Consider the following 57,671-nt stretch of genomic DNA (forward strand, 5'->3'; position numbering starts at 1 on the left):
CGTCATCATCTTCCTCTTGTCGGTCTTCATGCTGGCACAATTCTTTCTAAGCCAAGAAATTTTGGGCAAAGATAGCGCCCTCACCCGCCTCAATTCGCAAATTGCAGAGCTTACGGAACTTCTTCAGCTGGAACGCGCCAATAGCGACGATTTGGAAGCCACCATCGCCTCACTATCCGCCACTTTGGCGGGGGCCGAAAGCGACCGTGATCGCCTGCAAACACAATTGGACGGTCTTGGCGCAGGCGTATCTGATAAAGACGGACGCATCGCAGCTCTCACCAGTGAATTGGCCGAAGAGCGTGAAATTAGCGACGAAGCCGCCGCGCAGGTCGCCTTGCTCAATCAACAATTATCCGCATTGCGCTCGCAAATCGCTGCCCTAGAACAGGCGCTTGAAGCCAGCGAACAACGCGACGTAGAAAGCCGCACCCGGATCGCAGATTTGGGCCGCCGCCTCAATTTGGCGCTAGCACAACGAGTGCAAGATTTGTCACGCTATCGCTCAGATTTCTTTGGTCGTCTGCGTGAAATCCTAGCCGATCGGAGCGACATTCGCATTGAAGGCGACCGCTTTGTCTTCCAATCTGAAGTGTTGTTCAGCGCTGGCAGTGCCGACATTGCAGATGCAGGCTTGGACGATTTGAATGCACTAGCAGATGCCATCAAAGAATTGGAAAACGAAATTCCGCCTGAAATTCCGTGGGTGCTGCAAATTGGCGGGCATACGGATAAACGGCCAATCAACACGCCACGCTTCCCGTCAAACTGGGAACTTTCAGCCAGCCGGGCCATTTCGGTCGCCACCTATTTAGTCGATCAGGGCATCTCGCCCCAGCGTCTTGTCGCCGCTGGCTTTGGCGAATTCCAGCCCATCGAGGATGGCGACACCGAAGAAGCCTACCGCCGCAACCGCCGCATCGAATTCAAGCTGACAAACTAACCGCTCAGCCATTAAAACGCGAAAATCGTCACCACCGGACTTGATCCGGTGGTTCCAAGTCGCCATGCAAACCCAGCAATAACGCGTGGGGAACTCAGAAACACGGCGGCTAAAAAAATCTACTTCTGAAACTGAAGCTTCGCCAGCTCGGCGTAGCGACCGCCTTTAGCGATTAGCTCGTCATGCGTGCCTTCATCGATCACTTTGCCGCCTTCCATCACCACAATGCGGTCCGCATTCTTGATGGTTGCCAAGCGGTGCGCAATCACCAAGGTGGTGCGTCCCACCATCAAACGTTCCAGCGCTTCTTGCACCTTCGTTTCACTTTCCGCATCCAAGGCGCTGGTTGCTTCATCCAGTAGCAAAATGGGTGCATCTTTTAACAAGGCCCGTGCGATGGCCACGCGCTGCTTTTGACCGCCGGAAAGCATAACACCACGTTCGCCTACGATGGACTCATAACCATCCTCAAGCCGCGACACAAAATCATCGACCAGTGCAGCTTCCGCTGCCGCCTTCACTTCCGCATCACTCGCATCTGGTTTGCCGAAGCGGATATTGTCGGCAATGGTGCCTGAGAACATCACCGAGTCTTGTTCAACATAGGCGAAGCGACGGCGCAACTCTTGGAAGTCAGCCTGCCGCACATCGATGCCGTCAACTTTAACGCTACCGGCAGACGCATCGTAGAACCGCTGCAACAGTGAGAACAAGGTTGACTTACCTGCGCCCGACGCCCCCACCAACGCCACCGTTTCTCCTGGTTTCACCTGAAGGTTGATGCCGTTCAAAACAGGCTCGTCCTGCCGCGTTAAATAACGGAATTCTACATTCTCAAATGTGACAGTGCCCAATGGTGGCTTAGGCAAGGCCACTGGATTTTCAGGTGTTTCAATTGTTGGCTGTGTATCGAGGATCTCAGTAATCCGTTCGCTGGCACCAGCAACGGTTTGCAGCGTGCCCAAAATTTCAGAAATACCCGTCAGCGTGCCAGTTGCCAGCATCGCATAAATCAAAAACTGGCTGAGTTCGCCCACAGTAATTTGCTCGCCGATCACCAATTGGGTGCCCACCCAAACAAGCGCCACCAAGGCACTCGCGGTCAAGAACATCACAAAGGCAATCATGCCTGCGCGCACCAAAAGTCGCGCCACTTCAGATTGATAGCTGCCCTCAGCATAGCCGCCATATTCTGCATTGCGGTGTTCTTCTTGCGTAAAGGCTTTGATGGTCTTAATCGCGCCAAATGTCTCTGTCGCCATCGCTGCCAAATCGGCAATCTTATCTTGCTGGCGACGAGATAGATTGCGGATATAACGCCCAAGCCAAACGACCGGAAATACCAAAAGTGGAATCACCACAATCACCGTGGCTGCCAAATAGGGTGAGGTGATAAACATCATCAGCACCGCCCCGAACAACATGACGCTGGAACGCAACACCACCGGCAAGGCCGAATCGAGAGCGCCGCGCACAATGCCAACATCACTGGTAATCCGCGAAATAAGTTCACCGGTCCGGTTGGTGTCGAAAAAGGTGATGTCCAAATCTACCAAATGTTTAAACACAGCGCGCCGAATATCTGTGATCACGCGCATGCCGATCACGGAGATAAAATAAAACCGTGCAGCGGACGCAACAGACAAAACGGCGGCAATTGCCACAATACCGAAGGAATATTGATTGATGGCCTCAAGGTTTTGCGCAACAAAACCTTCGTCAATAATGTCGCCAATCAGAGCTGGGATGGTCAGCGACGCAATAGCCGCAACCAGCAAGAACAATGCTGTAAGCCCCAATCGAACCGGATATCGCAAAACAAATGGCAACAATGCCCTTAACGGCTTAACGCCTTTCACCGACTTGCGTTCGGAAAGAACAATCTTTTTCAAACGCTCATCCATCGGCTTTTCTGCCGTTGTGTTTTGTTCGTTCATATTCGGGATCTCTTTTTTGCTGTGCGCTTAAAAATAGGGATTGGCGCGACCAACATCAATAGCAGAAGTGCCAAAGCCGCAATTGGCGCAAACTCACACTTGCGCCAAATCCATTCTTGATATAGAACGCCCGGCAACGAAACGAATTTCGCGGGTCGCGCAACGCATGAATTGCGGCATGAATTGCATGATGACCTGCCTTTTACATTTTTGAAGGTAAGCAAAAGATGAAAAAAGATCTTCATCCAGATTATCACATGATCAAAGTGGTCATGACTGATGGCACCGAATATCAGACCCGTTCAACTTGGGGTTCTGAAGGCGACACAATGCAGTTGGATATCGATCCAAAAACACACCCAGCATGGACTGGTGGTTCAGGTCAGCTTCTTGACCGCGGTGGCCGTGTGTCTCGCTTTAAAGAAAAATTCAAAGGCATTTTGGGCTAAGCCTCAAAACACTTTGACGACAAATAAAAACCCGGCTTCTAGCCGGGTTTTTTATTTTCAACTTTTCAAATCTATCTAGCGCTGAAAAGCATCTTTCAGCCGCGCCAATTGATTGACCACTGGATTATCTGTTGGCCGCTTTTGCTCATCACGTTCCATCGCATCCAGCGCCAAAATGCGTTTATGCAATGCATTAGCGCGCTCAATCATGTCGCGCATACGGGCAGGCAACAGCTGCCAATCCAAAGTATCATCAGCAATGGCCATCGCGCTCAGCTCAACGCGGCGATCTTCATTTCGAGCATCATCCATTGAGATTTCGCCCTCTTTCACCGCCCGCCGCAACAACAACCAGCTGGCCAACTGCATCAAACGTGTGGTGAGTTGCATGCTTTGGCTGGCATAAAGCAGCGCGGCATCGCGCCCCAACGCCTTTGATTCTGCCCGCCCTTCTCCATCGAGATAGCCAGCAACTTCTTCCACCAAAGCCATGCCTTCGCGATAAAGTTGGTTAAACCCGCCTGATTGAACAAGCTTAGGCCCAAGTGATTGTGCGCCCGGCTCGATATCATTTTCGCTCACGCCAACACTCCCTTTATCTTTCGCAAATTCCCATTTGCCGCGCAGTATAAAGCCAAAGGCTTAACAAACAAACATGGCGGCATGCGGGCAAACCCGAACCCTGAAACTAGCCCTAAAAAGAAAAAAGAGCCGTCAAAGCGGCTCTCAAAGTTAACAGGGAGGCGTCAAACAGAGTGTAAAAACCGCTCTGCTAGATCCAGACCATGCTGGATAAAACTAAGTTAACCGGAAATGTTTAATGCAACCTTAATCGGAGTCATTTTTTTAACCTTACCAATTTGCCTTCCCTTAGGCTTAATCAATTTTCACCGCCAAAATGTTGAATAAACTTTTAGATATTTGGCCTAGAAAAAGCTCAGCGAGAGGGGCAACGCATGACGAGCTTAAAAAAAATTACGCCAAAATTGATTTGGGATAATGTGCGATCAGGTGATTGGATCACGGCAGAGCGCGTGCACATTGCCGCCATCATGGCCGTTATCGCTTATTTAGGTCTTTTGATCTTTGCCGTGTTCTTTCCAAGCCCCTTCAAAACACCAAATGGCGAATATCTGGTTTTAGACTTCAACAGCTTTTGGACAGCAGCGAAGCTTGCCCTTTCTGGCGACACGCTAACCCAATATTCCACTCAAGAATTTTTGGACCTACAGGTCGAATGGACCGAATATTCCGAAACCACTTTCGCGTTTTTCTATCCGCCCACATGGCTGCTCTATATCTTGCCATTTGGCCTGATGCCTCAGCCGATCTCTTATTTCGTTTTCAATCTAGTCGGCATCGCCATTGTTACCCTATTTGGGCGCGCGGTTTTTAAAAGCTGGCTGCACAGCTTAATGCTTTGCGCCCTCCCCGCGGCAATGAACTGTTTGCTACACGGCCAAAACGGTCTGCTGTCCGCTGCCCTGCTGGGCGGTGCCATGTTTGCCCTGCAACATCGCAAATTTGTGCTCGCTGGCATCTTTATTGGTCTATTGAGCTATAAACCTCAAATGGGATTAATCATCCCGCTCGCCCTCATTTTTGCGCGTCACTGGCAAACTTTTATCTCCGCTAGTGTCACCACACTTGCTGTCGCGGCAATCAGTTTGCTCGCCTTCGGTATAGACACGTGGATTGGCTTTTTTGAGCAATTGCCCATCGCCTCCTATGTGCTGCGCAACGATATTGTCGATTGGGAAAAAATGACATCCATCTATGCCGCTTTGCGGGTCTATGGCCTATCCGACACCATTGCCTGGGCCATTCAATCCATTGCAGCATTCTTGATTGTCGTTCTGCTCTTTTTCATCTGGCAACCGCTGCCAGCCACAAATCAAGACAAACCGATGAGCGATAACCAAATGGCGGTTCGCGCGACAACGCTCATTGCGGGCGGACTATTGTTCACGCCCTTTGCGCTGGCCTATGATTTTGCAATCTTGATGGTGCCTTTGGCATTTCTCATTAAAGCAGGCCAAAAAAATGGGTTCCTGCCCTATGAAAAAACCATACTCGCGCTCATCGTTATCTTTTCAAGTGTTGTGGCGCGATGGGCAGTTTCAACTGGCATGCCCATCGCCCCGCTCTTTCCACTGGCGCTGCTTTGGCTAGCATATCGCCGCCACAAGCTTGAACAGGTAAACAACACGGAAACGGCAGTCGCCTAACTGAATAACGAAGCAGCCACGCTTAGAAGCTGTTTTTCCTTATCTGGGTGCCCGATCATTTGGGCGCCAACTGGCAACCCTTCCGCTGTAAGACCAAGCGGCACTGTCACGACAGGAAACCCCAAAAGCGAGATCGCTCCAGTATAATATGTCAGCGCATCCATATATCCAATCCACTGCTGCCCAATCTCAAAGCTGTGATCATAATCCCGCACGCCATTTCGGTCTTGGCTAGGACTTACATGATGAAACGCCGCCATAGGCGTCACCGGCGTAATCACCACATCAAACTCATCGAACATTTCTATGCCTGATTTAATGAAGCGTTCTCGCCGTTTTAGTCCTGCTTCATATTGCAATTTTGAGCGTCCATAGCCGTGATAAATCTGCGCCAAAAAGTCTGGCGAACGTTGCGCTGAATCACCACCAAACATCCGTGCCATTTGCCGCACGGCCCATGGCAACAAACCCCCGGTTTCATACCCCATAAGAAACGCAAATTCTTGGCGCCGTTCCTGCGCAAACAAATCCTGTTGTAACGCCCCAAAACGCACCTTTTGGACATCTTGCGCCTCACGCCATGTCGAAAATATACTCGCCACATCAGCGCACAATGGATGTTTTTGCGCATCAACGCCCCACCCGATCTTTATCGGTTTTACCGCGTCAAAGCCTAAAGGTTCAGGCAAGGTCGTTGCCCCGCGCATGAATTGATAGACAATCCAAAGATCATCTGCATGGCGCCCAATAACACCCGGCCGCGCAAAATGATCCAACTTTCGGGTCTCTCCCAGCAACATGCCTTGGTTTGAAAACTGGCCATCCGTTGGCATCAAACTCATCACGCCACAAAAGCTTGCCGGGATACGTAAGGAGCCTGAAAGGTCGGCACCAATATCAACAAGGCTCATCCCCGAGGCAACGGCCGCCGCGCCGCCACCCGAGCTGCCGCCTGAGGTGCGCGTTAAATCATAGGGATTGTTGGTGCGGTGCCCCGCCCCATCTACTGTTTGGAAATCCATGGCGAAAGGCGGTAAATTTGTACGACCAATAATCTTCGCACCATTTTTGCGCAATGCCGCAATTGCGGGCGCATCGCTTACACTCTTTGCCTTGGTCGGTTGACCAGTTCCAAAGCCCGAACGCGTGCCTGCAATATGAAACTGATCTTTAAAGCTAATGGGCAATCCCGCCAGCGGCCCACTCTGCAGCACTGGCAAATCTTCGAAAACGCAAAACGCACCGATTTGATCATCAATTTCGGCGCGCCGTTGCGTCAATTGTGCAGCTATTTCATCAAAGCGTGTCTTACTATTCGACAGTTCAGCGGTGAATAGTTTGCGTATTGTCGGCAGATTTGGGTGGTCAGTCAGCACGGTTATGTCAGCTCCTTAAAAGCCGTCACGCTAAGACGCTGGTTCATCCCTGTCTTTGACCGAACTTGCTATTTCGCCTCACCGATCAAAAGTTGAAAATCGACTCGGCCGCATCCTTGCTGTTCTTCTTATCCGCAATCGCTTTTTCAAGCCGCGTAATTTCCACCTTCAAAGCGTCAATCCGCTCACCCAACTCGTCAATCGAGATGTCATCCAACGGCGCACCAAGCTCATGCACTGCACCTTTTTTGGCAGATGGTGAAACCTCTTCGTCCATTTGCCGTTCTCCTTAAACCTGTTAGCGTCTAATTCGCTTCAATCGTAAATTTGATTCAGGCCAATCTAAAGGAAATTCTTTATGAGCGACAATGAAACGATGCGTGCCATCAAAATTGACAATCCGGGCGGCCCTGATGCCCTTGTGGCAGACAATGTGGCTAAGCCCTATGCCCACCCCGGCCAATTGCTCATCAAAGTAAAAGCCGCGGGGATAAATCGGCCCGACATTTTACAACGCATGGGGCTGTATCCAGCGCCAGAGGGCGCTTCACCCCTGCCCGGTTTGGAAGTGTCTGGCATTGTGGAAGATATTGGCCGCACCACAGACCAAGCGCCCACATCCCTTCAGGTCGGCGACGAGGTGGTGGCGCTCACAAATGGCGGTGGTTATGCCGAATATGTCAGCGTGCCCTGGGGACAAGTTCTGCCTAAGCCAAAAGGCTGGAACTTTATTGAAGCGGCCACCATTCCTGAAACCTTCTTCACCGTGCAGCAGACCCTAATTGATCGCGCCAACCCCACCTCTAAAGACTGGGTTTTGGTTCATGGTGGCGCAGGCGGCATTGGCGCCACGGCCATCCAACTGGCCAAACTGACTGGCGCAAAAGTGTTGGCCACCGCGTCCTCAGCAGAAAAATGCGCCTATTGCAGCCAAATGGGTGCTGATGTGGCGATCAACTATCTGGAAGAGGACTTTGTGGAACGCACCAAAGCCGAAACAGGCAAAGGTGCAAACATCATCGTAGACTTTATTGGCGGCGATTATGTGGATCGCAACTTACGCGCGGCGGCACCGGACGCGACCATCATTCAATTGGCCAATTTGGCGGGGCGTGAAGCCAATGTCACCATGGGCCTTGTGGTGGCAAAGCGCCTGACCATTTTTGGCTCAACGCTTAGGGCACAACCAGATGGCGTGAAAGCGCGTATTGCCCATCATCTGATGGAACAAGTCTGGCCCGCCATGGAAAATGGCACAATCCAAAAACCCTCAATTCAAAGTTTCAAGTTGGAAGAAGCTGCCAAAGCGCATGAAGCCATGGATGCTCAGGGCCAAATGGGCAAGATTGTGTTGGAGGTTAGCTAGGCGCAAAAAAGCCAATTGGGTACGATTAACAAAATGTGATTGCAACAAACCGGCCAAATCATTATAAAAGAGGCAATCCCCCATATTTTCAGCTTGAAAGGGGCGTGCAAATCTAAACCGGTTTGCACCCAAAGGAAGATATTATGGCAACTACACTTTTAATGCCCAAAGCAACTGCCGTTTGGCTGGTCGACAATACTGGCCTCACCTTTGATCAGATTGCCCATTTCTGCAGCCTGCACCCGCTTGAAGTGCAAGGTATCGCTGATGGCGATGTGGCCGGCGGCATTAAGGGCGCAAACCCTGTGCAAATGGGGCAATTGACCCGCGAAGAAATCGAAAAAGGGGAAAGTGACCCTAATTATCGGTTGCAGCTTTCTGGCCCTAAAACAATTGTGGCCAAGCAAAAGCGCCGCGGTCCGCGCTATACGCCTGTATCAAAACGCCAAGAAAAGCCAAATGCGATCCTGTGGTTGGTGCGCAATCACCCTGAATTGAAAGATGCACAGATTATGCGTCTTGTTGGCACAACCAAGCCAACAATTGAATCTGTACGTGAGCGGACACACTGGAATGCGCCAAACCAAACACCTGCAGATCCTGTAACTTTGGGCCTGTGTACCCAAGTGGAATTGGACATGGAAGTGCGCAAAGCCGCGAAAGATCGTCCGGCTGAGGAAACTCGTGTTGAAGAATCTGGCTTGTTGACCGCTGAAGAAGCAATGGCACGGGCATCAGATCAAATCAGCGTTAAAGAAGACTTCTTCGATCCGTCCAACTCGGACCAGCCAAAAACTGAAGAAGAGCCTGAATATGACGTCGATAGCGTTTTCGGCAGCCTAAGCAGCTTGAAGTCTGAAGACGACGACGATCAAAATTCTTAAAAATATCATTGAAAACAACACCGGGTTCGCCGCATCATATCTCTAAGGTGATTTGGAGATTTATATGGCGAACCCGGTGCTTTTTGTGATTGCCCACCCCGATTTAGGCCAATCGCGGGCCAACCGACATTTTGCCGCCAGTGCCAAGTCGATCGAAGGCGTTGATGTCCTCGATCTGTATAAGGTCTATCCCGATATGTTTGTGGATGGCAGCCATGAGCGCCACCGCATAGACGGCAAATCAACCATCGTTCTGCAATTCCCCATTTATTGGTACGCCGCTCCCGGTTTGTTAAAAGAGTGGATTGACCGCACTTTTTCTTACGGCTGGGCCTATGGCACCAACGGTAACGCCCTTAAAGGCAAAAATTTGTTGCTCTCCATCGCCACAGGATCAGAAGAAAAAGCATATGGTCCAGAGGGCGTGCACCATCATCCGCTGGATGAGTTTTTGTTGCCCTACAAACAAACCGCCCGCTTCTGCGGCATGAATTGGCTTGATCCGCTGGTCTATTATCATGCGCGTGCCAGCGAAAAAGACCATCTCATCGCCCACGGCGAAAAGTTGAAGTCGCGGCTGAGCGAACTGGTCCACGCAGCCTCTAAGCAGGAGATGTCTCATGGAGCATAGTTTCTTACTCGCCTGCTTCATCTTCCTGTCCGCCGCCGTCATTGTGGTGCCCTTTGCCAAAGCCACCGGCCTCGGCTCTGTGCTGGGCTATTTGCTTGCGGGCATCATTATTGGCCCATATGGCCTTGGTTTTGTCACCGACCCGGAAACCATCCTCCACTTCTCTGAGTTTGGCGTGGTGATGATGCTGTTTTTGATCGGGCTGGAATTGCAAGTGCGCGAGCTTTGGTCCATGCGCAACAAGCTGTTTGGCTTGGGCTTGCCACAAGTTTTGATCACCGCACTTGTGCTGGCCATCATCGGCTATCTCGCATCTATGCCTTGGCAATCTGCCGTGATCATGGGCCTGGGCCTTGCTCTTTCCTCCACCGCGATTGTGCTCAAAATCATTGAAGAACGCGGCATTATGGCCACCAACACAGGTCGATCCGCCTTTTCAGTACTGTTGCTGCAAGATATTGCGGTTATCCCAATTTTGGCGATCATTCCCCTGCTGGCGCTCCCCGAACTGGCAGGCCACGCCCCAACTGATGATGGCCACGGCCCCGCTGCTGCGACGGAAGGCGGATGGCAAGTTGCCGCCAAAACAGCACTTGTTTTTGCGTCCATGTATCTTTCTGGCCGTTATTTGTTGCGCCCGGTCATGCGCTTTATCGCTAAAAGCGGCGTGCGCGAAATCTTTACCGCCCTGTCCTTGCTGCTGGTTGTTGCCGCGGCATTGCTGATGGAATGGATCAATGTTTCCGCCGCGCTTGGTGCTTTTATGGTGGGCATGATTTTGGCCGACAGCGAATATAGACATGAACTAGAAAGCGACATTGAGCCCTTTAAAGGTCTTCTGCTCGGCCTATTCTTCATTTCAGTTGGCATGAGCGTTGAATTCTCAGTTCTGCTCAACAATCCTCTGCTTATCGCCAGCATGGTCGCTGGTCTCGCGTTGATCAAATTGATCATCCTGTGGGGGTTGGGCACCATATTCCGGTTTCACATTGCTGATCGCATGCTATTTGCCATTATTCTGGCGCAAGGCGGTGAATTCGGCTTTGTGCTTTTCCAATTCGCCACAGCATCGGGCGCGCTGTTGCCAGAGCATGCAGATTTGCTGAACGTGACAGTGGCCATTTCCATGGTCATCACACCAATCTTGATTCTGATTTATGATCGGCTGCTGGCTCCCAAAATGGTGCGCGACACCCAAACAGAGCGCGAGCCGGACGACATTTCTGTGCGCAACCGCGTGATTGTTTTGGGCTATGGTCGCTTTGGCCAAATCGTAACCCGCCTTATCACCGCTCAAGGCTTTGAGGCCACATTGATTGACCATGACCCAGAGCAAATTGATCTCGTGAAACGCTTCGACACAAAAGTGTTTTTTGGCGATGCCCGTCGCACCGATTTGTTAGCCGCCGCTGGGGCCCATGAAGCACAAATCCTCATCATCGCGATCCACAATCCAAACACGGTGACTGAAATCGCCGCCATGGTGAAAAAGCACTTCCCGCACATCACTATTCTAGCACGTGCGCGAGATCGCAATCACGCCCATGAATTGATGGGCGTCGGCGTAACAGATTTTGTGCGCGACACATTCCACTCCGGCTTGCAATTGGGCATCAAAGCACTTGTTGCGTTGGGATATGAAGAACATCGTGCCTATCGCCTCGCAAAAACCTTTGCGCGCCACGATATCAAAATGCTGCACGAAGCCTATGAGATTAAGGATGACGAAGAAGCCATGATCGGCCATGCCCGCACGGCGAAAGAATTGCTGGCGCAAGTTATGGAATCCGATTTGGTGGACTTAGACCCTGCCAACGCAACCAACTGGACATCAGACAAAAATCCGGATGATATAGAGCGCGAAAATAAAGCCCGCTCTCAGGAATAAACTCATTTGACCTTTTTCGATATCGACCCACACCTTTATTTGGTGGCGGCATGCGCCATCTTTATGGTCTCTTTGTCCAAATCCGGATTGATCAGTGCGCTTGGTATTGTGGGCGTGCCCATGTTGACGCTGGTGATGCCAGCACGCGAGGCCGCTGGCATGATGTTGCCGCTGCTGCTGTTTATGGACGCCATCGGGCTTGTGGCCCTCCGCAAACAAGTCTCTTGGCCCAACCTGCGCATTCTGTTGCCCGCGGCCATCATTGGCATTGTATTGGGATGGGTGTTTTACGCAGTCATTACAGAAGCAATGGTGCGGCTTATGATTGGCATCATCACCATCATCTTTTGTTTAGATGCATGGCTGCCTTTGCGTAAAGCGCTCACCGGCCTGCCTCCGTCAAAGCCTTGGGGGTATTTCTGGGGTTCGCTGGCAGGCTTTACAAGCTTTGTCAGCCACACAGGCGGCCCGCCATTCCAAATTTACATGTTGCCCCAACGTCTAACACCGGTCATCTATGCCGGTACCACCGTCATCTTTTTCACCACAGTAAATGCAGTCAAACTTGTGCCCTATGCAGCGCTAGGGCAACTTTCTGTAAGCAATCTAACATTGGCGCTCAGCCTGCTGCCGGTGGCGGCGATTGGCATGGCCATCGGTATTTTCCTAGTCAAACGGATCAACGCGACCTTGTTCTATCACATCGCCTACATCTTTGCGTTTATTCTGGGGTTAAAGCTATTGTTCGATGGAATAACTGCCTTCATATAGGCCGAGTAGACAAACAAAAAGGCCGCGGGACGCCCCGTGGCCTTCATTCATCCAAATACTTTAAAATTATTGGACTTTCACTTACACGAACTATTGACGCGTTTGCGCCTGCAACCTCGACATTTCGTCTTTCAGCTCAAGCTTTTTGCGCTTCAACATACCGATCTTAAGTTCGTCCAGTGCCGGTCGTTGCATCTCTTGGTGGATCTGCTCATCTAGTGAAGCATGCCGCCGCTCGAGCGCGTTGAGGTGGGAAGTTGTGGTCATGAAGTCTTCCTTTCTCTCGTATGAACAAAGGAAGTGTGACAAAAAAATGAAGGTCTGTCCAATGGCATTTTTGTGGCGATTTTGCTCAAATTTTTCCACATTTGTTAAAACTCAGTGCAATTGATTGAAATATGAGGTAAAATGCCTCGGTATTGCGTAACACCGAACAGACGGTCATTCTGTAATGATGCATTTAACCACCGAACAAAAAGCAAAAATGGGCGCTGAATTGGCGATGAAACGCCAAGAGCACAAAGATTTGGATGCATCCATCAATGCCCTTTTGGCCACGAATTGCCAAGATGCGATGATGTTGCAGCGGTTGAAAAAGAAGAAACTCGCAATCAAAGACCGCATCATTTACCTCGAACAATTCGTGCTGCCGGACATTATTGCCTAAAGTCTAGCCCGAACTTCGCCGCCAAAGCTTGCCAAATAGCCATTATTGGGCTAAACGCCATTTTTGACATTTTGCGAGGGGCTGAAATGCCAAGTAACCCGCCAATTGCCATCGTTATGGGGTCTCAATCAGATTGGGCCACCATGCGCCACGCCGCCGATACACTCGATCAACTCGATATCGAATATGAAGCGCGTATTGTTTCCGCACACCGCACACCTGACCGCATGTATGAGTTTGCCAAATCTGCTGAAGATTTGGGCTTCAAAACCATTATTGCTGGTGCCGGTGGTGCCGCACACTTGCCCGGCATGGTCGCTGCATTGACCCATTTGCCGGTTTTTGGTGTGCCCGTTCAATCTAAAGCCCTTTCTGGCAAAGATAGTCTTTATTCCATCGTGCAAATGCCAGCCGGCATTCCCGTGGGCACCTTGGCCATCGGTCAGGCCGGTGCCACCAATGCCGCTTTGTTGGCCGCTGCTGTTGTGGCCTTGTTCGATGAAGACGCACGCGAAGCCCTTATCGCCTATCGCAAAGCCCGCACAGAAGCGGTAACCGAGTTTCCAAAAGACGAGTAATTATGACAGAAATGCTGCAATCTGGCGCAACCATTGGCATTCTTGGCGGCGGACAGTTGGGGCGTATGCTCGCTCTCGCTGCCCATAAATTAGGCCTGAAAGTCCATATTTTTTGCCCTGATCCGAATAGCCCAGCCTTTGAGGTGACGCCCCATAAAACGGTTGCAGATTATCTTGATTTTGCTGCTCTGGAAAAGTTCGCCAACAATGTCGATCTGGTGACCTACGAATTTGAGAATGTGCCTGCAGAAACTGCCGAGGCCATCTTGAAATTCAACAAGCCTTTGGCCCCCGGCGCCAAAGCGCTAGCCACGGCCCAAGACCGTCTGGTTGAAAAAACATTTATCCAAAGCGCTGGCGTATCTGTTGCTCCCTTCGCAAATGTGGAAAGCCAAACCAACCTAGAACAAGCGATTGAAACCATCGGCCTGCCCGCCGTGCTCAAAACACGCCGTTTCGGCTATGATGGCAAAGGTCAGCTTTTCCTGCGCAAACCCGAAGACATTCCAAACGCCTTCAAAGAACTCGGCGAGCAGCCATGTGTTCTGGAAGGTTTCGTAAGTTTTGACCGGGAAATCTCTGTCATCATTGCCCGCTCTGCCAGTGGCGAAGTTGCGGCATACGACCCAGCTGAAAATGTGCACCAAAATGCAATTTTACACACCAGCACAGTGCCCGCTAATATTTCAGATAATGTGGCGCAGCAAGCTGTTGCCGCTGCTGAAAAAATCGCGAAGGCACTCGATTATGTCGGCGTGATGGGTGTTGAGTTTTTCGTGACCGACCAAAGTGATCATTTAGTGGTGAATGAGATCGCGCCACGCGTACACAATTCCGGCCATTGGACTGAAGCAGCCTGTGTCATCTCGCAATTTGAGCAACATATCCGCGCCATCGCCAATTGGCCCTTGGGCGCAACAGATCGCCATTCAGATGTGGTCATGACCAATCTGCTGGGTGAAGATATTGAGCGCACCGTGAAGTCACTTCCCGCCCACATGATGGTTCATCATTATGGGAAATATGAAGTGCGGGCTGGCCGCAAACTTGGCCATATCAACCAAATATCACCGAAAAAGAGCTAATTTTCGGGCCAAAACCCAGTTCACTCGCTGGACAAATGAGATTCTATTTGCTATTGACCACGCCAACGATGGCTGGATGGTCCAGCTGGCGTCGGCAGTTTATTGGCCGGGGCCTGATTTTAACAACCAATTTAAAGGCGGTGTAGCGCGTGCAAGTAGTCGTTCGCGATAACAATGTAGATCAAGCTCTTCGGGCTTTGAAAAAGAAACTTCAACGCGAAGGTGTATTTCGTGAAATGAAGTTGCGTAACTACTATGAAAAGCCTTCTGAGAAAAAGGCACGTCAAAAGGCTGAAGCCGTTCGCCGGGCCCGCAAGTTGGCACGCAAGCGTGCACAGCGCGAAGGCCTTGTTGGCGGTCGCTAAGCTTTACGCCTTTTGTAAATGAATTAAAAAACGCCGCTCTTTGAGCGGCGTTTTTATTTTTGTCTATTCAGCTTGTCCCGATTCAGGCATCGGGTCATCCGACATCAATTGCTGGAACACCTGATCAAACACTTCATCTGGCTGCGCGCCAGACATCGCATATTTCTCATTGAAAATGAAAAACGGAACGCCCTGAACACCCTGCTTGCTGGCGTCTGCCGCCGCCTTTTCAACATGTGCCTTTAAATCATCACGCTGCACCAGCTGAAAAATCTCGTCGCGGTCAAAGCCATGGGCGCCCGCCAAATCTGCTAGAAAATCTGGATCTGAGATATCTTCAGCTTTCAAATAGTTGGCGCGGCTTAGCGCCAATGCAATATCTTGCTGCTTATTCTTCTCTTTTGCGATCGCAATCAAAATCTGCGCCCGCTGTGTTGGATAGCGAATTTCCTGCTTGCGCATATCAAGGTCGAGACCAGCCTTCTTGCCCTCCTCTTCCAAGCGATCCCACATATCGTCAGGGGCCTGACCATATTTCAGCTCAAGCATTTGCCGCGCATTCTCGCCGCCTTCGGGCGTATTCGCATCCAACAAATAAGCATGATGGGTCAAATCCACTTCAACATCATCCGGCAACCGTTTTAAAGCTTGATCAAACCGGGTCAGCCCCACCAAGCACCACGGACAAGCTGGGTCAGAAAACAGGTCGATCTTAATTTTGTTGGACATTCAAAACTCCCATGATTCGTTGCTTCACCCTAGGCGGTTTGCACGGGCATGACAAATCACGACCCCTTGCGTCAGACACAGTTCGATCATCATCGAAACATCCCAAGTCGTCTGCTGCTTAAATTGAGTGCATGACAAATTTTATCACCGACATACAATCCTACTTGCAAAGTTACTTTCAGCCTACAAACACTCATGCTGCAGCATGCGCGTTAAGCGAGGATGAGCTCGAACAGTTAATTGCCAGCGGCACATATCCAAGCGCCTCCTACCAAGTGCAGCATCACTTCCAATGCACATCTTTCGTCGCGGACAAAAAACAACACACCAACCAAGCATGGCATAGAAGCAGCCATCAAAATTGGCATCAAGCACTCAAACAAAACCACATCAAAACGGAAACACAGGCATTTGAACTGTTCACCTCAATCTATCTCGAGGCGCATCAAGTTCATTTCGACAGCCCCCTCGGCCAAGCGATGCAACATTTTTGGCCGACTATCGCCACCCTGCCAGAAGAAGTTTATCTGAACGCAAGTTGGTCATACTTTCAGCAAGGCGTATATGGTGTGTGCAGCCGCGATGGACTGCCTGAAACAATTTTCAAAAAACAATGCGGCGTTAAATTTATCGACCATTTGATGGCCCAACAGGCTCAATTTTCAAATGTAGAAGTTGAGCAAATTCTTCAAATCATAGACTGGCTCGACCATGCGGCAGCGCCCTTTGCCCCTCATGAAACTGCGACATCGTCCCGCCAGCGCTGCATTATTAATGCACGAATTCACTTTCGTCAGTTCTTGACTGCCGATAACATAAGCCGATGAAAGAAGGTCCACCCATCGCCCAAATCGCCGCCCTTATTGGCGACCCGGCCCGTGCAAACATGTTGGGCGCGTTAATGTCGGGTAAGGCGTTGACGGCCACTGAACTGGCCAACGAGGCACAAATTACACGCCAAACCGCCAGCACCCATTTAAAAAAGCTTACTGAAGGGCAATTGCTGGTCCAAAGGCATCAAGGTCGCCATAGATATTATGCGCTCGCCAACGAGGAAGTGGCCCTCACCTTAGCCGGTTTGATGGGGCTAGCAGACCTTACAGGGCAAAGCCGCACACGCACGGGACCGAAGGATGAAGCATTGCGCACAGCCCGCGCTTGCTACAATCACCTCGCAGGTGAAAAAGGCGTTTGGCTTTATGAAAGTTTGTGTAAACAAGGACATCTAGATCACAAGGACGGCACACTCTACCTCACCGACAACGGGCGCGCTTTTGCCCTCACATTCGGCATAGACGTCGATAAGTTGGAGAACAAATCTTCAGCCCTTTGCCGCGAATGTTTAGATTGGAGCGCCAGACGCTCACATCTGGCTGGCACCCTAGGCCGAGCCTTCCTTACCCGCTTTGAAGAAATAGGTTGGGTCCACCGCGCACCCAAAAGCCGCGCAATCATCTTCACCCCGCGCGGCAACCGCGAGTTTGCCAACCATTTCCCGCTCTAACTGCCCTTCAAGTTCACCGCATCCCGCATGTGGCGCACATTGGCGCTCACTTGATCCGATTTTGGATTGGTGTCTGTCCAATAAAGCGTATGGGTCACAAAACGTGACGGGCTACCAAAACGCTGATAGGTCATTTTGACATTGTGATCACAGATGCCCTGCCCAAAGCGGCCGGCGCCGGATAGCGGACCGCCTAGTACATCGCCTTGCCAAAAAAAGAAGGGATGATGTTCATCATAAAAATTCGTCCAACGCACCGCTGAAAAAACGGCACCATGATGCGCATAAGCATGCGGCGCCCGCACGGCCCATTCGGTGCGCGTTTTTGGCAAAGGCATATCAGCGGCAAAATCGATTGGATCATTCGAATAAAGCACGCCAAAATCATCATTGAAAACTTGCGGCGGCGCGGTAGGAAACAATCGTTCCTTTTTCAATTTTCCAAAATTGAGAGCACCCCGTGCCAGCAAAAACTGCGCATGACTTAACGGTGAGCCTGCCGTGATAAAATCCGTAATCTTCCAATAGGCATTGCTCTTGCGCCCATCTTTGCGCACCACAGCACCTTGCGCCCTAATTGCTTCCGCAACCGCTGACTGCGCCTCGCGATAGCGCGCAATATCTGCGGCAGACCAGCGTTTGATGCCATATTTTTGGTTCAGCTCTTGCACCAGATGGTCATGCGCAGCCAGCGCTTCACGCACCTTCCGTTCAGGTGGGTTTTCGTTGGTTGGTCCCAACTCTTCCCACAAAAGATGCAAAATATCATAGGCCACCACAGAACCAAGAGAGTGCGCAACAATCACAATGCGTTCATAGGTTGGATCTTCATGCAAACGCCGCAACAATTGCAGGCCTCGTTCGCGCACAGCGTGGCGCCGCCCCACTGTGTCCGGATGGGCACCAAGATAGCCCGCAACATCACCAAGGTACGGCAAAAAGATCAAAGAGGTAGCAATAGACAAAAGGATGGTGAAGCTGACCACAAGGGTGCGCAAAGTCAAATCTTCCGTCAGGAAAATCAAATAATAGACGACCAAGCCAATCAGCGCATAGCTTGGCCATCGCAACAGCCATCGCAGCGAGTTTATGCGCGCGGCCACCAATATCATCAGGATCAGACAAATCGCACCTAAAAAGCTCACGCCTGGCACGCTCAGCCGCGCCTGCTTCGCTGCCTCAGACCAAAAATCAATACCAAACTGCGTTGCTACACCGAGGAATAGAACACTCAGCATCACCCACAAAATCAGGACCACCAGAAAGCAAAGGGCAGTCCAGGGCCACACCATCCGTTCCAACACAAATTCGGGCTTCACCTTGATCACCCGCATCAGCCAGCGCCAAAGATTTTTCAGTTTGGCATTGTCCAAAATGTCGGCGTAATAAAACTCAAAAAAGTCCGTGCGGCGGCCATCGCGCATAGCGGGCGTAGTAATGCGCTGCAAATCGTGGCTACCGGTTTTAATGTCCGGCACAATCCAACTTTTATTGCCGTCTGCATCGCGATTTTGCGAGTCGTCCAACTCAATTGACGCATCCGTGGTCCAAAGTGCATCTACAATGGTGCGCATAGTCCCCATAGGGCGCTGCTCGCCCATACCATGCACCACAATCACTGCCTGTTTTTTACTGGTCATTCTGGCCCCGATGATTTGCCGCTGCACGACCTAACATAGAGATTCGGATGAAATCTGTCTTGCCGCATTATTCTGCAATCGCTGCAAGAGATCAAAAAGCAGCTCCTGCTCTTTCTCGCTCATGCCCTCCAATAATATGTCGTTGATTTGAAGATAGAGTGTCGCCAAATCTCGTTTCGCTTCGGCCTTCTCTGTGAGATAGAGCAACGCAGCACGACCATCTTTGGCATCAGTACGCTTTTCCAACCAGCCCGCTTTTGCCATTCGGTCTGTTAGTCGCGACATAGCCGGCAATGCGTTATTGGTGAACTTACACACATCTCCCACGCTCAAACCATTCTGCTGCCACAGCGCGCTCAGCACCACCCATTGCTGCAAGGTTAAATCGTGTGGCGCCAACATTTTATTTGCCAGTTGCTGCACGCGGGCACTCCCATGCGACACCAATCGACCAATCGACTTAGGCGGTTTAATTTGAACGGCGGAATTGCTCATGCCACACCTTTTTGTTTACATGTAAACATAATTAGTTTACATGTAATATAACCTATCCTGCTTTGGAGGCCAACATGGCAAATCACATTGAGCCTGTCACAAAATATTCCAGACCCGCAAAATGGTTGCACTGGAGCATCGCCATTCTGCTGTTAGCGACATTCATTTTCGGCGTTTTGCTAGACAATAGCACCAGCGACAGTTTGAAATTTCTACTGATTAAGTTCCATGCACCGCTTGGGGTTGCGGTTGGTATTCTAATTCTGGTCCGCACCTATTTCGCGTTCACTCATCCACGCCCTGCGCCTGACCTAAATTGGTCACCCCTGATCAAATGGACCTCTAAAATTATCCATATTTTGCTCTATGTCTTGCCCTTGGTCTTAGTGATCTCTGGTTTGGGCATTATGGCATTTTCCGGTTTGAGCAATCAGCTCATTTCCGGGCAAATAGAAATATGGCCAGCACTCAATCAATTAGGCCCACGCCAAAGTCATGGACTTATATCTAAACTGTTGCTGCTTGCCCTCGCCCTGCATATTGCGGGCGCCATCTACCATCAGTTTATCGTTAAAGACAATTTGCTGGCGCGGATGAAATAGCAATTAAAAAGGGCGCCATCGGGCGCCCTTTCAGCTTCAACTGTGAGGCGAGCTTAGTGCTCAAATGCCTTCACAATATCTTCGGTCATTTTCTTGGCATCGCCGAACAACATCATGGTGTTATCGCGGAAGAACAATTCGTTCTGCACACCCGCATAACCGGCTGACATGCCCCGCTTCAAGAACAGCACCGTGCCTGCATTTTCAACGTCCAAAATCGGCATGCCGAAAATTGGCGACGCAGGGTCGGTTTTCGCTGCCGGGTTGGTCACGTCATTCGCGCCAATCACAAAGGCCACATCTGCCTGAGAAAACTCAGAGTTGATGTCTTCAAGCTCAAACACCTCGTCATAAGGCACATTCGCTTCCGCCAACAATACGTTCATATGTCCGGGCATCCGGCCCGCAACAGGGTGAATGGCATATTTCACTTCAACGCCTTCAGCTTTGAGCAAATCGGCCATCTCACGCAATGCGTGCTGGGCTTGCGCCACGGCCATACCATAACCCGGCACGATCAACACTTTTGACGCGTTCTTCATCAAGAACGCCGCATCGTCCGCTGCACCAGATTTAACGGGACGCGTCTCTTCTTCACCGCTTGCCGCCGCAGAAGAATCGGACCCAAAGCCGCCAAGGATCACCGAGATAAAGCCACGGTTCATCGCCTTACACATAATGTAAGACAGGATCGCACCTGACGAACCCACAAGCGCACCGGTGATGATCAAAGCGGTGTTGCCCAAGGTGAAACCAATGCCTGCTGCGGCCCAGCCTGAATAGGAGTTCAGCATAGACACAACAACCGGCATATCCGCGCCACCAATCGGGATGATCAGCAAGCCACCAAGAACCAATGCGAGGATTGTGATCAGCCAGAAGTAAATCGGATCAGCTGTTTGCACAAACAGCACAACCAACACCACAAGCGCGACGGCAATAGCGATGTTAATCAAGTGCCGCGCAGGCAACATGATTGGCGCGCCGGACATGCGGCCATCCAATTTCAAAAAGGCAATCACAGAACCAGTGAAGGTCAAGGCACCAATCGCGGCACCCAAGCTCATTTCAACAAGGCTCGCCCCGTGAATATCACCCGGTGTACCAATGCCGAAAGCCTGCGGCGCATAAAGCGCGGCTGCGGCCACGAACACAGCAGCCAAGCCCACGAGCGAGTGGAACGCTGCCACCAATTGCGGCATGGAGGTCATCGGCACCCGACGGGCGATAACCGCGCCAATGCCACCACCAATGGCGATACCACCAATGATCAAGCCAATAGCCAAGGGATCTTTCGGTCCGGCAACCAACAGGGTGGTCACCACGGCAATGGCCATACCGATCATGCCATAGTTATTGCCCTGACGAGCAGTAGTGGGGTGAGACAATCCGCGTAACGCCAGAATGAACAAAACCCCAGCGGCCAAATAAAGAAGGGCCGCAATATTTGCAGAAATCATTATGGATTATCCCTTCTTTTTATACATGGCCAGCATGCGCTGCGTGACCAGAAAGCCGCCGAAAATATTGATGCTCGCCAATATGAGCGCAATAAAGCCAAACCAACGGGCTGGTCCCTGATCATCAACCAGAGAAATACCCACGGCCAGCAATGCGCCCACCACGATCACAGAAGAAATCGCATTGGTGACGGACATCAATGGCGTATGCAATGCGGGCGTAACGCTCCACACCACATAATAACCCACAAAAATTGCGAGGACGAAAATTGCAAGGCGGAAGGTGAATGGATCAATTGTTCCTTCAGTTGCCGCGCCTGCTGCAGCGGCCGCACCGCTTGCCATAAGCTCCATTACAACCATTTACGCCTCCTTCTTTTCAACAAAAGCGGGGTGAACCATCGCCCCGTCACGGGCAAGATTAGTAGCCGCAACCAGCTCATCTTCCCAATTAATGGCAAGTTCCTGCTTTTCCTTGTCGATCAAGGTTTCAAGGAAGGCCAAAAGGTTCTTCGCATAAAGTTGTGAGGCTGAAGCTGCCAAACGGCTTGGCAAATTCTCATAGCCAATAATCTTCACGCCTTTATGGTCGACCACTTCACCGCGCTTGGACACTTCAACATTGCCCCCACGCTCAACAGCCATATCCACGATCACCGAACCCGGTGCCATAGATTCAACCATCTTCTTGGTGATCAATTTCGGTGCCGGACGACCCGGAATAAGCGCTGTGGTGATCACAATATCCTGCTTGGCGATGTGCGCGGAAACCAACTCAGCCTGCTTGGCTTGGTATTCCTTGCTCATCTCCTTGGCGTAGCCGCCTGCAGTCTCTGCTTCTTTGAACTCGTCATCTTCAACGGCAACAAATTTACCGCCCAAAGATTCAACTTGTTCTTTAGCAGCTGGCCGCACGTCTGTAGCCGAAACAACGGCACCCAAACGTTTGGCTGTGGCAATGGCTTGCAAGCCTGCAACGCCAGCACCCATGACGAAGGTTTTAGCTGGCCGCACCGTGCCGGCCGCAGTCATCATCATCGGGAATGCCCGATCGAAGGCATATGAAGCCTCGATCACCGCTTGATAGCCAGCAAGGTTCGCCTGTGAGGACAACACGTCCATCACCTGCGCCCGGGTAATCCGCGGCATAAATTCCATGGTGAACAGGGCATAGCCTGCTTTCGCCAAGGCCCCGATTTCTTTTTCATGGCCAAATGGGTCGAGCATCCCCATCACCAGCGCATTTTTCTTTGCGCCTTTCAGCAATTCAGGTGTGGGGCGACGCACCGTCAACACCACATCCGCGCCCTTTACTGCGGTTGCGGCAGAAGTTGAAATACTTGCCCCCGCATCCTTATAGTCCTTATCCAAAAGGCGCGACCCTTCACCCGCGCCTTTCTCTATTGCGACAGTAGCGCCAAAACCCACATATTTGGCCACCACTTCCGGGGTGACCGCCACACGGGTCTCATTGGCCGTTTGCTCGCGCAAAACCGCTATTCTCATGCCAGTTCCTTTTCAGTTGCGCACATACAAGGTGATGCGCCGCCCCCCAACCAAATGCGGCACGATGATGATTTGTCGCTATGCGTTAGGCGACAAACCAGAAATAAAGCGCAATCAAAACCACAGCGATGATGATGGCTGACCATTTAGCCAACTGCAAAAAGCCGTGATAAGTTTTGGATTGCTCTTCATAAAGTTTTTCAGCTTCGGTGCTCATTCTTTTCTCCAGTTAGTGAGATTGATCTAACGCTTCTAATTCGTCGATCAATCCTTCAATCATCCCCAACCCAAGTGACCAGAAATCTGGATCTTTGGCATCCAAGCCAAATGGGGCAAGTAATTCTGAATGGTGCTTTGATCCACCTGCTTTGAGCAGGTCAAAATACCGTTCAACAAATCCGTCGTCAGATTGCTGATATTTCGCATAAAGCGAGTTCACCAAGCAATCACCAAACGCATAGGCATATACATAAAATGGCGCGTGAATGAAATGCGGTATATATGACCAAAAGGTCTCATATCCCTCATTTAGTTCAACAGATGGGCCAAGGCTTTCTCGGCTGGTCTCCAGCCAGATCTGCTCAAGCTCTTCGCTGCGCAATTCGCCCTCACGGCGTTTGATGTGCACCGCACGCTCAAAACTATAAAACGAGATCTGCCGCACAACCGTGTTCAGCATGTCTTCAACCTTGCCAGACAAAAGCGCAAAACGCTGGTGCGGATCATCGGTTGATTTCAGCAAAGAGCGGAAGGTGAGCATCTCACCGAACACACTAGCGGTCTCTGCCAGTGTAAGCGGCGTTTGTGCCATCAAGGCCCCTTGATCAGCAGCCAACACCTGATGCACCCCATGGCCCAACTCGTGCGCCAATGTCATCACATCCCGCGCTTTGCCCAAATAATTGAGCATCAAATAGGGATGCGCACTCGGCACTGTCGGGTGAGCAAAAGCCCCAGGCGCTTTACCATCACGCACAGGCGCGTCAATCCAGCCACTATTGAAGAAAGGCTTAGCCACGTCTGCAAGCTGTGGTGAAAAGTCTGCATAAGCATTCATCACCATTTTTTGCGCGCTGTCCCAGTCAAAAATGCGGTCATCGCTTGTGGGCAACGGCGCATTGCGATCCCAAGCATTCAGCTTTTCTTGCCCCAACCATTTGGCTTTCATTTTATAATAACGGTGCGACAAACGCGGATAAGCATCACGCACGGCTTTTTCCAGCGCATCCACCACTTCCCGCTCAACCGAGTTGGCCATGTGGCGGCTATCCGCCACATCTTCATAACCCCGCCAACGATCAGAAATCTCTTTATCCTTGGCCAGCACATTTGTGATGTGCGTGAAAAGACGTTTGTTCTCGCCTAAAGTACCCACAAGACCTTTATAAGCCGCTTCCCGCTTAAATTGATCCTTGTCAGTCATCATGGTCAATGTCGGCTCAAGCGACAATTCTTCGCCATCAACATCAAACTTCAGGCTGGCCATGGTTTCATCAAACAACCGATTCCATGCAGACCGACCAGTGACAGACTTGTCGTGGAACAGCTCTTCCACCCGATCTTCAAGTTGATAGGGCTTGGCTTTGCGCAATTCATCAAACCAAGGTTTGTAACGCGCCAGGGCCATATCGTCGGCCAATGCCTTGTCCAACACATCATCTTCAATGCGGTTCAACTCAAGCGAGAAAAACAACAATGGTGTGGTGAGACTTGTCAGCTTTTCGTTCAAATCGCCCATAAATTTGGCGCGTTCACCATCGGCTGTGTTTTGCGCATATTGCAAATAGGCGAAAGATCCCAAACGCCCCATCTTGTCCGACATGGCTTCATAGCGGGTAATAGCGTCTACCAGGCCACCCTTTTCAGCCAATTCTGCCAATTTGCCTTTAAAATCAGCCGCGAATTGCTTTGCCTCTTGCTCACAATCCGCCAAGTCTTTTTTAAGTTCTGCGCTATCCTGCCCCGGATAAAGATCAGTCAAATCCCACTCAGGCATCACCCCAAGCTTTTGCGCGAGATCTTCATTACTCATGCATCGGTCTTTCATTTAGCGTCAATTTGGCGCAAACCTTATCATATGCGTTTCGCTTGCCAAGACCGTATTGCATGAAGGGCGTTCCCCATCCCGCCCAAATCCGCAAAACTAAATGTCCCAGTCCATAAAGTGTGCGGTAAACATCAAGCTATCAACGAAGCCATGCGCCAATATAAGCGGCCAAAGATTTCGCTTGTAGGCAAAATACAAAAGCCCCAACCAAAAGGCGACAATTCCGGTGACAACAAAGCCCCGCAATCCTTGATAATAATAATGAGCATAGCCAAACGTCACAGCAGCAAATAGAGCGGACAAAATCCATTTGTGCGGCACGCCATCAAAGAGGCGTTGGGCGCGACTTATGAAAAAACCGCGAAAAAATATTTCTTCGCCAAAGGCCGCGCTGGTCCAAACCACCAATAGCCAAAGAAGATAAAGCCCAAGATTTCCTTTTAGATCACCCCAGCGCTCCGCCCCGACACCGGACGCCTCCATGAAATCAGTCCACCCCATATGCTGGGCAAGCAGCAACAGCATTGCGGAAAAGCCAATAATGCCTGCCATGCCCACAATGGCTTGCGGCAGCAGCAGCAATTTTGCTTTCCAACCAAACAAAGGCCGAAGCCCCAATTCCGACCATTGTTCATTTTGCAGACGCAGATAGATGCCGAGCACGATCAGCGTAAAGATCATGGAGATCGGACCAGAAAATTGCCAAGTGAGCGGGTCAACCAGCGCTTTAGTGCCAAACAAAATGGTCACAAAACCAATCAATTCAGCCAAGCTACGCCAGCGGGGTTTTAGAAAATCGAGCATAATCACCATCCTAAATAATAATGTTGAATGGGATTTAGGATGGGGCAACTTGGGAATATAGAACGATTGTGCGTTAGCGCGCCAAACGTTGCCATTGCCCTGGTGTCAGGCCAATAATTTTTCGGAAATGGCGCGTTAGATGGCTCTGATCAGCAAAACCGCAACTGGCTGCAATATGGGCCAACCCATCACCCACTTTGAGTTTTTCTTGCACCTGCTCAATGCGCCGCATCAGCAAATAACGATAGGGGCTGGTGCCCAGCGCCGCACGAAAGTCGCGCGACAATTGCCATCGATCGATTTGTGCAACTTGCGCCAACGTCTCGATGGAAACTTGGTCAAATATATGCGCATCCAAAAATTGCTGCGCCCGACATACTGCGGGCCAATTGACCAACGCCCATTGAGGCTCTGTGTCCCCTGATGCCTCTTGCATGGCAAAAATCAGTTCACAAACCAAATCATTTTGCGCCAGTTCATCTAAAGACTGAGGCTCGTTCAAGATAGATTTAACGGCGCGAGTTAAACGGGGGTGGGTCGAAAGTCCGTTTTCAATGTAGGGCAATGATGCGCCACCCAATACATCTTGCACCATTTTTGGTGCCAGATAGAGCGTGCGAAAACGAAACCCATGCTCAGTTCCAGCTCGACCGTCATGCAGCTCATCAGGATGCAGCACAACGACACCGCCTGCTTGGGAATGGCGCGTCTCACCGCGATAATCAAAGCTTTGCACCCCTGCCAAAGTGAGCGCAATCGCATAGGTGTCATGCGCATGGCGGCTAAACTGAAACCGCTGCAAATAAGCATCCACCCATGGCAAAGTGCCCTCGTGCCATTTGATCCAACTTTGCCGATCAAGATCAAGCATTGCATCTCCCTTTTCACAAAAGATGGGGCAACGCGTCACGCAATCAAGAACAGAGGCTAAAACACACTTTAGACAGTTGAATTAAGTATCCTTAATCCACTGTTAAGAACTCGGACCTAGCCTGACCCAAATTAGGACAGTTTGTGATTCGACAGGCATTTAGCCGGTCAAATAAGAGAGCTTATGGCCAATATTCTTGTTATTGATGACGATCCCATTCAATGTCGCCTGAGCGAAGAGATGCTCAAAGCCCATGGATATGAGCCAATAATCGCTCAATCCGGCGCTGAAGGATTGGCCATTTTGGAAAGCCAAAACATTCAAGCCGTCATCCTTGATCTGGTGATGCCAGAGATGGACGGCATGACTGTTCTGAGCGAAATGCGCGAACAAGGCTTCACGATGCCTGTGATTGTGCAAACCGCACATCCAGACATTGAAAACATTGTTTCTGCGATCCGCCTCGGCGCAACAGACTTTTTCTCAAAGCCGATTTCGCAAGAGCGCTTGGTCATTTCATTGCAAAACGCACTAAAGCGCTTTGATTTGGAAAATTGCCTACGCACAGAAACCCATCGGCACAAAGGCGCCCTCAGCTTTAAAGATATGGCCGCCATTTCGCCCGCCATGCAAAAATCCATCACCCATGGCGAGAAAGCTGCAGCCACACAAATCCCTGTGCTGATCGAAGGCGAAGCAGGCACTGGGCGCGACATGATGGCCCGCGCCATCCATCATCACGCCAAACGTAGTGGCAAGCCTTTCATTGCTTTGAACTGCTCAACAATCGACACGGATGAGCTGGACGAAATGCTTTTCGGTTCATTGGAATCAGGCAAGAAGAACGCATTTGAACAAGCGCAAGGCGGCACCCTCTATCTTGATGAAATCGGCGCCCTATCTCTTGAGCTGCAAGGCAAATTGCTTGCGCTATTCACCGAAAAAAAGCTCAGCACATCCGCAGATGATTTTGCGCCTTATGATGTGCGCCTGATTTGCGCCACCTCTAAACGCTTGCTGAACCTGACCAAGCAGAAACATTTCCGCGAAGACCTTTATTATCGACTTAATATCTTCCCAATTTACATGCCGCCATTGCGCGATCGGGTGGAAGATATTGAAGCATTGGCCAACCACTTTATCACAAAGTTTTCCGTCGCCGAGGGTCGGCGCATTGAAGGCTGTACAACCGAAACAATCGACATGCTGTGCCAATATGAATGGCCGGGCAATGTGCGCCAGCTTGAAAATGCCATCTATCGCGCAATTTTGCTCACTGAAGATGGTCGCCTCACCCCGAATGAGTTTCCACAGATTCAAACCTCGCTCCAAGGCGCCGAAAAATTGCGCGCAGCGCTAAAATCCATGTCGCCGCAAGTCACCCCTGATCATATTGACGCGGCAACCAGCTCCATCACACCGCTAAAACCGGCCAAAAAACCAGCTAAAGACCGCTTCCTGACAGAAGAAGGGCGGGTGAATAACTTGGCACAGGTGGAAAAAGAACTCATTGAATTTGCATTGAAAAAACACAATGGCAAAATGAGCGCTGTTGCTCGTGCGCTGGGCATTGGGCGCTCCACCCTTTACCGCAAGCTCAAAGAATATGGGCTGGACAGCGATCAATCCAACGCCGCTTAGCCCTTAAGCGCTTTTTTGCAACACAAGCAGAAATTTGTAAGGAATTTGTGGTAACAATTTCGCGAAACGCTTGGTGAGCAAGCCATTCTTGGCTATAAACAGAGCGCTTTTGGAGTCGCATGCTGGGGCGCGACCAATTGGTTGTGGGACATATTTGCTGGAATTCGATCCGCAAAACCACAACAAACAAAGTTGCGGGATTAAAAGGGATTGAAATGCGCGGATTTAAACTTGGTATTTTGGCAGCAACAGCTTTTGCTCTCCTTCCTTTGTCCGCAACGCAGGCACAGCAAGTCATCAACATAAATGGTGTTGAAGCCACACGCGTGGTAATCGGGCCTGCAACAAGCCCGTTGGCCAAAACAATCAAAGCTGGATTGAAAGCAGATTATTACGATGCGAGCGCCGGCTCATCAGCATGGAAATCTGCTCAAAAGCTTTATTACTTTTACGGCGAGCGCAATTTCGAACCACTTTGGTTAGATTTGGACGGCGACAAGATCGCCTTTTCTGACAAAGCCGAAGCCATAATTGAGCTGTTCAAAAAAGCTGAGTTGGAAGGCCTACGCCCAAGCGATTATCTGACGGACGCGTTGGACCTCACAAATATTGAAAATGAACCAGAGCGCTTGGCCGCGCTAGAAACAGAATTTTCGCAAAGCGCTATTCGCTATGCCCAGCATGCTGCAGGTGGCCGGATCAATCCGCGCAGCGTTTCCAATTCAATCACTTTGTCGCCAACGCGTATTGATGGCGCAAAAATGCTGATTGATTTGGTGCAATCAAGCGATCCAGCAAACTTGCTTTATAGCCTGCACCCAACACACCGCGAATTTGTTGCCTTGCGAGACGAGTTGGCGAAAAAACTCGATGGTGTAGAAGAAGAACAGATCATCATTCCAAATGGCCAATTGTTGAAATTGGGCCGCACAGATGATCGCCTTTCTCTGTTACGCACCCGGTTGGAAACACCTGCTGAAGATCCCGCAAATGAGTTGGTTTACGACCAAGCGATGGTCGACGCGGTAAAAGAATTCCAATCGTCGCTCGGCTTGGTGCCAGATGGCGTTGTCGGCCCGGCAACCGTTGCTGCCTTGAATGGCGCAAACGGAGCCAGCGCGGAAGATATTATCGCCAATATGGAACGCTGGCGCTGGATGCCAAAAAATCTGGGCGAATTCTTTGTTTTTGTAAACGTGCCTGAGTTCCGCTTGGAAGTTCGCTCTGGTGAAACTGTACGTCACGCCACCCGCGTTGTAGTTGGCAAGCCAAAACATGCCACACCAATCTTCTCTGATGAGATTGAACATGTGGTTGTGAACCCATATTGGAACGTGCCGCTCTCTATCACCAAAAATGAGCTGCTGCCCGCGTCAAATGGCAATCCCGGCTATTTCGCCGCTCGCAATTACGAATTGCTGTCCGGCGGCCGTGTGATCAATGCATCTTCAGTTGATTGGGCCAATGTGAACCCTTCAAACCCACCATTCCGCATTCGCCAGCGTCCTGGTCGCGGCAATGCATTGGGTCAGATCAAATTCTTGTTCCCCAACCAACACGCTGTTTATCTACACGACACACCATCAAAAAGCCTGTTCTCACGTAGCTATCGCGCCTTTTCACACGGTTGTGTGCGGGTGCATAATCCGCTTGAATTCGCTGATGCGTTGTTGGCCTTTGAACCAGATTTGAGCTTGAGCAAAATCAAGTCCATGTTCGGTTCAACGGAAAAGTGGAACAATTTGAAGCGTCATGTGCCTGTGCACATTTCTTACTTCACATTGCGCGTAAGCGGCGATGGTACCATCCGCTCTTATGGCGATGTGTATGGCCACCATCAGCGCTTGATCAACTTGCTCAAAAGCTAAAATTTACAAAGCATTTACTATAATTTTGCTTAAATGCGCATAATGTCGCACGGCTTTTGCCATGCCTTTTTCACGCCATTTTACTTCCTATATTAGAAAAGTGGGAAGTTGGCGGGGCAAAATCGCATAATTTGCTGTTGCTTGCTTAACGTTAATAAAGTCTAATTAAGTTGGTTATAAACTGAACCAACGATAGAATGACTGGTGACGAAAATAGGCATCATAAACGTGTTGGGCAAATCAGTATTGCGTTGGACTTATGGTTTGCGGCGTATCGCCGCTACAATTTTGGTGGCTGCATTGTTGGCGCCGACTTTGGTCGTGCCGAGCTTTGCTGCGGGCGATCGCACGCTTTATCTCTATTACACGCACACGCGTGAAACAGCCAAAATCACCTTTAAGCGCAATGGCCGTTACGACAATAAGGGCCTTGCCCAGCTGAACCAATTCTTGCGTGATTGGCGCCGCAATGAACCAACCAAGATGGACCCACGCTTGTTTGATCTTGTGTGGGAAGTCTATCAAGAGGTTGGCGCAACAAAGCCAATTCATGTGGTTTCCGCCTATCGCTCGCCGAAAACCAACGAGATGTTGCGTGCCCGCTCTTCTGGCGTGGCCAAAAACTCAAACCACACACGCGGCTTGGCCATGGATTTCTTTATCCCCGGCGTACCGATTTCGAAAGTGCGTGAAGTTGCTATGCGCAAACATGTGGGTGGCGTAGGTTATTACCCTTCTTCTGGCAGCCCATTTGTGCATTTGGATACGGGCAGCGTGCGCGCTTGGCCTCGCATGACCACTGCACAATTGAAGCGCATTTTCCCAAATGGCAAAACCATGCACGTTCCGTCAAATGGCGTGCTTTTGTCGAAAAATGGCTATGCAGCAGCTAAGGCTGAATGGTCAAAATGTCGTCAATTGCCTTGCGGCGGCTCCACCCGTTATGCCTCCGCATCATCATCAGATGATGGCAAAAAAGGCACCACATTGATGGATATGCTGTTCGGCGGCGATGATGACGATCAAAATGAAGTAGCAGATGTGCCTCGCCAAAACACAGTGAAAGCCACGCCAATTATTCGCGTTGCTGCGCTATCTGGCTTGCCACCTTCTCGCCCTGCGCCAGCAGGGGAAAGCCAATTGCCTGCAGCTGCTGTGGCCAACGCATTGCCTGCTGTGGCGCCTCCAACAAAACCAGTTCAACTGGCTGCGCTCACCAACGCGCCCGCAGTTCCCGCGGCCGACGCAGCGCCTGCATCACGGTTCAATGTGGCAGAAAGTGGACCGGAAGCGATAACGCCTCCAACAGGTCGCCCGCTGATCGCCGAGCCGGGTCGCGATCCACTCGCTCCATTGAAAGTTGCCTCCCTAGGCAACACCGCCACAGATGTGCGCACTAATAGCGATCAAGGCGGCCTGTTCGCAGCCTATGCCCCATTGCCGGAGCAAACAGAAGACGCACAAAAGGCGTTGGAAAACATTTTGTCACGCAAGGTTGAGCAGCCTAAACCAGAGCCTGCACCGACGCCGGACAAGAATATCGAGGCATTGCGGCAAACGCTCAGCACCGCTTCTTTGACACCAAATCTGGAAGAGTTTGGGCAGATTTTGCAGAACACCAAAAAGCCCAACACAAAGCCAAGCTTTGATCCGCTACGCTACAGCCTGACCCAACGTCGGGGTGAATTGGTGGCACCAGATTTGGGGCATGTGGTTGAAATGTTTACTGATCAAACACAGCTAACGGCACCACAATTTGCCGTTCTGTTTGAACCGGATCAGGCAGATCTCGACCCAAGTGTTGTGATGGGCAATAAGAGCCAAATGGGTTTCGACAGCAATTTGCCCGCGCAGCAAGTCAGCTTCAACCAATTTGGCGGCTAATTGCCGCATAATCGCCGCAAAATCATATAAATTGGTTCAAACTTCGGCCAAGGGAGTTGCCTGTTGGCTCAACTCTGCTAAACCAGTTTGACGCGCGCGCCAACAAGCGGCCCGCGCGAACCTTGCACAAAATATGAGATGAGGTTGCGGTGACCAAACGCCCCGAAACACCCCTGTTGGACGGCATTTCTAAAATTGAAGATTTGCGCGCCATACCACGCAATCAATTGACCCAGCTTGCAGACGAAGTCCGCACGGAAATGATTGATGTGGTGTCTGAAACTGGCGGTCATTTAGGTGCTGGTTTGGGCGTCGTTGAACTATCTGTAGCCCTGCATCACGTATTTAACACCCCAGATGACAAAATCATCTGGGATGTTGGCCACCAAGCCTACCCACACAAAATTCTAACCGGACGCCGCGAGCAAATGCGCACATTGCGCAAAGAAGATGGCTTGTCTGGTTTCACCAAGCGCAAAGAAAGCGAATTCGATCCTTTCGGCGCAGGACACTCCTCAACATCGATCTCTGCGGGCCTCGGCATGGCCGTCGCCGCTGACCTGAAGGGTGAAAAACGCAACATTATCGCGGTGATCGGCGATGGTGCCATGTCCGCTGGCATGGCCTATGAAGCCATGAACAATGCAGGGGCCATGGATGCCCGCTTGATCGTGATCTTGAACGACAACGACATGTCAATTGCGCCACCAACAGGCGCAATGAGCGCTTATCTGGCACGTCTTGTGTCTGGCAAAACCTATCGGTCCATTCGCGAAACCGCAAAACAATTGTCCGAACATTTGCCCCGCTTCTTTTCAGAAAAAGCACGCCGCACGGAAGAATATGCACGCGGCTTCTGGACAGGCGGCACCATGTTTGAAGAGCTTGGTTTTTATTATGTTGGGCCGGTCGATGGACATAATCTGGACCATCTGCTGCCCATTCTCGACAATATTCGCGACACGGACACGGGTCCAATTTTGATCCATGCGGTCACCCAAAAAGGCAAAGGCTATGGCCCTGCCGAAAGCGCCGCAGATAAATATCACGGCGTATCAAAGTTCAATGTGATCACTGGCGCACAATCAAAAGCCCCTGCAAACGCCCCATCCTATACGGGGGTTTTCGCCGAAAGCCTGATCCAAGAAGCACGTAAAGACGACAAAATCGTCGCTGTCACCGCCGCCATGCCATCCGGCACAGGTTTAGACAAGTTTGCCAAAGAATTCGCCGACCGCACATTTGATGTAGGCATTGCGGAACAACATGCCGTCACCTTCTGCGCGGGCCTCGCAGCTGAAGGCATGTCGCCCTTCTGCGCGATCTACTCCACCTTCCTGCAACGCGGTTACGACCAAATTGTGCATGATGTGGCCATTCAAAACTTGCCCGTTCGCTTTGCGATTGACCGTGCTGGCTTTGTCGGCGCCGATGGGCCAACCCACTCTGGCGCGTTCGATACCGCCTATTTGGGCGCCATCCCCAACATGGTGTTGATGGCCCCAGGTGACGAAGCAGAGTTGCGCCATATGGTCACCACCGCCGCCCTATTTGACGAACATCCCATTGCTCTGCGCTATCCACGCGGCGAAGGTGTAGGCGTTGAATTGCCAGAGCAAGGTCAAATGTTGGAGATCGGCAAAGGCCGCATCATCCGCGAAGGCAAGTCTGTGGCGCTTCTGTCATTCGGCGGTCGCTTAGCGGAAACCATGGCGGCAGCCGAAATTCTTACTGGCTTGGGCTTCAACCCAACAATTGTCGACGCACGTTTTGCCAAACCACTCGACACTCAATTGGTGGAAACATTGGCCAAAAATCACGAAGTGCTGCTGACCATTGAAGAAGGTTCAGTTGGCGGCTTCGGCTCATTCGTATTGAGCCATTTGGCGCAAAATGGGCTACTGGACAACGGCTTGAAAGTGCGCCCGCTTTTCATCCCAGACCATCATTTTGATCATGCGGGCCAAGACCAAATGTACAAACATGCAGGCCTAGACCGCCACGCCATCGCCGCAACTGTTATGCGCGCACTCGGCAACGAAAAAGCCGCCAATCAAGTGATGACAGGCGGCCTTTAAAACTGAAATTTAGAAAAGGGCGGAATTATTCCTGCCCTTCTTCCTCATCTTCATAATAGCTTGGCGAAGCAATCATGCCCAAAGCGTGCTTGTAAAGATCAAGAATTGCTTCTTGCTCTTGCCGCTCATGCGCTTCTTGCTTGCGTAGCTTCACAATCTGGCGCATCGCTTTCACATCATAGCCATTGCCCTTTGCTTCGGCATAGACATCACGAATATCGTCAGAAATAGATTTTTTCTCGTCTTCCAAGCGCTCAATGCGCTCCACATATGCGCGCAATTGCTCGCGGGCGATGCTTGTTTGTCCCATGACAGATTCCCGAGCCATTAAATTTGCTCTATGTGACGCAAATCACCCCCGAAAGGCAACCGCCAATAGGCAATTTCCACCAATCTGATTTCCCTACCGAACCAAATCAGGAATAATGGGCCTGGATAAGCACAAAAACCGCCACAGAACCGTCCAATATTTGGTATAGCGATTGACACATTTCTCCCAACAGCTACAACTCATGAGGTCGTGACCTTGTTTTTTGAAACCAAAAAAATGCCAGTGCGTTTCGCTGCTCTCGCAATGACCTGCCTGTCCCTATTTGCCGCCTTGCCTGTCAGCTCGGCCAAAGCAGATTTGCGTGTTTGCAACCAAACCGACAACACCGTTGCCATTGCCATCGGCTTTAAAGCCGAAAATGGTTGGCAATCTGAAGGTTGGTGGATCGCCGAAAAAGAAAGCTGTGCATTGGTTTTTAGCGGCCCGTTGAATGAGCAACCATCGCAATATTTTTATCTCCACGCCGTGGATGATGTAAGCGGTGGCATTTGGGGGGGACGTATTTTTATGTGTACCCGTGATAAAGCATTCACAATTTTTGGCGAAAAAGACTGCCTAGCGCGCGGCTATGAACGCACTGGTTTTATGGAAGTCGACACTGAAAACAATACGGATTGGACGGTTCAGCTCACCGAGACTGATCTGCAACCCCTGGAGACACAATGAGACGCCAACGCAAAGTAAAAATTCTGGCCACCCTAGGCCCCGCTTCAAACAATGAAGATATGATTGAACAATTGGCTCGCGCCGGGGCGGACGTCTTTCGCATCAATATGAGCCACGCCAGCCATGAAGTTTTGAATGAAACCATGGCCAATATTCGCGCCGTGGAACATAAGGTAAAACGCCCCATAGGCGTGCTTGTGGATTTGCAAGGGCCCAAGCTTCGCGTTGGCAAGTTCGAAAATGACTCAGTGCAATTGGCCACTGGCGACATCATCATATTCGACCAAGACAATACGCTTGGCAATAAAGACCGCGTTGAGTTGCCTCACCCTGAAATTTTTGATGCAATCCGCACCAATCACAAATTGCTTTTGGACGATGGCAAGATCGAATTGGTTGCCAAAAAATGTTCAAAGACAGCCATTGAGTGCGAAGTGGTGCACGGCGGCAAATTGTCTAACCGCAAAGGCGTGAGCTTGCCAGACACTTTGCTTGGCGTAGGCGCATTGACCGATAAAGACCGCGAAGACCTCGTTGCTGGCTTGGAAGCCGGCGCTGACTGGGTTGCCCTTTCTTTCGTGCAACGCCCAGAAGATATTATCGATGTGCGCAAAACCGTACAGGGCCGCGCAGGCGTGCTGGCAAAAATTGAAAAGCCGCAAGCCATCGAGCGTTTGGAAGAAATCATCAAACTCTCTGACGCCATCATGATCGCCCGTGGCGATTTGGGCGTTGAGATGCCTTTGGAAACGGTGCCAGGCCTGCAAAAGCGCATGATCCGCATGGCGCGCCAACAGGGCAAGCCTGTGGTGGTGGCCACCCAAATGCTCGAATCCATGATCAGCGCGCCCGTACCCACACGGGCGGAAGTGTCTGACGTGGCAACCGCTGTGTTTGAAGGCGCCGATGCCGTCATGCTGTCAGCAGAATCTGCTGCAGGTGATTTTCCAATTGAAGCGGTCAGCACCATGAACAAGGTCGCCGTTGCTGTTGAAAACGATAATCTTTATCAAGGCATTATTCGTCGGCAGGAAATCACACCAGACGCCACGGCTGCCGATGCGATTTCTGCTGCCACTCGTCAGGTTGCAGAGACTTTGGATTTGGCCGCAATCGTTTGTTACACATCTTCTGGCTCAACTGGCATTCGCGCCTCGCGTGAGCGCCCAGAAAAGCCAATCATTGCCCTTTCACCAAAAGATTCAACAGTTCGTCGCCTGTCCCTAGTGTGGGGCCTACACTGCGTGCGCACAGAAGATGCGGTGAACTTGGATGATGTTGTAGATCGCGCCTGTTCAATTGCCTATCGCGAAGGCTTCGCCCGCCCGGGCGACCGCGTGGCGATCACTGCCGGCGTACCCCTAGGCACCCCAGGCGCCACCAACATGCTTCGCATCGCCTTTGTTGGCCAAGATGGCATGGGCTCGTCCTAAGCATCAAACTCAAGCTCGGCCCTAATAAAACTTAATTTTAGGGTCGAGCCACATATAAGCAATGTCGATCAATATGTTTACAACGATCAAAATCATTGCCGAAAACAATGTCAGCCCCATCACCAGATAGTAATCTCGTGCGCCAGCGGCGGCGACAAAAAACTGCCCCATCCCACCCGTTGAAAAATACACATCGATCACCATCGATCCAGTGATCACGCCCGCAAACATGCTGGCCAAGTGCGTCAGCAATGTCAGCATGACAGGCTTAAACGCATGTCGCCAAATGATCAGGTAAAATGGAATGCCACGCGACTTCGCTGCGGCAATATGGGGCATATGAAGCGCTTCTAACATTGCGCCCCGGCATAGTCGGACAATACTGGCCATAAGCGCGGTACTGAGGGCGATCACAGGCATCACTAGGTTGCGCCAATCTCCACCATTCCATCCACCGCCGGGCAACCATTTCAGCCATAAGGTGAAAACCAGGACAAGAACTGGCGCAAGGATAAAATTTGGTAACACCTTACCCGCAGCGCCGAGGATAATTGCACCATAATCAATCCAACTATTTTGCCAAACCGCGGCGCAAATGCCTAAAGCAGTACCGAATGTTACAGCGATAATGAATGAGATAATTGCATAGGTGAAAGAGATCGGAAATGTCGTCGCTATTATACCGCTAACATCCAAGCCTTTGCGCATAATGGATGGGCCAAAATCAAACCGTGTAAATATACCAACCATGTAACGCCATATTTGAATATGGATCGGCTGATCCAACCCATACTTCGCCTCAAGCAAGGCAATAATATGCGGTGGAGGTGTTTTCTCACTGGAAAAGGGCGACCCCGGCGCAATGGTGATCATAATATAAGTCACTATGTTCAACACCAACAAAACCACAAATCCCCACGCAACGCGGTAGATAATATATCGTGCCATTAAAAAACTCGGCAAAATTAGTTGTTTAAATATCCATCAATAATCGAAGCAACATTGCGGCCTAAATCGCCCACAGCATACCCGCCTTCCATCACAAAAAGAATGGGCTTTCCAGCCTGACGCAATGCGGTGCCAATGGCAGGCATGTCAGTATGCGTCAGCTTAAATTGTGAGATCGGATCACCTTCAAAAAAATCGACGCCCAATGAAATGATCAAATAGTCAGGATCGTAACGCGCCACCTCATCCAAACCTTGGTTGAGGGTCGTCATAAACTCCGGCGCTGCAGTGCCCAAAGGCAGCGGATAATTGAAATTATGACCGGTGCCTTCCCCCATTCCACGCTCATCCGCATGCCCTAAAAAATAGGGATATTCATCCAGCGGATCCGCATGCATCGAGAGAAATTGAACATCTGCGCGTTCATAAAAGATCGCCTGGGTGCCGTTGCCATGGTGATAATCAATATCAAAGATAGAGACACGTTCAGCACCTTGATCGCGCAAATATTGAGCTGCGATGGCGGCATTGTTGAAAAAACAGTAGCCGCCATAATAATCTTTCCCAGCATGGTGACCAGGAGGCCGACACAGCGCGAAAGCGTGTTGATCACCATTCAACAAAGCATCCGCCCCGTTAAGTGCACTTTGCGCTGATGCATAAGCTGCGCCATAGGTTTTGTCGGTAAGCGGTGTGCCTGCATCAAAAGAATAATGGCCGAGCTTGCCATCCAAATGATTGGGCACTTTATCCGTGCGAAAATCTCTGCCTGGCCACACAAAGGGAAAGCCCTCGCCTTCCCGCCCCGCTGCAGCCCACAGCGACCCGAAATCCTCTAGAAACTGAATGTAACCTTTGTCGTGCACGCGTTCTATCGGCTCACGGCCAAGGTCCTGCACTGGAGCTTCACACAGGTCAGGCAAAGCCCGCAGCGCGTTTAGCACCATCTCTGCGCGTTGCGGAATCTCCACTGCGTCGACTAACTTGCCATCTGAGATTTCCTTTTGCGGATTGTGGGCCAATTGGTCGGGAGAAAAGAAAAGCTTCATAAAGTCTCAACAGCACAAAAGAAAAGGTCGGCGACAAGCACCGACCTTAAACTTTTAAAACAATGTGTAAAGCGCTTAGCCTTGACGGGCTTTGAAACGCTTGTTCACTTTGTTGATGATATAGATGCGACCGCGACGGCGAACGACCTTATTGTCGCGATGCCGGGTGCGCAACGCTTTGATGGAATTTTTGATTTTCATTCCGGTCACCCTTCACATTCATAAAAATAGGCGCCACCGGCGCCGAAATAAGTTGGCTGGAAACTATGAAGAAATTCTCCGCTTGTCAACGCTGAAATGCGTCAAAACCAAGAATCTCACACATCTCCCGGTTAAATTTGTTCAATTTTGGTAGAGGGCACGACATATCGTGCCCTCAATCATGTTAAACGACCAACTTCTCAAGTTCGTCATGCTCGGCCACATAATGGCCCGGCTTAACTTCATCCAAACGTGGCACATAATCCAACTCATTGGCCGCAATTTTTGACGGCATAAAGCGCAATCGCGCCGTTGGATCCATAGGTGAAGGCAATTCACCCGGCAGCTTAATCCGCTCCCGTGCACGCTCAATTTTAGGGTCCGGAATCGGCACCGCAGAAATAAGCTGTTTTGTGTATGGATGGCGCGGATCTTTATAGATCTCGTGCCGATCTGCCAACTCAACAATGCGACCAAGATAAAGCACCATAATCCGGTGAGAAATCTCGCGCACCACAGACAAATCGTGAGAGATGAACAACAAGGACAGATCGAAATCTTCCTGCAAATCCATCAACAGCTCAATAATTTGCGCCTGAATGGAAACGTCCAAAGCAGATACTGCTTCATCACACACCACCAATTTCGGCTCCATAATCATCGCACGGGCAATGCCCACACGTTGGTTTTGGCCGCCAGAAAGTTCGTGCGGATAGCGGTTGATCATTTGCTGAGGCAACCCAACCCGTTCCATCATCTGAGCCACTTTCGCCTTCATGTCTTTGCGCGACATTTCAGGACGGAAAGTTTGCAATGGCTCCATAATGGAATCGGCAATGGTCATGCGCGGATCCAAGCTCGCCAATGGATCTTGGAAAACAATCTGCAAATCTTTGCGTTTCTTGTTCAACTCTTTCCGGTTCAAACCAGAAAGTGGGCTGCCCAACCAGCTCACCGCACCCGCGGTAGGTGGGATAAGCTGCAAAACAGCGCGCGCCAAAGTGGATTTACCACAACCACTCTCGCCCACAATGCCCATTGTTTCGCCGGGACGAAGCGTAAAGCTCACCCCATCCACAGCCTTCAATGGCACCTTTTTGGGCCACAAGCCTTCTTGCACTTTAATGTCGAATTCAACCCGCACATCATCAACCGTTAGGAAGTTTTGATCGCGGCCTTTTTCGTCATATTCTTTCAGCTTACGGTTTGTTGCCTTATCCGGCTGGTCAATGCGCGGCATCGCATCCAACAGCATTTTTGTATATTCATGCTGCGGGTTGTAGAAGATTTCTTCGGCTGTGCCCTCTTCCACATAAACACCGTGCCGCATCACTTGAATGCGATCACACATGCGCGCCACCACGCCCATATCGTGAGTGATCAACGCAATCGCTGTGTTGTTCTCACGCTTAAGCTCATCCATAAGATCGAGAATTTCGGCCTGCACCGTCACATCGAGCGCCGTTGTTGGCTCATCGGCAATCAGCAATTCAGGCTCACACAACATCGCCATCGCGATCATCACACGTTGACGCATTCCGCCTGAAAGCTCGTGCGGATATTGATTGAGACGACGCTTCGCATCAGAGATACGCACGCGCTCCAACCACTCAAGGCTTTTCTTCGCGGCTGCATCGCCACGCACACTGGTGTGCAATTCCAACACTTCCGTCATTTGATCCAAAACGGTCATATGCGGTGTAAGGCTGGTCAGTGGGTCTTGGAAAATCATGGTCATGTGGCGACCACGAATCTTGTTCAATTCACGTACAGACATACCCAAAATTTGGGTATCGTGGAAATTGACTTCACCCGTCGCATGGCCGTTATTGGCCAAAAGCCCCATGGCGGTCATAAAGGTTTGGCTTTTGCCAGAACCAGATTCCCCCACAATACCAAGACATTCGCCCCGGTTAATGTGAAGATTAACGCCCCGAACCGCATCAACACGGCCATCAGGGGTCTCAAATGAAACATTGAGGTCTTTCACCTGCAATACTGAGCTGTTTTTCATATCACTCATGCTGTTTCCCCCTTATTGGCGGTCATTTCATTGTTTTTTTGGTGCTGAGTGTCCGTTGCGCATGTTTCCACGCGCAAAGACACAGCATTCAAATTAATCTTGCTCATTTGACTCTCCCTCAAACCTAGCGGTCTTTCGGGTCAAACGCGTCGCGCAACCCATCACCGATGAAGAAGAAGCAGAACAAGCCAACAATGAAGAAGGCCAAAGGAAACGCCAATTGCCAGATCACACCATATTGCATGGTCTTCGCGCCCTCATTAATCAAAGCGCCCCAAGACGTCATCGGCTCTTGAACACCAAGACCAAGGAACGAAATAAAGCTTTCTGTCAGAATGAGCTGCGGCACCAACAATGAAGCATAAACAATAACCACACCAAGCAGGTTTGGCACAATGTGACGCATAATGATGGTGAAGCTGCCAACACCAGAGGCAACCGCCGCTTCGATGAATTCCTTGTTCTTAATAGACAAGGTTTGCCCGCGCACAATACGCGCCATATCCATCCAAGCAAACAGCCCGATGCCCACAAACAACATTTGCAATGAGCGGCCAAAAACCACCAACAACAAGATCAACACAAACATGTAAGGCACAGACAAAAGCAGATCGACAATCCGCATCAACACATTGTCCAGCGTGCCACCAACATAGCCAGAGATCGCGCCGTAAAGCGTACCCACGATCACAGCAACTGCCGCACCGAGGAAACCAACCGTAAGCGAGATTTGAGTGCCTTGCATGGTCCGCGCGAAAATATCACGCCCCAAATCGTCCGTGCCAAAATAGTGGCCTGTTTCGATTGACGGGTAGCCCATTGTGGCCGCATTGCCCATTACGCCCCAGTCAATTGTTTCATAGTCCCATGGGGAAAACATCGGCCCCACAAACGACAGAAGTGTGATGAAGATCAACACAAACACGCTCACAAGCGCTGCTTTGTTACGCACAAAGCGTGAAATCGCGTCCTGCCAAAGCGAACGCCCCTTAACCGCTTGCTGTTCGACAATATTTTCAGCGAGCGTTTCCATTTTTGAACTTTTAGCAATCATGGTTCGCCCTCCTATGACAACCGAATGCGTGGATCGATCCAGGCATAGACAATGTCGACAACAGTGTTAAATGTGATAGTCAGAACACCAATCAAAATGGTGATCCCCATCATCACTGAATAGTCGCGGTTAAATGCAGAGTTCACGAAATACTGCCCCATGCCGCCGGTGCTGAAATACATATCCACCACCACAGAACCAGTGATCATGCCAACAAAGGCTGGCCCCAAATAGGAGATAACAGGCATCAAAGCGGGCTTAAGCGCGTGCTTCAAAATCACATTGCGCTCAGACAGGCCCTTGGCCTTCGCTGTGCGAATAAAGTTTGAGTTCAGCACTTCCAACATTGACGACCGCGCCAAGCGGGCAATGTTTGCCATATAGCTTGTTGAAAGCGCGATAACCGGCATGATGACATATTCAATCTGGCCGCCATTCCAGCCCCCACCGGGTAGCCAACGTAGCCACAAGGTGAAGATCAAAACCAAGATAGGCGCCATAACAAAGTTTGGCAGCACCTGCGCACCAATTGACACACCCACTGCAGCATAGTCTGCTGTTGTGTTGTGGCGGATGGCGGCAACAATGCCCAAGCTCAAACCAACAATGATCGCGAAAATGAACGACCAAATCCCGTAAGTCAGCGTAACTGGGAAACCTTGGCTAATAATGTCATTAACCGATCTATCTCTATATTTAAATGATGGACCAAAATCGAAATTGGTCACAACATTCCAAATATAGTTCCAAATCTGAACTGCTAGAGGATCATTCAAGCCGTAACGTGCTTCAATATTTTTCAGCACTTCAGGCGGCAAAGCCCGCTCTGTTGTGAACGGCCCACCAGGTGCCGCATACATCAGCAAGAATGAAGCGATAATCAAAATCAACAATGTGGGCACAGCATACGCCACACGTCGAACAATAAAACTGAACATTTTTGTAAAACCCTGCTTCCCTAAATGTGGGTTCTTTTTCTGCGGCAAAGCCCCCTTCGGCGTTGCGGCAAGAACCTTCACATCCTCTTCTTTAGTTTTCTTTGTGCTGCATAACCCCCGATATACAGCGAAAACCAAAGAGACATCGCGCGAAACCTGATGGCTTCGCGCGATGCTTAAATTGTTATTCAGCTACCTTATAAAGGTCACGGCTGTACCAATTTTGCTCAACGTTCTCAACAGGCCAACCTTTGAGGTTTTCCTTGAGCATCAAGTTACCAGTGTAGTGGTAAATTGGGATGATTGGCATTTCGTCAGCAATGATTTCTTCAACGCGTGTGTAGTTTGCACTTGCGTCGCTAGAAGTCTTCGCATCAACCATCAACTGGTCAACTTCAGCATTTGAGTACTTGCCATCGTTGTAGCCAGAAGGTGTGGTTACGAGATCCAAGAATGTTGAAGCTTCGTTGTAGTCACCGCACCATGCGCCACGTGCCAATTCAAAGTCTTGGTTACCACGTGTTTCAAGGAATGTTTTCCACTCCATGTTAGCAAGTGTAGCTTCAACGCCCAACTTCTGCTTCCACATTTGAGACATCGCAACAGCGATTTTCTTGTGTGCTTCAGAAGTGTTGTAAAGCATATCGAACTTCAATGGGTTGTCTGCGCCGTAACCAGCTTCAGCCATCAGTTCTTTCGCTTTCGCGTCACGCTCTTCCTGTGTCATTTGACCAAATGCTACATCAGGAACTTCAAAGCCTGCTGTTGCGCCTGGTGTAAATGTGTAAGCTTGGTACTGACCAGCTTGCAGGATGTTGTCAGTGATCACTTTACGATCAACTGCATAAGACAACGCTTGACGAACACGCTGATCTTTAAAGGCTTCTGGGCCTTTATCAGACATGTTGAAGGTGTAGTAGTAAGAGCAAAGACGTGGGAACACAGTTGCTTCATTTGGCAACTCTTTGCTCAACGCAGGGTACTGACCAGAAGGAATTTCTGTACGGTCAAGTTCGCCAGCGCGGTAACGTGTCAAAGCAACGTTTTCGTCATTGATCACCAATGTCACAACCTTATCCAAGATTGTTTTGTCATTGTTCCAATACATTTCGTTGCGTTCACGTGTTGTACGCTCGTTCAACACCCACTCAGTCAACTTGTATGCGCCGTTAGAAACCATGTTCTCTGGGCGTGTCCACTGGTCACCATGCTCATCGATGGTTGCTTTGTGAACTGGGAAAGTTGTTGCGTGTGTGGTCATCGCTGCGAAATATGGCAACGCTGAAGTCAAGGTCACTTTAAATGTGTGATCATCAACAGCTTCAACACCCAACTCAGATGGGTCTTTGTCGCCTGCGATAATTTCAGCAGCATTTTCAATAGACATCAACTCAACGAACCAAGAATATGGTGACGCAGTTGCAGGGTCTGCTGCGCGCTGCCAAGCGTAAACGAAGTCACCAGCAGTTACTGGATCGCCGTTTGACCATTTTGCATCGTCGCGCAACTTAAATGTGTAAACAGTGTTGTCGTCGTTTGCTTCCCAGCTTTCAGCAACACCTGGGATCAGGTTGCCTTTAGCGTCCTGGTTCAACAAGCCTTCAAACAAGTCACGAAGAATATCTGAACCAGATACGTCTTCGTTCAATTGTGGGTCAAGTGTTGGGATACCATCGAGCAAACGATAAGTGAATGTTTGATCCTCTGCCAGCTTTTCGCCAGTCTCTGGATGCATTTTGTCCGCATAGGCGCCAGATGTCAGCGCAGCAACGATTGCTGTGGCAGACGCCAGTTTGAACATTGTGGTAAACTTCATAAAACTACTCTCCCTAGTAGACGTTTCCCTGTCGGTCTCGCTTTATTTAGCCGCCGACTTAAATAAAACAGTTACAAATTGCAACTGTCAGACAATCACCATAACACTCTCTTAAACCTTTTGGCAAGCGTAGAATCGAGCCCGTTTCGAAAAAATTGAGGGAAAAACCCCTATTTTCTCTGTTCAATTCAACTTTATTCCAATTGGTAATATAGCCATGCGATACGATGAATTGGGATTTCACCCCAATTCTCAATAAAAATAAACCCTTAATTTCGCTCAACAATAGCGGCAACACCCTGTCCGCCCGCTGTACAAACAGAAATTAAGGCCCGATTTTTCTTTTCACGTTCAAGCAAATTGACCGTCGCCCCAAGGATTCGGGCGCCTGTCGCCGCAAATGGGTGACCATATGCCACGCTCGACCCGGTGAGATTAACCTTGTTCAGATCAATTTTCCCCAGCGGTTTATCCCGACCCAAAACCTGTTTGTTGTAGGCTTTATCTGCAAAAGCCTTCACGGTGCACAAAAGCACTGCCGCAAAAGCTTCGTGAATTTCAAACAGATCAATATCGGCAAAGCTCAACTCTTCGCGTGCCAACATGTTGGAAACAGCAATGGTCGGCGCCATAAGCAGCCCATCACCATGGGCAAAATCATTGGCGCTCACTGCGCCTGTGCGCAAATAGCCCAAAATCGGCAAGCCGCGTTCCTTCGCCCACTCTTCACTTGCCAACAACACCGAAGCCGCACCGTCGGTCAAAGGCGTAGAGTTGGCGGCTGTCAACGTGCCGTGACCAGACTTCCGATCAAAGCTCGGTTTCAAGCTGGCCATCTTTTCCATTGTGCTGTCCGCACGCACATTATTATCGCGCACAATGCCTGCATGCGGCACAATCAAATCATCATGAAAGCCATCTTCATAGGCTTGGGCCGCTTTTTTGTGCGAACCAAGCGCCCATTCATCCTGCTCTTCGCGGGTCAGCTCCCACTCGCGCGCCATCAACTCGCAATGCTGCCCCATGGAAAGGCCTGTGCGCGGCTCCGCAGTAGACGGCGCGTTTGGCATCACTTCGCCAAAGCTAAAGCCTTTAAACACACCAAGCTTTTGCCCAATGGTTTTTGTGCGACTTAAATTGATCATGCGCTTGGAGAATTTCGGCCCAAATACGATCGGGCTGTCGCTCACGCTGTCCGCACCACAAGCAATGCCGCTTTCAATCTCACCACTGGCGATTTTACCCGCGATCAGCAACGCAGCCTGCAATGATGTGCCACATGCAATTTGCACGGTCGTACCCGGCGTTGAAGGCGCCAAACCCGCATTCAGCGCTGCCTCGCGCGCAATGTTAAAATCGCGACTGTGATTAAGCACAACGCCGCCCATCACCTCATCAATATGAGTGTCTTTAAGCTTATACTTGTCCACCAGCCCTTTAAGGGCACCTGTCATCATCGACAAGTTGGTTTCATCACGGTAGCCCGTATGCGCCCGGCAAAAAGGAATACGGGCACTGCCAACAATTGCGACACGCTTAAGTGTTTTTGTCATAATCCCAAATCCCTATCTTATGCTTTGCCATCGCGGCGCGCTTTAAGCGGCCCGCCGAGGAACGGTGCAAATCCAGTGCCGAAGATCACGCCGATATCCGCCATGTCGGCATCGGCCACAATCCCTTCTTTCACGCACACTTCACACTCATCCACCAAAGGCTGAACCAAGTCGCGGCCCAAGCCTTCCAGATTGGCGTGTGGGGCGGCATCACCTTTTTGCGCTTTGCCATCTTCCCATTTGTAAAAGCCTTGGCCAGTTTTACGACCCAAATGACCTTTGGCGACAAGATCAGCAAATTTGCCGCCCTCTTTCACCTCTTGACCAAGCTCTTCCGCAACGGCTTTACCCACGTCAAGGCCAACAACATCCATCAATTCAATGGGACCCATTGGCATGCCAAACGCCACAGCAGCCTTATCGATCTGCTCGGCATTTTCGCCATTCTCAACCCGCATCACGGCTTGCAGCATATAAGGCATCAACACGCGGTTGACCAAAAAGCCTTTTTCACTTTTCACAACCACAGGGCTTTTTGAGATAGCCGTGCAAAAGCTCGCGCCCATGCGCACCTGCGCATCTGAGTTTTTCGCCTGCTTGATCACCTCAACCAGCGGCAATTGCGCCACCGGATTGAAGAAGTGCAAGCCGATCAAGCGCTTTGGTTGTTTCAATGCAGATGCAATGTCTTCTAACGGTATAGAAGATGTGTTGGTCGCCATGATGGCGTCTTTTTTCATCTTCGGCTCAAGCTCTGCAAACAGCTTCTGCTTGATCTCCAAATTCTCAACAATAGCTTCAATCACCACATCAGCACGGGCCACGCCCTTACCCTCAGGGTCCGCCACCAGGCGAGAAACCGCAGCGTCCACCGCTTGCGATTTTTTCAAACGTTTTTGGAATAGTTTTTTCGCGCGCTTCAATGCTGGCGTAATGCGCTCCATATCCAAATCTTGCAGGGTAACTTCCATGCCGCGCAAGGCACACCATGCTGCAATATCGCCACCCATCACACCAGCGCCGACAACATGCACCCGGCGGAAAGTTGGCTTTTCACCCTTAACGCCTTGCGCCTTCAATCCTTCTGACAAGAAGAAAACGCGCCGCAAATTCTCAGCAGTGTCGCTGGCCATCAGTTCTGGAAAATGTTCAATCTCCGCCTTGATAAAGGCCTTCGGGTCATCCCCATATTTTTCATAGAGATCGATCAATTTGTGCGGTGCAGGATAATGCTTTGGGTTAGCTTTCTTTTTGGTCTGCTCCCGCATTTTATTGGCGGTGTAACCCCGCAACGGCCCCATAGCCATCACACGTTTGGTAAATGAAGCAGGCTTTGCACGCTGACGCTGCATGACAGCCTTACGACCCGCCCAACGCAACTGGTCGCGATGGGTCACCAGCTTATCAACAAGGCCCAAGCCTTTGGCTTGGCTGGCGCGATAAAATTTACCTGTCAGCATCGCCGTCATCGCCGCGATTGGACCAGCCTGCCGGATTGAGCGGCCGGTGCCGCCAAACCCTGGAAAGATGCCCAGCTTCACTTCAGGGAACCCAAGCTTGGTCCCATCATCATTGACGGCAATGCGATAGTGACACGCCAAAGCAAGCTCTAAACCACCACCAAGGCAGAACCCGTGAATCCCGGCCACAACCGGAATAGAGAGACTTTCAATCTTGTTGAAAATCGCGTGGGTGCGCTCCAGCGCTGCAGGCAGAATTGATGGATCACTCATCTCATCAAATTCGCGCACATCTGCGCCGGCGATAAAGCCATTATCTTTGGCAGACAGCAACACCACACCCGCCAGTTCACCAGATGCGGCCAAGTCTTCAAACCGCAGCACCAGCTTTTCAAGCTCTTCAATGCAATCACGGCCCAAAACATTCACGGGTGATTTTGGCGTATCGATGGTGAGCCAGCCAATCTGCTCCACATCAATCTCAAAGTGCCAATATTTCAATGTTGGCATTTTCGGTTGTGCCACTGTGTTCGCTCCCATTTATTATTCTGCCGCAACATTTTTGCGGTTGCCGCGATCGGCGCTTAGCTCATCTGAAGAAAAGTCATCCACTTGGATCACTTTGTCCGTTGCTTCATCCGCCGCACGCAAAATCCCGGCCTCATTATCGTTCAAAATACCTTTTTCCACCGCATCATCAATGGCATCACGGTCAAGGCGACGCGCAATCTCGCCTTTCTTCAGGGCGCGGATAAAGCGCTTTTCAATCTCTTCCGCTTCTTCCACTTTCTGCAATGTATCTTCCAAAATGCCTGTACGGTCATTTGGATCAAAGCTCACGAAGATGTCGCGCGTCAAGCGATCACGCTGTTCGGAGTGACGCAGCATGGCTTTGGCCAAACGATAATTTTCCCGGTCTGAAGACCCTTTTGCACGGCGCCCCAATGGGAACACCAAAAAGCGCATTAACACCCTTAAAGCCGGATTTGGGAAATTGTTGAATACCTGATCAAAGCTATGTTCAATTGCAGCAAACCGATCTTCAGCGATAGCTTGCACAATCGGCAGATCATCCGCAATCGCACCATCATCTTCCCACCGCTTCAAAGTAGTCGACATCAAATAAAGGTCAGACAGAATATCCGCCATGCGACCGGAAATGCGCTGCTTACGCTTCAAATCGCCGCCCAAGAATGCAACAACCCAGTCACCCACAAGCGCAAAGTTTTGCGCGTAACGGTGCAAGCGCTGATAGTAGATCTTGGTGGGGCCGTTGCGTGGTGAGGACGCAAAACGACCAAAGGTCAGACTGTGCAAGAAGCTCGCGAGAATATTGCGCAACATAAAGCCTGTATGCCCTGCAAAGGCCTTATCGAATGCCTTTTGCCCTTCAGCAACATTGTCATTCTGTGCCGCTGAAATCTCTTTATATAGAAACGGATGTGCCCGTAGTGCGCCTTGCGCGAAGGTGATCAATGTGCGGGTCAAAATATTCGCCCCTTCCACGGTGATCGCCACTGGCGTTGCCTGATAGCCAGAGAACAAATAGTTCGATGGGCCATCACAAACCGCGCGACCGCCATGCACATCCATCGCGTCGTTAATCCGCTCACGCATTGCGTCCGTAGTGCGATATTTCAAAAGCGCTGAGATCACAGAAGGCTTTTGCCCTTCATCCACCATAGCGGCAGTTGTGGCCCGTGCGCCTTCAAACATATAGGCAGACTTCACCAAACGCGCGATTGGCTCTGCCACGCCCTCCATCATCCCGATGGAAATACCAAACTGACGACGGATACGTGCATAAGCTGACGTCACCCGCAGGGCCTGTTTGATGGATACGGTGCCGATGGCAGGCAGTGAAATCGCCCGACCAGTAGATAAACATTCCATCAACATGCGCCAACCTTGGCCACAATATTCGGTGCCGCCAATAATCCAATCCAGCGGAATAAACACATCCTTGCCAGAGTTTGGACCATTCATAAAGGCAGAACGGGCTGGATAGTGACGACGTCCAATATTTACCCCTTCATGATCAGTTGGGATCAGGGCCAATGTGATGCCAACATTGGTGCCTTTGCCCAAGCGATTCTCAGGGTCATAAAGATTGAAGGCCAAGCCAAGCAATGTGGCAACAGGGCCAAGCGTGATGTAACGCTTTTCCCAATTCAGCTTCACGCCCAAAACTTTCTTGCCCTCATGCATGCCTTCACACACAACACCCACGTCGCGCATACCTGCTGCGTCCGAACCAGCGTGCGGCGCCGTCAGTGCAAAACAAGGCACTTCTTTACCTGTCGCCAAACGCTCCAAATACTTATCTTGCTGTTCTTTTGTGCCGTATTTTTCGAGCAATTCGCCCGGCCCCAAAGAGTTGGGCACCATAACGGTAATCCCGGCCGCAATAGAGCGCCCCGCAATCTTAGAAACAATCATTGATTGTGCTTGAGCAGAAAAGCCCAAACCGCCATGGTCTTTGGAAATCAACATACCCAAAAAGCCATTATCTTTCAGGAACTGCCAAACTTCCTCTGGCATATCTGCCCGATTGTGGCGCGTGTCCCAATCGTCAATCATTTTACAGGCTTCTTCGGTTGGGCCATCTAAAAATGCCTGCTCTTCTTCCGTCAAATGCGGCTTTTCAATATCAAGCAATTTGTTCCAACGCGGACGCCCAGAAAACAATTCCGCATCCCAACCTACAGTGCCAGCATCCAGCGCTTCCTGCTCGGTGCGCGATACACGAGGCAAAATAGATTTTACGGCTTTATAAATATGGTTGGTGAGCACAAGCCGACGGATCATCGGCACGCTGAGCAACAAGAACACCGCACCCGGGATAAAGGCGAGAATGGCCACAAAGTTGAGAGACAATGCGCCATTCAGCGCCAACACCAAAGCGGCGTATGCAAGCGCGGCTAGCCCCCAAAAAATGAGCTTGGCTTCGAACAGCGCCAAAGCAACAAATCCAACAATAAAGATTAGCGTCATTAATAGTGTCATTTCACCCTCCCAAACGGGCCTTCGGACAACTCTTATAGCCCATTAGACTGACCATAAGTTTTTGCCTTTTTTGCGACATGCGCAACCACATTTAATAGGCCACAAGAGCCTTGGATCGCGATATTGGCACATATTCACGTTAACGTCAATCAAATGACTTTATCGGCAATAAGCTGAATTTCGCCGTAAAAACATAAGCATAACGCGTCAGAATGCATTTTGTTCATTTTCCAACTAAAATTACGTCGCTTAATTGACGTTAACGTCAATATCTGAATATAATTTAGGAACCCGCGCAAGAGGGGGCGCGTTTTTGGGGCATGAGGGAGCAGAACATGACCGACAAGACAAAGCATAAGCCATACCAGCCTTGGATTGAGAATTATCCTGAAGGCATTGATTATTTTGCTGAGATCGACACAACGCCCGTGCCCACACGAATTGAGCAGGCCGTTAAAGAACATGCCTCGCTGATCGCCATGGATTTTCTGGGCGCCGAAACCAGCTATGCTGAAATGGGCGACCAGATCGAACGCATGGCAGGCGCCCTGCAAAAAGAGCTGGACATTAAAAAGGGAAGCCGTGTGGCACTGTTGCTGCCCAACACCCCCTTCTTCCCCGTCATTTATTATGCTGCGCTGAAAGTCGGCGCTTCCATCGTCAATTGCAACCCGCTCTACACCCATTCAGAATTGACACACATTCTGAAAAACTCCGATGCGGATATTCTGGTCACCACCGACCTGAAATTGACATTGGAAAAAGCAGAAAAGCTGATGCAGGAGAACCTTGCTGACAAGCTTGTTGTTTCGCATTTCCCAACTGCCCTCCCCACTTTGAAGAAGTTTCTGTTCAAAATCTTCAAAGGCAAGGACTTGGCCAAAGTTGAAAGCGTATCGGTTCAGCAAAAAACCATCAGCTGGCACGATTTGCTGGACAAAAACCTCAAGGCGGATCCTGTCGAAATTGATAAAGATGATATGGCAGTGCTGCAGTTCACTGGCGGCACAACGGGCTTGCCAAAAGCTGCGGTTTTGACCCATGGCAACATCGCCGCCAACTTAAGCCAAATCGACCTTTGGGGCGTGGACCTCTTCCGCCCGCCAGCAACCTTGGCGGCTGTTATTCCATTCTTCCACATTTTTGCGATGACCGTGTGCATGAACACCCCGCTCACCAGCGGCGTAAAGGTGGCCATGTTGCCGCGCTATGAGCGCAAATCCCTGCTCGAAATGATCAATCGCACCCGCGCCAGCATTTTGCCCGCAGTGCCAACTTTGTCTCACGCGTTGGCCACGGCACCGGAACGCGAAAAATATGATCTAAGCAGCCTTAAAATTGGCATTTCTGGCGGCGCCGCATTGCCCAATGAAACCAAGCAGGCCTTCTCCAAAGCAACGGGCGGCCGCATCGCAGAGGGCTATGGCCTCACCGAAACATCACCCGTGCTATGCTGCTCGCCACTTTACGCGCCCAATAAAGACAATTCGATTGGCATGCCCCTGCCCGGCACTGATGTGCAATTTTTGGATGTGGAAGACCCAACCAAATTTGTAGCACCAGGCGAGCGCGGCGAACTCGTCGCAAAAGGGCCGCAAGTCATGCCCGGCTATCTCGATAATGATGAAGCCAACGAAAAGTCCTTCTTTGAAGGCTATTTCCGCACCGGCGATGTGGGCTATGTCGATGAAGATGGCCACATCTATATTGTTGACCGGATCAAAGACATTATCATTTGCTCGGGCTTCAACGTTTATCCTCGCACCATTGAGGACGCATTATATCAACATTCAGATGTGGATGAGTGCAACGTGATTGGGGTGGAAGATGAATATCGCGGCGAAGCGCCCATCGCCTTTGTGAAGCGCGTTGAAGGCTCAACACTCACCGAAGAACAGATGCGCGAGCACCTCAAACAATATTTGTCCAAAATCGAAATGCCACGCGAAATCATTTTCAAAAGCGAACTGCCAAAAACGCTGGTGGGCAAATTGTCTAAAAATGATTTGCGCGACGAATATAACAAGCTGAAGAAAAGCTAATGGGCGACCAAAAAGAACTTTACGCCATCACAGAATTGGCGAAGGAATTCGACATCTCCACCCGCACGATCCGGTTTTATGAATCCAAAGGACTGTTAAAGCCGGATCGGGTGGGCACCACCCGCGTGTTCCGCCGTCGAGACCGCACCAGATTATTGCTCATCTTGCGCGGCAAAAGGCTCGGCTTTTCTCTCAAAGAAATTTCTGAATATCTAGAGCTTTACGATGCAGATCGCACCAAAACGGCTCAAACCCAGCATTTGCTTAATCGCGTCAATTCTCGTCTTGATCAGCTCAACGCGCAAAAGCATGACCTTGAAAAAGCCATTGAAGAACTTGAAGGCATGCGGAGCTATGCCCTCGAACAACTGAACAAGAAAAGCGCTTAGCCGACCTGATCCACCGGGGTTGCGTGCGCCTCATGGTCATACACATCTAAAATGTGGGATCCTTTAAACGGATCACGCTGTATCAAATACCGGCGATAATCGGATTGCCCTTTTCTTTGCTCGCCCTGCTGCGGTAGCTCATCTTGGCTTCGCCGCCGATCTGGCCCGAAATAATCCTCGGTTTCGTAATATTTCAACGGCTTGCTAATTTGCCGCTTCAATCGCGCATCCATAAACTTCAACGAACACGGAAACTGCAAAATATCGTCCAGCCCCATCGCGACATAATCGTGAATTTGCTGCCGCGATAGATCACGTGCCAACAAAATCATCGGGGAAAAACGATGTCGCTCATGCTTATGTTGGCGCACGGTGCGAATGGCAGTTTGTATCTCGTGGCGAGGGCTCGTATGCGTTAAAAAGCAAAATTGTAATGGTCGAGCAAATGGCACAACATTGATACTTTTTGTATCGTGAATATGCTCAATTTGACCAAAGCCAAGCTCTGCCAAAACTGTATGAAAACTTTTTGCCCACGCCCCGTCAGCGCAAATGATAAACGCGCAACTTCTCTTAAACATGCTCAAATCTTAATCTGCCTAAAATATCCAAATATTAGGCGGCAAATTCCTTATCGAATTGCGAACTCTGCACTCAAATTCACAGATTCAAATATTTAAGGTTTATATAAGGTAAAATACTTATCGTGCTTTATCAGATTTCAATCTGATCAGCGCCTTGGGTTTCTTCAGGATCAAACTTTTGAACATCCATAACCGCAACCCCATGTTCTGGGCTGCGGATAAAGGTGCGACGTTCATAAGAACGTGTGCCAAATCTAGGTTTTATACCCGCCTCCCCTTCAAAAAAGGCCCGACGATCCGGGCCAAAATAATCTTGAGTGATAAAATAGGAAATGGGACTCATCAACTGGTTATGCATGCGGTGGCGCAACATGCCTTTGGTGCAGGGGAATTGAATAACGTCATCAAATCCCAGCTCCACCATTTGCCGCAATTGCTTCTCCACCAGCTCACGCGCCATCAATATGGCGGGTGAATATTTTACATCACCGCGGGGATACATGCGTAAAATGCGCAAGGCCTTCATCATAAAGTGAAGACCAACGGCTTGCTGGAAGAAAATGAAATTTATGTGGTCCGGGTCAATCGCACCCTCAAAATGGTCAACATTTGCCACAATCTCAACATGCCCCACACCAAGACTACTTAAATTGTCTCGAAAGGCATTTGGCCATGCGCCCGATTCCGCGCAAACAATTGCAACTGTTCTATCCAGCATTTAACTGCCCAGCAAATTTACTGGAACAAAATCTAGTTATATTTGAATAAAACACAACTTAAAATTTACAAGCCACTTTCTTATCAACCAAAAGCCACCTCAAAAAACCATTTGACCAATTTTGCATTTTCGGTCAAATTGTCAAAAATTCGAATTTGAGGCAAAAATATTTATGGCAAACAACACGCTTTTGGTTGATCTCGACATCAGCGAACGCGAACAGGATATCTATGCTGCGGCCGAGCGACTTCTGGTCAAATTCGGCTATGACAAAACCACTGTTTCTGACATTGCAACCGAAGCCGGCATCTCAAAAGGTGCCGTTTATCTCCATTTCAACTCTAAAGATGAGTTGGTGGAAAAGCTTTTGGTACGCGCCATGCTCGGCTTTTCGGCTGATTGGTTCACCGCCATTGAGGAAGACCCGCAAGGCGGCCTGATCGGCAATATGTATCTCAACATGCTCAAAGTGATTGATCGCACACCGCTCATGGCCGTGATCATGCGGCAAGATGGCAGCATTCTCGGCAACTACCTCAAAAAGAAAGACAATTTTTTCGTCAAAAACCAGCGCCAAGGTATGCGTCACGAATTTGTGGCCCTGATGCAGCAGGCCGGTGCAATCCGCGAAGAACTAGACCCGAAAGTGGTGGCGCATATCATGGATATGATCAGCTTCGGCATGGTCACCATTTCAGAATTTGTACCCAGTGAGCACATTCCCCCAACCGATGATGTGGTGAAGGGCATTGCCGATTTTATGCAACGCGCCCTCACCCCTGAAAACGGCGCCGACAGTGAAACCGGCAAACGCATTCTGCGCCAACTTTATACTGAAGCTCAAAAAGAATTTATCGCCGCGCAGCTGGCCAATGCTGCCTCAAAGGAGAGTTAAATGATCCGTGTAGAAAATTTGCAATTCGCCTATGCCGGCGCGTCGAAAGACACGCTTAAGGGCCTCGATTTTAACATCGACAAGGGCGAAATTTTAGGCTTTCTCGGGCCATCAGGCTCTGGCAAATCCACCACACAAAAAATCATGATCGGCCTGCTGAAAAACTATCGCGGCTCCATCAAAGTGATGGATAAGGAAGTTCATGATTGGGACAATACGCTTTATGAGCATATTGGCGTTTCTTTTGAGTTGCCCAATCATTATCTCAAGCTCACTGCGCGCGAGAATTTGGAACATTTCGCAGGCTTTTATAAACATATCAAGTTCGACCCCGACACAGTTCTGAATTGGGTCGATTTGCACAATGATGCCGATAAATTGGCATCTGATTTTTCCAAAGGCATGAAGATCCGCCTCAATGTGGCCCGGGCATTGATGCACAATCCAAAAATTCTATTTCTCGATGAGCCAACATCAGGCCTCGACCCTGTCAACGCAAAACGCATTAAAGATTTGGTGTTGAGTTTGCGCGAAAAAGGCACAACCATTTTCGTCACCACCCACAATATGAGCTTGGCTGACGAGCTGTGCGACCGTGTCGCCTTCATCACCAATGGCAAAATTTCAACCATCGATGCACCGGAAAAACTGAAGGCCAAATATGGCAAGCGAAGCGTGCGTGTAGATTATGTCGACAATGACAATTTGATCAATAAAGAGTTTGAGTTAGATGGCCTTGGCCACAACCAGGATTTCCTAAAACTCATTCAGTCCGATCGTCACATTGAGCGCATTCACACCCAAGAAACCACGCTCGACAATATCTTCATTGAAGTGACGGGTAAGGAATTGGTGCAATGACCCGACTTTGGAACCAGTTTAAGACCGATGTGCGGGTTCAATTCCGCAACAAGCTTTATCACATTGGCATTGTCATATCGGCGCTCATCGCAATCGTCTTGTCGCAACTGGTCAATATGGAGCAATTGGGCTTGGCCTTCCCTGCCCTTGTTGTCCTCATCATTGGCGGCACGACCATGCTTTATGTTGCGGGCATGGTGATCTTTGAAAAAGATGAAGGCACCATCGCCGCCACCGTCATCACGCCCCTGCGTGACCGAGAATATTTAATGGCGAAAGTATGCTCACTGGTCATGCTGGCCACGCTGGAAACCTTTATTTCTTTGGCGGGCGCAATTGCTATTCTTTCGTTTAAAGAGCCAATCATCCTGCCAAATCCCCTTTGGTTGATTTTGGGCATTCTCTCCATTGGTACAGTATTCACACTGATCGGCATCGCCTTGGTTGTGCGCTATAAAACCATCACTGATTTCCTGCTGCCCATGGCCTTTGTTGCGGTGACCTTGCAATTGCCGTTTCTTTATTTCCTCGGACTTGTGAAACATTGGAGCTTGCTCATCATCCCCACCAGCGCCCCAACCATGGTCATCATGGGCGCCTATCGACAATTGGCAGGGTGGGAGCAGATTTACGCCATTGCTTACACGTCAATCTTGCTGGTCGTCCTCACCTTTTGGGCCAAGGCCGCCTTTGACAAACATATTATTGAAAAGATGGGATAGACCAATGCTGTCCACTGCTCATATCAAACGCCTAACCCAGACCGATCTCAAATTGATCGCACGTGACCGTTTTTTGCTGCTCATGTTCAGCTTTATGGTCATCATGGCACTAGCCGTTCGCTTTTTGCTGCCCGCGCTAGATCAGCAATTGCAGGCCAATGGCATTATGCCCGGCCCCAATTTCCCTGATCCGCTTTCCGCCTATTTCCCTTTGTTGATCGGCTATCTGATCGTCTTTCAAGGCACACTGCTTGCTGGCGCGATTTACGGTTTTCTTTTCCTTGATGAAAAGGAAGACAAAACCCTCGTTGCCATGCAGGTTACCCCCATCAAAATCAGTCAATTCATTGGTTTCCGTTTGGCGGTGCCTGCCTTGCTAAGCTTTGTTGCCTATTTGGGCATGATCTACACCGTGGGCATGCATGTGCCGCCTTTGCCACAAAACATCATTATCGGCGCCACGGCCTGCCTCACCTCGCCCATAACTGCTTTATTCTATGCGGTGTTTGCACAAAACAAACTGCAAGGGTTTGGCATGGCCAAATTCACCGCGGTTGCTGGCTGGGTCATTCTCGGCGGATGGTTCATCCCACAACCTTTCGATTGGCTTGCGGGCATTTTCCCGCCCTTCTTCGCCACCAAAGCCTATTGGATGGTGCTTGATGGCGACCCTAACTGGTGGATC

General features: G+C 50.2%; 55 protein-coding genes (2 of these 55 cut by a window edge). 27 read left to right on the forward strand and 28 right to left on the reverse strand.

Annotated elements, in window-relative coordinates; all coding sequences use genetic code 11:
* A protein-coding gene (locus tag ATL17_RS06920; protein ID WP_133572011.1) for a peptidoglycan -binding protein crosses the window boundary here: on the forward strand, window positions 1–943 show its 3' portion. The gene continues 80 nt to the left of window position 1, outside the view; 943 of the gene's 1,023 nt are visible here — the last part of the coding sequence; the start codon falls outside the window, past its left edge; it ends in the stop codon at window positions 941–943.
* 119 nt (window positions 944–1,062) lie between these two features.
* Here ATL17_RS06920 and ATL17_RS06925 read toward each other — a convergent pair whose 3' ends face one another.
* Window positions 1,063–2,880, reverse strand: coding sequence for an ABC transporter transmembrane domain-containing protein (locus ATL17_RS06925; protein ID WP_246028638.1), 1,818 nt, complete (start codon window positions 2,878–2,880; stop codon window positions 1,063–1,065).
* Between the two features lie 227 nt (window positions 2,881–3,107).
* Here ATL17_RS06925 and rpmE point away from each other — a divergent pair, with 227 nt between their 5' ends.
* Window positions 3,108–3,329 (forward strand): 50S ribosomal protein L31, encoded by a 222-nt coding sequence (rpmE, locus tag ATL17_RS06930; protein ID WP_027834988.1) that lies wholly within the window; start codon window positions 3,108–3,110, stop codon window positions 3,327–3,329.
* Window positions 3,330–3,404: 75 nt separating this feature from the next.
* Here rpmE and rcdA read toward each other — a convergent pair whose 3' ends face one another.
* On the reverse strand, window positions 3,405–3,911 hold the full coding sequence (gene rcdA, locus ATL17_RS06935; protein WP_246028639.1) for a protease adaptor protein RcdA: 507 nt from the start codon (window positions 3,909–3,911) through the stop codon (window positions 3,405–3,407).
* Window positions 3,912–4,285: 374 nt separating this feature from the next.
* Here rcdA and ATL17_RS06940 point away from each other — a divergent pair, with 374 nt between their 5' ends.
* Window positions 4,286–5,557 carry a glycosyltransferase family 87 protein gene (locus ATL17_RS06940; protein ID WP_133572012.1) on the forward strand — a complete coding sequence of 424 codons (1,272 nt, stop codon included), beginning with the start codon at window positions 4,286–4,288 and terminating at the stop codon, window positions 5,555–5,557.
* On the opposite strand, the gene ATL17_RS06945 is transcribed toward ATL17_RS06940, so the two are convergent.
* Entirely contained in the window at window positions 5,554–6,933 is a 1,380-nt protein-coding gene (locus tag ATL17_RS06945; protein WP_133572013.1) for an amidase, read from the reverse strand. The genes ATL17_RS06940 and ATL17_RS06945 overlap by 4 nt on opposite strands.
* A gap of 85 nt (window positions 6,934–7,018) precedes the next feature.
* Window positions 7,019–7,210 carry a DUF1192 domain-containing protein gene (locus ATL17_RS06950; protein WP_133572014.1) on the reverse strand — a complete coding sequence of 64 codons (192 nt, stop codon included), beginning with the start codon at window positions 7,208–7,210 and terminating at the stop codon, window positions 7,019–7,021.
* An 81-nt stretch (window positions 7,211–7,291) separates the two neighbouring features.
* Here ATL17_RS06950 and ATL17_RS06955 point away from each other — a divergent pair, with 81 nt between their 5' ends.
* From ATL17_RS06955 to ATL17_RS06975, 5 genes are all read left to right on the forward strand, one after another.
* Window positions 7,292–8,299: an NAD(P)H-quinone oxidoreductase gene (locus ATL17_RS06955; RefSeq protein WP_133572015.1), complete on the forward strand. Its 1,008-nt coding sequence runs from the start codon at window positions 7,292–7,294 to the stop codon at window positions 8,297–8,299.
* Between the two features lie 143 nt (window positions 8,300–8,442).
* The gene (locus ATL17_RS06960) at window positions 8,443–9,183 is read left to right on the forward strand and encodes a DUF1013 domain-containing protein (protein ID WP_133572016.1); all 741 of its coding nucleotides are present in this window, start codon (window positions 8,443–8,445) and stop codon (window positions 9,181–9,183) included.
* Window positions 9,184–9,247: 64 nt separating this feature from the next.
* Window positions 9,248–9,814, forward strand: a complete 567-nt coding sequence (locus ATL17_RS06965; RefSeq protein WP_133572017.1) for an NAD(P)H-dependent oxidoreductase — start codon at window positions 9,248–9,250, stop codon at window positions 9,812–9,814.
* Window positions 9,804–11,702: a monovalent cation:proton antiporter-2 (CPA2) family protein gene (locus ATL17_RS06970; RefSeq protein WP_133572018.1), complete on the forward strand. Its 1,899-nt coding sequence runs from the start codon at window positions 9,804–9,806 to the stop codon at window positions 11,700–11,702. Before ATL17_RS06965 ends, ATL17_RS06970 begins: the two co-directional genes overlap by 11 nt.
* 6 nt (window positions 11,703–11,708) lie before the next feature.
* Entirely contained in the window at window positions 11,709–12,473 is a 765-nt protein-coding gene (locus ATL17_RS06975; protein ID WP_133572019.1) for a sulfite exporter TauE/SafE family protein, read from the forward strand.
* 90 nt (window positions 12,474–12,563) lie between these two features.
* Here ATL17_RS06975 and ATL17_RS06980 read toward each other — a convergent pair whose 3' ends face one another.
* A complete protein-coding gene (locus tag ATL17_RS06980; RefSeq protein WP_133572020.1) occupies window positions 12,564–12,740 on the reverse strand; it encodes a YdcH family protein in 177 nt (58 codons plus the stop codon).
* A gap of 184 nt (window positions 12,741–12,924) precedes the next feature.
* Here ATL17_RS06980 and ATL17_RS06985 point away from each other — a divergent pair, with 184 nt between their 5' ends.
* From ATL17_RS06985 to rpsU, 4 genes are all read left to right on the forward strand, one after another.
* The gene (locus ATL17_RS06985) at window positions 12,925–13,140 is read left to right on the forward strand and encodes a YdcH family protein (protein ID WP_342775930.1); all 216 of its coding nucleotides are present in this window, start codon (window positions 12,925–12,927) and stop codon (window positions 13,138–13,140) included.
* Window positions 13,141–13,226: 86 nt separating this feature from the next.
* The gene (gene purE, locus ATL17_RS06990; RefSeq protein WP_133572021.1) at window positions 13,227–13,718 is read left to right on the forward strand and encodes a 5-(carboxyamino)imidazole ribonucleotide mutase; all 492 of its coding nucleotides are present in this window, start codon (window positions 13,227–13,229) and stop codon (window positions 13,716–13,718) included.
* A 2-nt stretch (window positions 13,719–13,720) separates the two neighbouring features.
* Window positions 13,721–14,803: a 5-(carboxyamino)imidazole ribonucleotide synthase gene (locus tag ATL17_RS06995; protein WP_133572022.1), complete on the forward strand. Its 1,083-nt coding sequence runs from the start codon at window positions 13,721–13,723 to the stop codon at window positions 14,801–14,803.
* Between the two features lie 149 nt (window positions 14,804–14,952).
* Window positions 14,953–15,168: a 30S ribosomal protein S21 gene (gene rpsU / locus ATL17_RS07000; protein ID WP_133572023.1), complete on the forward strand. Its 216-nt coding sequence runs from the start codon at window positions 14,953–14,955 to the stop codon at window positions 15,166–15,168.
* Window positions 15,169–15,231: 63 nt separating this feature from the next.
* Here rpsU and ATL17_RS07005 read toward each other — a convergent pair whose 3' ends face one another.
* Window positions 15,232–15,897 carry a DsbA family oxidoreductase gene (locus ATL17_RS07005; RefSeq protein WP_133572024.1) on the reverse strand — a complete coding sequence of 222 codons (666 nt, stop codon included), beginning with the start codon at window positions 15,895–15,897 and terminating at the stop codon, window positions 15,232–15,234.
* A gap of 131 nt (window positions 15,898–16,028) precedes the next feature.
* Between ATL17_RS07005 and ATL17_RS07010 the strand changes: the two genes are divergently transcribed.
* The gene (locus tag ATL17_RS07010; RefSeq protein ID WP_133572025.1) at window positions 16,029–16,724 is read left to right on the forward strand and encodes a DUF6058 family natural product biosynthesis protein; all 696 of its coding nucleotides are present in this window, start codon (window positions 16,029–16,031) and stop codon (window positions 16,722–16,724) included.
* Window positions 16,721–17,401: an ArsR/SmtB family transcription factor gene (locus ATL17_RS07015; RefSeq protein ID WP_133572026.1), complete on the forward strand. Its 681-nt coding sequence runs from the start codon at window positions 16,721–16,723 to the stop codon at window positions 17,399–17,401. The genes ATL17_RS07010 and ATL17_RS07015 overlap by 4 nt, the downstream gene beginning before the upstream one ends.
* Here ATL17_RS07015 and ATL17_RS07020 read toward each other — a convergent pair.
* Together ATL17_RS07020 and ATL17_RS07025 are read right to left on the reverse strand one after the other, a co-directional pair.
* A complete protein-coding gene (locus ATL17_RS07020) occupies window positions 17,398–19,041 on the reverse strand; it encodes a hypothetical protein (RefSeq protein WP_133572027.1) in 1,644 nt (547 codons plus the stop codon). The two genes, ATL17_RS07015 and ATL17_RS07020, sit on opposite strands and share 4 nt — an antisense overlap.
* Window positions 19,042–19,071: 30 nt before the next feature.
* A complete protein-coding gene (locus tag ATL17_RS07025) occupies window positions 19,072–19,536 on the reverse strand; it encodes a MarR family winged helix-turn-helix transcriptional regulator (protein WP_133572028.1) in 465 nt (154 codons plus the stop codon).
* A gap of 74 nt (window positions 19,537–19,610) precedes the next feature.
* On the opposite strand from ATL17_RS07025, the gene ATL17_RS07030 reads away from it, so the two are divergent.
* Window positions 19,611–20,138 (forward strand): cytochrome b, encoded by a 528-nt coding sequence (locus ATL17_RS07030; protein ID WP_133572029.1) that lies wholly within the window; start codon window positions 19,611–19,613, stop codon window positions 20,136–20,138.
* Between the two features lie 53 nt (window positions 20,139–20,191).
* Here the strand turns inward: ATL17_RS07030 and ATL17_RS07035 are convergent, their stop codons facing one another.
* The 7 genes from ATL17_RS07035 to ATL17_RS07065 all read right to left on the reverse strand — a co-directional run bounded on the left by ATL17_RS07035 (window position 20,192) and on the right by ATL17_RS07065 (window position 26,826).
* Window positions 20,192–21,595 (reverse strand): NAD(P)(+) transhydrogenase (Re/Si-specific) subunit beta, encoded by a 1,404-nt coding sequence (locus ATL17_RS07035; protein WP_133572224.1) that lies wholly within the window; start codon window positions 21,593–21,595, stop codon window positions 20,192–20,194.
* 9 nt (window positions 21,596–21,604) lie between these two features.
* Complete coding sequence (locus ATL17_RS07040; RefSeq protein ID WP_133572030.1) at window positions 21,605–21,961, reverse strand: proton-translocating transhydrogenase family protein; 357 nt, start codon at window positions 21,959–21,961, stop codon at window positions 21,605–21,607.
* Window positions 21,962–23,104: a Re/Si-specific NAD(P)(+) transhydrogenase subunit alpha gene (locus tag ATL17_RS07045; protein ID WP_133572031.1), complete on the reverse strand. Its 1,143-nt coding sequence runs from the start codon at window positions 23,102–23,104 to the stop codon at window positions 21,962–21,964.
* An 85-nt stretch (window positions 23,105–23,189) separates the two neighbouring features.
* Window positions 23,190–23,321, reverse strand: a complete 132-nt coding sequence (locus ATL17_RS07050; RefSeq protein ID WP_133572032.1) for an aa3-type cytochrome c oxidase subunit IV — start codon at window positions 23,319–23,321, stop codon at window positions 23,190–23,192.
* Between the two features lie 12 nt (window positions 23,322–23,333).
* Window positions 23,334–25,136, reverse strand: a complete 1,803-nt coding sequence (locus ATL17_RS07055; protein WP_166638922.1) for a M3 family oligoendopeptidase — start codon at window positions 25,134–25,136, stop codon at window positions 23,334–23,336.
* Between the two features lie 111 nt (window positions 25,137–25,247).
* Entirely contained in the window at window positions 25,248–25,955 is a 708-nt protein-coding gene (locus ATL17_RS07060; RefSeq protein WP_166638923.1) for a CPBP family intramembrane glutamic endopeptidase, read from the reverse strand.
* Window positions 25,956–26,028: 73 nt separating this feature from the next.
* Window positions 26,029–26,826 carry an AraC family transcriptional regulator gene (locus tag ATL17_RS07065; RefSeq protein WP_133572034.1) on the reverse strand — a complete coding sequence of 266 codons (798 nt, stop codon included), beginning with the start codon at window positions 26,824–26,826 and terminating at the stop codon, window positions 26,029–26,031.
* Window positions 26,827–27,009: 183 nt separating this feature from the next.
* Between ATL17_RS07065 and ATL17_RS07070 the strand changes: the two genes are divergently transcribed.
* The 4 genes from ATL17_RS07070 (at window position 27,010) to dxs (ending at window position 34,297) form a co-directional block, all read left to right on the forward strand.
* A complete protein-coding gene (locus tag ATL17_RS07070) occupies window positions 27,010–28,467 on the forward strand; it encodes a sigma-54-dependent transcriptional regulator (RefSeq protein WP_133572035.1) in 1,458 nt (485 codons plus the stop codon).
* Window positions 28,468–28,682: 215 nt separating this feature from the next.
* A complete protein-coding gene (locus ATL17_RS07075) occupies window positions 28,683–30,335 on the forward strand; it encodes a L,D-transpeptidase family protein (RefSeq protein WP_166638924.1) in 1,653 nt (550 codons plus the stop codon).
* A gap of 204 nt (window positions 30,336–30,539) precedes the next feature.
* On the forward strand, window positions 30,540–32,219 hold the full coding sequence (mepK, locus tag ATL17_RS07080; protein WP_246028640.1) for a peptidoglycan L,D-endopeptidase MepK: 1,680 nt from the start codon (window positions 30,540–30,542) through the stop codon (window positions 32,217–32,219).
* 149 nt (window positions 32,220–32,368) lie between these two features.
* Window positions 32,369–34,297 (forward strand): 1-deoxy-D-xylulose-5-phosphate synthase, encoded by a 1,929-nt coding sequence (dxs, locus tag ATL17_RS07085; RefSeq protein ID WP_133572038.1) that lies wholly within the window; start codon window positions 32,369–32,371, stop codon window positions 34,295–34,297.
* A gap of 25 nt (window positions 34,298–34,322) precedes the next feature.
* Here dxs and ATL17_RS07090 read toward each other — a convergent pair whose 3' ends face one another.
* Window positions 34,323–34,607, reverse strand: a complete 285-nt coding sequence (locus ATL17_RS07090; protein ID WP_133572039.1) for a DUF2312 domain-containing protein — start codon at window positions 34,605–34,607, stop codon at window positions 34,323–34,325.
* A 210-nt stretch (window positions 34,608–34,817) separates the two neighbouring features.
* Here ATL17_RS07090 and ATL17_RS07095 point away from each other — a divergent pair, with 210 nt between their 5' ends.
* Together ATL17_RS07095 and pyk are read left to right on the forward strand one after the other, a co-directional pair.
* Window positions 34,818–35,294: a DUF1036 domain-containing protein gene (locus tag ATL17_RS07095; protein WP_246028641.1), complete on the forward strand. Its 477-nt coding sequence runs from the start codon at window positions 34,818–34,820 to the stop codon at window positions 35,292–35,294.
* A complete protein-coding gene (gene pyk, locus ATL17_RS07100) occupies window positions 35,291–36,727 on the forward strand; it encodes a pyruvate kinase (RefSeq protein ID WP_133572040.1) in 1,437 nt (478 codons plus the stop codon). Before ATL17_RS07095 ends, pyk begins: the two co-directional genes overlap by 4 nt.
* A 21-nt stretch (window positions 36,728–36,748) precedes the next feature.
* Here the strand turns inward: pyk and ATL17_RS07105 are convergent, their stop codons facing one another.
* The 10 genes from ATL17_RS07105 to ATL17_RS07150 form a co-directional block, all read right to left on the reverse strand.
* Window positions 36,749–37,675 (reverse strand): ABC transporter permease, encoded by a 927-nt coding sequence (locus tag ATL17_RS07105; protein WP_133572041.1) that lies wholly within the window; start codon window positions 37,673–37,675, stop codon window positions 36,749–36,751.
* A 17-nt stretch (window positions 37,676–37,692) separates the two neighbouring features.
* Window positions 37,693–38,724, reverse strand: coding sequence for a histone deacetylase family protein (locus ATL17_RS07110; protein ID WP_133572042.1), 1,032 nt, complete (start codon window positions 38,722–38,724; stop codon window positions 37,693–37,695).
* A gap of 75 nt (window positions 38,725–38,799) precedes the next feature.
* Window positions 38,800–38,925: a type B 50S ribosomal protein L36 gene (ykgO, locus tag ATL17_RS07115; RefSeq protein ID WP_027835018.1), complete on the reverse strand. Its 126-nt coding sequence runs from the start codon at window positions 38,923–38,925 to the stop codon at window positions 38,800–38,802.
* Between the two features lie 184 nt (window positions 38,926–39,109).
* Window positions 39,110–40,948 carry an ABC transporter ATP-binding protein gene (locus ATL17_RS07120; RefSeq protein ID WP_133572043.1) on the reverse strand — a complete coding sequence of 613 codons (1,839 nt, stop codon included), beginning with the start codon at window positions 40,946–40,948 and terminating at the stop codon, window positions 39,110–39,112.
* 124 nt (window positions 40,949–41,072) lie between these two features.
* Entirely contained in the window at window positions 41,073–42,002 is a 930-nt protein-coding gene (locus ATL17_RS07125; RefSeq protein WP_133572044.1) for an ABC transporter permease subunit, read from the reverse strand.
* 11 nt (window positions 42,003–42,013) lie between these two features.
* A complete protein-coding gene (gene oppB, locus ATL17_RS07130) occupies window positions 42,014–42,940 on the reverse strand; it encodes an oligopeptide ABC transporter permease OppB (protein ID WP_133572045.1) in 927 nt (308 codons plus the stop codon).
* Between the two features lie 184 nt (window positions 42,941–43,124).
* Complete coding sequence (locus tag ATL17_RS07135; protein WP_133572046.1) at window positions 43,125–44,756, reverse strand: peptide ABC transporter substrate-binding protein; 1,632 nt, start codon at window positions 44,754–44,756, stop codon at window positions 43,125–43,127.
* A 269-nt stretch (window positions 44,757–45,025) separates the two neighbouring features.
* Window positions 45,026–46,309, reverse strand: a complete 1,284-nt coding sequence (locus tag ATL17_RS07140) for an acetyl-CoA C-acetyltransferase (protein WP_133572047.1) — start codon at window positions 46,307–46,309, stop codon at window positions 45,026–45,028.
* A gap of 17 nt (window positions 46,310–46,326) precedes the next feature.
* A complete protein-coding gene (locus ATL17_RS07145; protein ID WP_246028642.1) occupies window positions 46,327–48,294 on the reverse strand; it encodes a 3-hydroxyacyl-CoA dehydrogenase NAD-binding domain-containing protein in 1,968 nt (655 codons plus the stop codon).
* A gap of 18 nt (window positions 48,295–48,312) precedes the next feature.
* Window positions 48,313–50,775 (reverse strand): acyl-CoA dehydrogenase, encoded by a 2,463-nt coding sequence (locus ATL17_RS07150; protein WP_133572048.1) that lies wholly within the window; start codon window positions 50,773–50,775, stop codon window positions 48,313–48,315.
* A gap of 335 nt (window positions 50,776–51,110) precedes the next feature.
* On the opposite strand from ATL17_RS07150, the gene ATL17_RS07155 reads away from it, so the two are divergent.
* Both ATL17_RS07155 and ATL17_RS07160 read left to right on the forward strand, forming a co-directional pair.
* Window positions 51,111–52,817 (forward strand): long-chain-fatty-acid--CoA ligase, encoded by a 1,707-nt coding sequence (locus ATL17_RS07155; RefSeq protein ID WP_166638925.1) that lies wholly within the window; start codon window positions 51,111–51,113, stop codon window positions 52,815–52,817.
* Window positions 52,817–53,206 carry a MerR family transcriptional regulator gene (locus tag ATL17_RS07160; protein ID WP_133572050.1) on the forward strand — a complete coding sequence of 130 codons (390 nt, stop codon included), beginning with the start codon at window positions 52,817–52,819 and terminating at the stop codon, window positions 53,204–53,206. The genes ATL17_RS07155 and ATL17_RS07160 overlap by 1 nt, the downstream gene beginning before the upstream one ends.
* On the opposite strand, the gene ATL17_RS07165 is transcribed toward ATL17_RS07160, so the two are convergent.
* Window positions 53,203–53,787 (reverse strand): hypothetical protein, encoded by a 585-nt coding sequence (locus ATL17_RS07165; RefSeq protein ID WP_133572051.1) that lies wholly within the window; start codon window positions 53,785–53,787, stop codon window positions 53,203–53,205. The two genes, ATL17_RS07160 and ATL17_RS07165, sit on opposite strands and share 4 nt — an antisense overlap.
* Before the next feature lie 133 nt (window positions 53,788–53,920).
* Window positions 53,921–54,508 carry a hypothetical protein gene (locus ATL17_RS07170; protein ID WP_133572052.1) on the reverse strand — a complete coding sequence of 196 codons (588 nt, stop codon included), beginning with the start codon at window positions 54,506–54,508 and terminating at the stop codon, window positions 53,921–53,923.
* Window positions 54,509–54,680: 172 nt separating this feature from the next.
* Between ATL17_RS07170 and ATL17_RS07175 the strand changes: the two genes are divergently transcribed.
* The 4 genes in view from ATL17_RS07175 to ATL17_RS07190 are tightly spaced (at most 4 nt apart) and all read left to right on the forward strand, a layout consistent with a single transcriptional unit that may run on beyond the window.
* Complete coding sequence (locus ATL17_RS07175) at window positions 54,681–55,403, forward strand: TetR/AcrR family transcriptional regulator (protein ID WP_133572053.1); 723 nt, start codon at window positions 54,681–54,683, stop codon at window positions 55,401–55,403.
* On the forward strand, window positions 55,404–56,264 hold the full coding sequence (locus ATL17_RS07180; RefSeq protein ID WP_133572054.1) for an ABC transporter ATP-binding protein: 861 nt from the start codon (window positions 55,404–55,406) through the stop codon (window positions 56,262–56,264). It abuts the gene before it with no gap.
* Window positions 56,261–56,986, forward strand: coding sequence for a fluoroquinolone export ABC transporter permease subunit (locus ATL17_RS07185; protein WP_133572055.1), 726 nt, complete (start codon window positions 56,261–56,263; stop codon window positions 56,984–56,986). The genes ATL17_RS07180 and ATL17_RS07185 overlap by 4 nt, the downstream gene beginning before the upstream one ends.
* A 4-nt stretch (window positions 56,987–56,990) precedes the next feature.
* A protein-coding gene (locus ATL17_RS07190) for a hypothetical protein (protein WP_133572056.1) crosses the window boundary here: on the forward strand, window positions 56,991–57,671 show its 5' portion. The gene runs 87 nt beyond the window's last position; 681 of the gene's 768 nt are visible here — the first part of the coding sequence; its start codon is at window positions 56,991–56,993; its stop codon lies off the right edge, out of view.

The organism is Maritalea mobilis (genome assembly GCF_004363175.1).
GTDB lineage: Bacteria > Pseudomonadota > Alphaproteobacteria > Rhizobiales > Devosiaceae > Maritalea > Maritalea mobilis.

Coding starts and splice junctions, on each gene's coding strand:
- ATL17_RS07050 (WP_133572032.1), bottom strand. CDS start 23,321: ATGAGCACCGAAGCTGAAAAACTTTATGAAGAGCAATCCAAAACTTAT.
- ATL17_RS07005 (WP_133572024.1), bottom strand. CDS start 15,897: ATGTCCAACAAAATTAAGATCGACCTGTTTTCTGACCCAGCTTGTCCG.
- pyk (WP_133572040.1), top strand. CDS start 35,291: ATGAGACGCCAACGCAAAGTAAAAATTCTGGCCACCCTAGGCCCCGCT.
- ATL17_RS07060 (WP_166638923.1), bottom strand. CDS start 25,955: ATGCTCGATTTTCTAAAACCCCGCTGGCGTAGCTTGGCTGAATTGATT.
- purE (WP_133572021.1), top strand. CDS start 13,227: ATGCCAAGTAACCCGCCAATTGCCATCGTTATGGGGTCTCAATCAGAT.
- ATL17_RS07165 (WP_133572051.1), bottom strand. CDS start 53,787: ATGTTTAAGAGAAGTTGCGCGTTTATCATTTGCGCTGACGGGGCGTGG.
- ATL17_RS06980 (WP_133572020.1), bottom strand. CDS start 12,740: ATGACCACAACTTCCCACCTCAACGCGCTCGAGCGGCGGCATGCTTCA.
- ATL17_RS07150 (WP_133572048.1), bottom strand. CDS start 50,775: ATGACACTATTAATGACGCTAATCTTTATTGTTGGATTTGTTGCTTTG.
- ATL17_RS07075 (WP_166638924.1), top strand. CDS start 28,683: ATGCGCGGATTTAAACTTGGTATTTTGGCAGCAACAGCTTTTGCTCTC.
- ATL17_RS07015 (WP_133572026.1), top strand. CDS start 16,721: ATGAAAGAAGGTCCACCCATCGCCCAAATCGCCGCCCTTATTGGCGAC.
- ATL17_RS07040 (WP_133572030.1), bottom strand. CDS start 21,961: ATGGTTGTAATGGAGCTTATGGCAAGCGGTGCGGCCGCTGCAGCAGGC.
- rpmE (WP_027834988.1), top strand. CDS start 3,108: ATGAAAAAAGATCTTCATCCAGATTATCACATGATCAAAGTGGTCATG.
- ATL17_RS07110 (WP_133572042.1), bottom strand. CDS start 38,724: ATGAAGCTTTTCTTTTCTCCCGACCAATTGGCCCACAATCCGCAAAAG.
- ATL17_RS07185 (WP_133572055.1), top strand. CDS start 56,261: ATGACCCGACTTTGGAACCAGTTTAAGACCGATGTGCGGGTTCAATTC.
- ATL17_RS07030 (WP_133572029.1), top strand. CDS start 19,611: ATGGCAAATCACATTGAGCCTGTCACAAAATATTCCAGACCCGCAAAA.
- ATL17_RS07170 (WP_133572052.1), bottom strand. CDS start 54,508: ATGCTGGATAGAACAGTTGCAATTGTTTGCGCGGAATCGGGCGCATGG.
- ATL17_RS07020 (WP_133572027.1), bottom strand. CDS start 19,041: ATGACCAGTAAAAAACAGGCAGTGATTGTGGTGCATGGTATGGGCGAG.
- ATL17_RS06985 (WP_342775930.1), top strand. CDS start 12,925: ATGATGCATTTAACCACCGAACAAAAAGCAAAAATGGGCGCTGAATTG.
- ATL17_RS06940 (WP_133572012.1), top strand. CDS start 4,286: ATGACGAGCTTAAAAAAAATTACGCCAAAATTGATTTGGGATAATGTG.
- ATL17_RS07120 (WP_133572043.1), bottom strand. CDS start 40,948: ATGAGTGATATGAAAAACAGCTCAGTATTGCAGGTGAAAGACCTCAAT.
- ATL17_RS07155 (WP_166638925.1), top strand. CDS start 51,111: ATGACCGACAAGACAAAGCATAAGCCATACCAGCCTTGGATTGAGAAT.
- ATL17_RS06965 (WP_133572017.1), top strand. CDS start 9,248: ATGGCGAACCCGGTGCTTTTTGTGATTGCCCACCCCGATTTAGGCCAA.
- ATL17_RS06925 (WP_246028638.1), bottom strand. CDS start 2,880: ATGAACGAACAAAACACAACGGCAGAAAAGCCGATGGATGAGCGTTTG.
- ATL17_RS07025 (WP_133572028.1), bottom strand. CDS start 19,536: ATGAGCAATTCCGCCGTTCAAATTAAACCGCCTAAGTCGATTGGTCGA.
- ATL17_RS06960 (WP_133572016.1), top strand. CDS start 8,443: ATGGCAACTACACTTTTAATGCCCAAAGCAACTGCCGTTTGGCTGGTC.
- ATL17_RS07070 (WP_133572035.1), top strand. CDS start 27,010: ATGGCCAATATTCTTGTTATTGATGACGATCCCATTCAATGTCGCCTG.
- ATL17_RS07090 (WP_133572039.1), bottom strand. CDS start 34,607: ATGGGACAAACAAGCATCGCCCGCGAGCAATTGCGCGCATATGTGGAG.
- ATL17_RS07135 (WP_133572046.1), bottom strand. CDS start 44,756: ATGAAGTTTACCACAATGTTCAAACTGGCGTCTGCCACAGCAATCGTT.
- ATL17_RS07175 (WP_133572053.1), top strand. CDS start 54,681: ATGGCAAACAACACGCTTTTGGTTGATCTCGACATCAGCGAACGCGAA.
- ATL17_RS07160 (WP_133572050.1), top strand. CDS start 52,817: ATGGGCGACCAAAAAGAACTTTACGCCATCACAGAATTGGCGAAGGAA.
- ATL17_RS07105 (WP_133572041.1), bottom strand. CDS start 37,675: ATGGCACGATATATTATCTACCGCGTTGCGTGGGGATTTGTGGTTTTG.
- oppB (WP_133572045.1), bottom strand. CDS start 42,940: ATGTTCAGTTTTATTGTTCGACGTGTGGCGTATGCTGTGCCCACATTG.
- ATL17_RS07125 (WP_133572044.1), bottom strand. CDS start 42,002: ATGATTGCTAAAAGTTCAAAAATGGAAACGCTCGCTGAAAATATTGTC.
- ATL17_RS06955 (WP_133572015.1), top strand. CDS start 7,292: ATGAGCGACAATGAAACGATGCGTGCCATCAAAATTGACAATCCGGGC.
- ATL17_RS06950 (WP_133572014.1), bottom strand. CDS start 7,210: ATGGACGAAGAGGTTTCACCATCTGCCAAAAAAGGTGCAGTGCATGAG.
- ATL17_RS07140 (WP_133572047.1), bottom strand. CDS start 46,309: ATGACAAAAACACTTAAGCGTGTCGCAATTGTTGGCAGTGCCCGTATT.
- ATL17_RS06970 (WP_133572018.1), top strand. CDS start 9,804: ATGGAGCATAGTTTCTTACTCGCCTGCTTCATCTTCCTGTCCGCCGCC.
- ATL17_RS07010 (WP_133572025.1), top strand. CDS start 16,029: ATGACAAATTTTATCACCGACATACAATCCTACTTGCAAAGTTACTTT.
- ykgO (WP_027835018.1), bottom strand. CDS start 38,925: ATGAAAATCAAAAATTCCATCAAAGCGTTGCGCACCCGGCATCGCGAC.
- ATL17_RS07180 (WP_133572054.1), top strand. CDS start 55,404: ATGATCCGTGTAGAAAATTTGCAATTCGCCTATGCCGGCGCGTCGAAA.
- ATL17_RS07045 (WP_133572031.1), bottom strand. CDS start 23,104: ATGAGAATAGCGGTTTTGCGCGAGCAAACGGCCAATGAGACCCGTGTG.
- ATL17_RS07065 (WP_133572034.1), bottom strand. CDS start 26,826: ATGCTTGATCTTGATCGGCAAAGTTGGATCAAATGGCACGAGGGCACT.
- ATL17_RS06995 (WP_133572022.1), top strand. CDS start 13,721: ATGACAGAAATGCTGCAATCTGGCGCAACCATTGGCATTCTTGGCGGC.
- ATL17_RS07055 (WP_166638922.1), bottom strand. CDS start 25,136: ATGAGTAATGAAGATCTCGCGCAAAAGCTTGGGGTGATGCCTGAGTGG.